General features: G+C 71.2%; 48 protein-coding genes and 1 pseudogene. 19 read left to right on the top strand and 30 right to left on the bottom strand.

Annotation, left to right across the window (positions count from 1 at the left end; genetic code table 11):
* A pseudogene (locus tag ACWC1K_RS45250) lies at window positions 1–422 on the top strand (DUF1996 domain-containing protein); the annotation flags it as partial.
* On the opposite strand, the gene ACWC1K_RS45245 reads toward ACWC1K_RS45250, so the two are convergent.
* The 4 genes from ACWC1K_RS45245 to ACWC1K_RS45230 all read right to left on the bottom strand — a co-directional run bounded on the left by ACWC1K_RS45245 (window position 410) and on the right by ACWC1K_RS45230 (window position 4,556).
* Window positions 410–1,768: an MFS transporter gene (locus ACWC1K_RS45245; RefSeq protein ID WP_450839444.1), complete on the bottom strand. Its 1,359-nt coding sequence runs from the start codon at window positions 1,766–1,768 to the stop codon at window positions 410–412. The pseudogene ACWC1K_RS45250 and the gene ACWC1K_RS45245 overlap by 13 nt on opposite strands.
* A gap of 226 nt (window positions 1,769–1,994) precedes the next feature.
* Entirely contained in the window at window positions 1,995–2,276 is a 282-nt protein-coding gene (locus ACWC1K_RS45240) for a hypothetical protein (RefSeq protein ID WP_450839442.1), read from the bottom strand.
* Between the two features lie 103 nt (window positions 2,277–2,379).
* Entirely contained in the window at window positions 2,380–3,960 is a 1,581-nt protein-coding gene (locus tag ACWC1K_RS45235) for a glycerol-3-phosphate dehydrogenase/oxidase (protein ID WP_450839441.1), read from the bottom strand.
* Entirely contained in the window at window positions 3,957–4,556 is a 600-nt protein-coding gene (locus ACWC1K_RS45230; protein WP_450839440.1) for a TetR/AcrR family transcriptional regulator, read from the bottom strand. The genes ACWC1K_RS45235 and ACWC1K_RS45230 overlap by 4 nt, the downstream gene beginning before the upstream one ends.
* Before the next feature lie 93 nt (window positions 4,557–4,649).
* Here ACWC1K_RS45230 and ACWC1K_RS45225 point away from each other — a divergent pair, with 93 nt between their 5' ends.
* The 8 genes from ACWC1K_RS45225 to ACWC1K_RS45190 all read left to right on the top strand — a co-directional run bounded on the left by ACWC1K_RS45225 (window position 4,650) and on the right by ACWC1K_RS45190 (window position 13,632).
* Window positions 4,650–6,248 carry an FAD-binding oxidoreductase gene (locus ACWC1K_RS45225; RefSeq protein ID WP_450839438.1) on the top strand — a complete coding sequence of 533 codons (1,599 nt, stop codon included), beginning with the start codon at window positions 4,650–4,652 and terminating at the stop codon, window positions 6,246–6,248.
* A 51-nt stretch (window positions 6,249–6,299) separates the two neighbouring features.
* Entirely contained in the window at window positions 6,300–7,181 is an 882-nt protein-coding gene (locus ACWC1K_RS45220; protein WP_450839436.1) for a YegS/Rv2252/BmrU family lipid kinase, read from the top strand.
* Window positions 7,182–7,389: 208 nt separating this feature from the next.
* Window positions 7,390–7,842 carry a flavodoxin family protein gene (locus ACWC1K_RS45215; protein ID WP_450839435.1) on the top strand — a complete coding sequence of 151 codons (453 nt, stop codon included), beginning with the start codon at window positions 7,390–7,392 and terminating at the stop codon, window positions 7,840–7,842.
* A gap of 105 nt (window positions 7,843–7,947) precedes the next feature.
* Window positions 7,948–8,421, top strand: coding sequence for a carboxymuconolactone decarboxylase family protein (locus ACWC1K_RS45210; protein ID WP_450839433.1), 474 nt, complete (start codon window positions 7,948–7,950; stop codon window positions 8,419–8,421).
* Window positions 8,422–8,687: 266 nt separating this feature from the next.
* Window positions 8,688–9,881, top strand: coding sequence for a serine hydrolase domain-containing protein (locus ACWC1K_RS45205; RefSeq protein ID WP_450839432.1), 1,194 nt, complete (start codon window positions 8,688–8,690; stop codon window positions 9,879–9,881).
* Window positions 9,882–9,962: 81 nt separating this feature from the next.
* Window positions 9,963–11,603 carry a phosphoglucomutase (alpha-D-glucose-1,6-bisphosphate-dependent) gene (gene pgm / locus ACWC1K_RS45200; protein ID WP_450839430.1) on the top strand — a complete coding sequence of 547 codons (1,641 nt, stop codon included), beginning with the start codon at window positions 9,963–9,965 and terminating at the stop codon, window positions 11,601–11,603.
* 152 nt (window positions 11,604–11,755) lie between these two features.
* Window positions 11,756–12,586 carry a PP2C family protein-serine/threonine phosphatase gene (locus ACWC1K_RS45195; RefSeq protein WP_450839428.1) on the top strand — a complete coding sequence of 277 codons (831 nt, stop codon included), beginning with the start codon at window positions 11,756–11,758 and terminating at the stop codon, window positions 12,584–12,586.
* 50 nt (window positions 12,587–12,636) lie between these two features.
* Window positions 12,637–13,632 (top strand): MASE1 domain-containing protein, encoded by a 996-nt coding sequence (locus ACWC1K_RS45190; RefSeq protein ID WP_450839426.1) that lies wholly within the window; start codon window positions 12,637–12,639, stop codon window positions 13,630–13,632.
* A 2-nt stretch (window positions 13,633–13,634) separates the two neighbouring features.
* Here ACWC1K_RS45190 and ACWC1K_RS45185 read toward each other — a convergent pair whose 3' ends face one another.
* The 6 genes from ACWC1K_RS45185 to ACWC1K_RS45160 all read right to left on the bottom strand — a co-directional run bounded on the left by ACWC1K_RS45185 (window position 13,635) and on the right by ACWC1K_RS45160 (window position 19,682).
* Window positions 13,635–14,102 carry a hypothetical protein gene (locus tag ACWC1K_RS45185; protein ID WP_450839424.1) on the bottom strand — a complete coding sequence of 156 codons (468 nt, stop codon included), beginning with the start codon at window positions 14,100–14,102 and terminating at the stop codon, window positions 13,635–13,637.
* 127 nt (window positions 14,103–14,229) lie between these two features.
* Entirely contained in the window at window positions 14,230–15,693 is a 1,464-nt protein-coding gene (locus ACWC1K_RS45180; protein ID WP_450839423.1) for an HAD-IA family hydrolase, read from the bottom strand.
* A 58-nt stretch (window positions 15,694–15,751) separates the two neighbouring features.
* Window positions 15,752–16,828 carry an ABC transporter ATP-binding protein gene (locus ACWC1K_RS45175; RefSeq protein ID WP_450839422.1) on the bottom strand — a complete coding sequence of 359 codons (1,077 nt, stop codon included), beginning with the start codon at window positions 16,826–16,828 and terminating at the stop codon, window positions 15,752–15,754.
* Between the two features lie 3 nt (window positions 16,829–16,831).
* Window positions 16,832–17,647, bottom strand: a complete 816-nt coding sequence (locus ACWC1K_RS45170; protein WP_450839420.1) for an ABC transporter permease — start codon at window positions 17,645–17,647, stop codon at window positions 16,832–16,834.
* On the bottom strand, window positions 17,635–18,534 hold the full coding sequence (locus ACWC1K_RS45165; RefSeq protein WP_450839418.1) for an ABC transporter permease: 900 nt from the start codon (window positions 18,532–18,534) through the stop codon (window positions 17,635–17,637). The genes ACWC1K_RS45170 and ACWC1K_RS45165 overlap by 13 nt, the downstream gene beginning before the upstream one ends.
* Window positions 18,531–19,682, bottom strand: a complete 1,152-nt coding sequence (locus ACWC1K_RS45160; protein WP_450839417.1) for an ABC transporter substrate-binding protein — start codon at window positions 19,680–19,682, stop codon at window positions 18,531–18,533. The genes ACWC1K_RS45165 and ACWC1K_RS45160 overlap by 4 nt, the downstream gene beginning before the upstream one ends.
* Window positions 19,683–19,896: 214 nt before the next feature.
* On the opposite strand from ACWC1K_RS45160, the gene ACWC1K_RS45155 reads away from it, so the two are divergent.
* Window positions 19,897–20,637 (top strand): GntR family transcriptional regulator, encoded by a 741-nt coding sequence (locus tag ACWC1K_RS45155; protein ID WP_450839415.1) that lies wholly within the window; start codon window positions 19,897–19,899, stop codon window positions 20,635–20,637.
* Window positions 20,638–20,689: 52 nt separating this feature from the next.
* On the opposite strand, the gene ACWC1K_RS45150 is transcribed toward ACWC1K_RS45155, so the two are convergent.
* Window positions 20,690–21,412: an FAD binding domain-containing protein gene (locus ACWC1K_RS45150; RefSeq protein WP_450839414.1), complete on the bottom strand. Its 723-nt coding sequence runs from the start codon at window positions 21,410–21,412 to the stop codon at window positions 20,690–20,692.
* Between the two features lie 218 nt (window positions 21,413–21,630).
* Between ACWC1K_RS45150 and ACWC1K_RS45145 the strand changes: the two genes are divergently transcribed.
* On the top strand, window positions 21,631–22,311 hold the full coding sequence (locus ACWC1K_RS45145) for a dienelactone hydrolase family protein (RefSeq protein WP_450839413.1): 681 nt from the start codon (window positions 21,631–21,633) through the stop codon (window positions 22,309–22,311).
* 49 nt (window positions 22,312–22,360) lie between these two features.
* Here the strand turns inward: ACWC1K_RS45145 and ACWC1K_RS45140 are convergent, their stop codons facing one another.
* Window positions 22,361–23,575: a carbohydrate-binding protein gene (locus ACWC1K_RS45140; RefSeq protein ID WP_450839412.1), complete on the bottom strand. Its 1,215-nt coding sequence runs from the start codon at window positions 23,573–23,575 to the stop codon at window positions 22,361–22,363.
* 160 nt (window positions 23,576–23,735) lie between these two features.
* On the opposite strand from ACWC1K_RS45140, the gene ACWC1K_RS45135 reads away from it, so the two are divergent.
* Complete coding sequence (locus tag ACWC1K_RS45135; RefSeq protein ID WP_450839410.1) at window positions 23,736–25,415, top strand: tetratricopeptide repeat protein; 1,680 nt, start codon at window positions 23,736–23,738, stop codon at window positions 25,413–25,415.
* A 252-nt stretch (window positions 25,416–25,667) separates the two neighbouring features.
* On the opposite strand, the gene ACWC1K_RS45130 is transcribed toward ACWC1K_RS45135, so the two are convergent.
* Both ACWC1K_RS45130 and ACWC1K_RS45125 read right to left on the bottom strand, forming a co-directional pair.
* Complete coding sequence (locus tag ACWC1K_RS45130; protein ID WP_450839409.1) at window positions 25,668–26,453, bottom strand: SGNH/GDSL hydrolase family protein; 786 nt, start codon at window positions 26,451–26,453, stop codon at window positions 25,668–25,670.
* Window positions 26,454–26,486: 33 nt separating this feature from the next.
* Window positions 26,487–27,491, bottom strand: coding sequence for a LacI family DNA-binding transcriptional regulator (locus tag ACWC1K_RS45125; protein ID WP_450839407.1), 1,005 nt, complete (start codon window positions 27,489–27,491; stop codon window positions 26,487–26,489).
* Between the two features lie 147 nt (window positions 27,492–27,638).
* Here ACWC1K_RS45125 and ACWC1K_RS45120 point away from each other — a divergent pair, with 147 nt between their 5' ends.
* The 3 genes from ACWC1K_RS45120 (at window position 27,639) to ACWC1K_RS45110 (ending at window position 29,540) form a co-directional block, all read left to right on the top strand.
* Window positions 27,639–28,529 carry an amidohydrolase gene (locus ACWC1K_RS45120; RefSeq protein WP_450839406.1) on the top strand — a complete coding sequence of 297 codons (891 nt, stop codon included), beginning with the start codon at window positions 27,639–27,641 and terminating at the stop codon, window positions 28,527–28,529.
* A 51-nt stretch (window positions 28,530–28,580) separates the two neighbouring features.
* Window positions 28,581–29,081: a cysteine dioxygenase gene (locus tag ACWC1K_RS45115; protein ID WP_450839404.1), complete on the top strand. Its 501-nt coding sequence runs from the start codon at window positions 28,581–28,583 to the stop codon at window positions 29,079–29,081.
* A gap of 162 nt (window positions 29,082–29,243) precedes the next feature.
* Complete coding sequence (locus ACWC1K_RS45110; protein WP_450839403.1) at window positions 29,244–29,540, top strand: hypothetical protein; 297 nt, start codon at window positions 29,244–29,246, stop codon at window positions 29,538–29,540.
* A gap of 191 nt (window positions 29,541–29,731) precedes the next feature.
* Here the strand turns inward: ACWC1K_RS45110 and ACWC1K_RS45105 are convergent, their stop codons facing one another.
* Window positions 29,732–31,897: an FUSC family protein gene (locus tag ACWC1K_RS45105; protein WP_450839401.1), complete on the bottom strand. Its 2,166-nt coding sequence runs from the start codon at window positions 31,895–31,897 to the stop codon at window positions 29,732–29,734.
* 134 nt (window positions 31,898–32,031) lie between these two features.
* Window positions 32,032–33,162 (bottom strand): hypothetical protein, encoded by a 1,131-nt coding sequence (locus ACWC1K_RS45100; protein ID WP_450839399.1) that lies wholly within the window; start codon window positions 33,160–33,162, stop codon window positions 32,032–32,034.
* 438 nt (window positions 33,163–33,600) lie between these two features.
* On the opposite strand from ACWC1K_RS45100, the gene ACWC1K_RS45095 reads away from it, so the two are divergent.
* The gene (locus ACWC1K_RS45095) at window positions 33,601–34,050 is read left to right on the top strand and encodes a DUF1931 family protein (RefSeq protein ID WP_450839398.1); all 450 of its coding nucleotides are present in this window, start codon (window positions 33,601–33,603) and stop codon (window positions 34,048–34,050) included.
* Window positions 34,051–34,087: 37 nt separating this feature from the next.
* Here the strand turns inward: ACWC1K_RS45095 and ACWC1K_RS45090 are convergent, their stop codons facing one another.
* The 11 genes from ACWC1K_RS45090 to ACWC1K_RS45040 all read right to left on the bottom strand — a co-directional run bounded on the left by ACWC1K_RS45090 (window position 34,088) and on the right by ACWC1K_RS45040 (window position 44,676).
* A complete protein-coding gene (locus tag ACWC1K_RS45090) occupies window positions 34,088–34,480 on the bottom strand; it encodes a DUF2267 domain-containing protein (RefSeq protein ID WP_450839396.1) in 393 nt (130 codons plus the stop codon).
* Between the two features lie 107 nt (window positions 34,481–34,587).
* Window positions 34,588–35,085: an Hsp20/alpha crystallin family protein gene (locus ACWC1K_RS45085; protein ID WP_450839395.1), complete on the bottom strand. Its 498-nt coding sequence runs from the start codon at window positions 35,083–35,085 to the stop codon at window positions 34,588–34,590.
* A gap of 57 nt (window positions 35,086–35,142) precedes the next feature.
* Window positions 35,143–36,924 (bottom strand): FAD-dependent oxidoreductase, encoded by a 1,782-nt coding sequence (locus tag ACWC1K_RS45080; protein ID WP_450839393.1) that lies wholly within the window; start codon window positions 36,922–36,924, stop codon window positions 35,143–35,145.
* A complete protein-coding gene (locus ACWC1K_RS45075) occupies window positions 36,924–37,187 on the bottom strand; it encodes a UBP-type zinc finger domain-containing protein (RefSeq protein ID WP_450839391.1) in 264 nt (87 codons plus the stop codon). Before ACWC1K_RS45075 ends, ACWC1K_RS45080 begins: the two co-directional genes overlap by 1 nt.
* Window positions 37,188–37,192: 5 nt before the next feature.
* Window positions 37,193–37,639, bottom strand: coding sequence for a thioredoxin (trxA, locus tag ACWC1K_RS45070; protein ID WP_450839390.1), 447 nt, complete (start codon window positions 37,637–37,639; stop codon window positions 37,193–37,195).
* Complete coding sequence (clpB, locus tag ACWC1K_RS45065) at window positions 37,636–40,275, bottom strand: ATP-dependent chaperone ClpB (RefSeq protein WP_450839389.1); 2,640 nt, start codon at window positions 40,273–40,275, stop codon at window positions 37,636–37,638. The genes trxA and clpB overlap by 4 nt, the downstream gene beginning before the upstream one ends.
* A complete protein-coding gene (locus ACWC1K_RS45060; protein WP_450839388.1) occupies window positions 40,266–40,634 on the bottom strand; it encodes a chaperone modulator CbpM in 369 nt (122 codons plus the stop codon). Before ACWC1K_RS45060 ends, clpB begins: the two co-directional genes overlap by 10 nt.
* Entirely contained in the window at window positions 40,634–41,566 is a 933-nt protein-coding gene (locus tag ACWC1K_RS45055) for a DnaJ C-terminal domain-containing protein (RefSeq protein ID WP_450839386.1), read from the bottom strand. The genes ACWC1K_RS45060 and ACWC1K_RS45055 overlap by 1 nt, the downstream gene beginning before the upstream one ends.
* A gap of 6 nt (window positions 41,567–41,572) precedes the next feature.
* Window positions 41,573–42,157, bottom strand: coding sequence for a nucleotide exchange factor GrpE (locus ACWC1K_RS45050; RefSeq protein WP_450839385.1), 585 nt, complete (start codon window positions 42,155–42,157; stop codon window positions 41,573–41,575).
* 10 nt (window positions 42,158–42,167) lie between these two features.
* The gene (dnaK, locus tag ACWC1K_RS45045) at window positions 42,168–44,081 is read right to left on the bottom strand and encodes a molecular chaperone DnaK (RefSeq protein WP_450839384.1); all 1,914 of its coding nucleotides are present in this window, start codon (window positions 44,079–44,081) and stop codon (window positions 42,168–42,170) included.
* A 67-nt stretch (window positions 44,082–44,148) separates the two neighbouring features.
* Complete coding sequence (locus tag ACWC1K_RS45040; RefSeq protein WP_381778971.1) at window positions 44,149–44,676, bottom strand: general stress protein; 528 nt, start codon at window positions 44,674–44,676, stop codon at window positions 44,149–44,151.
* A 248-nt stretch (window positions 44,677–44,924) separates the two neighbouring features.
* Here ACWC1K_RS45040 and ACWC1K_RS45035 point away from each other — a divergent pair, with 248 nt between their 5' ends.
* From ACWC1K_RS45035 to ACWC1K_RS45025, 3 genes are all read left to right on the top strand, one after another.
* On the top strand, window positions 44,925–46,679 hold the full coding sequence (locus ACWC1K_RS45035; RefSeq protein WP_450839382.1) for a PucR family transcriptional regulator: 1,755 nt from the start codon (window positions 44,925–44,927) through the stop codon (window positions 46,677–46,679).
* Between the two features lie 369 nt (window positions 46,680–47,048).
* Window positions 47,049–47,489, top strand: coding sequence for an OsmC family protein (locus ACWC1K_RS45030; RefSeq protein ID WP_450839381.1), 441 nt, complete (start codon window positions 47,049–47,051; stop codon window positions 47,487–47,489).
* Window positions 47,490–47,650: 161 nt separating this feature from the next.
* Entirely contained in the window at window positions 47,651–48,064 is a 414-nt protein-coding gene (locus tag ACWC1K_RS45025) for a DUF6069 family protein (RefSeq protein WP_450839380.1), read from the top strand.
* 67 nt (window positions 48,065–48,131) lie between these two features.
* Here the strand turns inward: ACWC1K_RS45025 and ACWC1K_RS45020 are convergent, their stop codons facing one another.
* The 3 genes from ACWC1K_RS45020 to ACWC1K_RS45010 all read right to left on the bottom strand — a co-directional run.
* Entirely contained in the window at window positions 48,132–48,785 is a 654-nt protein-coding gene (locus ACWC1K_RS45020) for a CoA transferase subunit B (RefSeq protein ID WP_450839379.1), read from the bottom strand.
* Complete coding sequence (locus ACWC1K_RS45015) at window positions 48,782–49,564, bottom strand: CoA transferase subunit A (RefSeq protein WP_450839378.1); 783 nt, start codon at window positions 49,562–49,564, stop codon at window positions 48,782–48,784. Before ACWC1K_RS45015 ends, ACWC1K_RS45020 begins: the two co-directional genes overlap by 4 nt.
* Before the next feature lie 34 nt (window positions 49,565–49,598).
* Window positions 49,599–49,787: SDR family oxidoreductase (locus ACWC1K_RS45010; RefSeq protein ID WP_450839376.1), on the bottom strand; the 189-nt coding region annotated here is incomplete at its 5' end.

Here is a 49,787-nt window from a genome sequence, read left to right as displayed (position 1 = left end):
GCGACGGGTCCGGCAAGGGGCATTCGGGCGACGGGTCCGGCAAGGGGAACTCCGGCAGCGGATCCGGCGACCAGAACGCGCAGCCCACGACCACCGCTGCGGAGACCGGGCAGCCCGCGAACGACGGCAAGCCCACGATCTCCAGCACGTCGGAACCGAGGGTCTACGCGACGTCCAAGGCCTCCCACAGCGCCGCGGCCGCTCCGGCGAACGGCGGCACCAACGCCGGCGGCACCTCCGCCCAGCCCCAGGGCACAGGCGGGAACGGCGGCGCGGTCGGCAACCTGACCGAGCCGCAGGCGGCCCAGAGCGGCGCGCTGGCCGAGACCGGCACGACCTTGTGGCCCGCCACGGCCGGTACCGTCCTGCTCCTCGCAGGGTTGTTCCTGCTGACCCGTACCCGGCGCAATTACCTGCGCTGACGCCTGGGGCCGCCGCCGATCCGGCGGCGGCCCCTGCCGGTGCTCCCGCCGCCCTCACACCGGACGGACACGGCATCGGTGCCAGGAGCGGACCACCTGCGCACCTGGACACCCCAGACCAGCAGCGCCGCCAGGGCGATCGCCCCGACGGCCGTCGACATCCCGGCCTGGACGCCGACCCGCACGGTGAGGGCGCCGGCCACCAGGGCGCCGAGCGGAACGCCCAGGCCCGAGGAGAGCATCCGGCGCGTGGTGTTGACCCGGCCCTGGAGCTCGGGCGGCGTCACTTCCTGGGAGTAGGTCATCGTGTTCACCAGGACGACGAGGTAGGCCGACCCCCACACGCTCAGGGCGACCAGCGTGACCCGCCAGTCCGAGCCGAGGACGACCACCAGGCCGAGCAGGGCTCCGACGGGAAGCACCCCCAGCAGCAGGGGGAACGCCTCGAATCGCCGCCGCAGCCGGGGCAGCAGGAAGGATCCACCGATGCCACCGGCACTCCATCCCATGTACAGCAGGCCGATCCGCCCGTCGGAGCCGTGGATGCCCAGCACGCGGTCGGCGAAGACGACGAGCTGACCGATGATGGCCCCTCCGGAGAAGGACTGCAGGGTGCCGACGACCGTCATCAGGCGCAGCGTCCGGTGCTGGTGCAGGAAACGGAGTCCTTCCCGGACGGACTCCCTGAACTCCGGCCGCTGCACCGCCGGCTTGCCGGAGGGGGCGGTGTGTGTGACTGCCTTGAGGAGCAGGGCGGAGGCGGCGAAGGACAGGGCGTCCAGCGCCAGGGTGCCCGCCGGGCGGAACAGCACGATCAGGCCACCCGCCACCGCGTTGCCGGCGATGCGTACGACCGTCTGTGCGCCGTAGACGGCGCTGTTGGCCTCGGTCAGTCTGTCCTTGCCGACGATGTCGGGGACGAAGCCGTACACGCCCGCGTCGAAGAAGAGGCCGAGAGCGGCCGAGGCGAAGGCGACGACGAGAACCTGGCCGCCGGTCAGGACGCCCAGGGCGGAGGCGGCCGGCACGGAGGCGATGCAGGCGGCGTTGAACCAGTCGGTGAGGATCATCAGGCGGCGCCGGTCGGTCCGGTCGGCCACGGTGCCCGCGATCAGCCCGAAGACCACGTAGGGCAGGGTCGCCGAGGCCGCCACCAGGGAGACCATCAGCGGCGAGCCGGTCTCCTGGAAGGTCAGCACGGGCAGGGCCACCGTGGTGACGGCGGATCCCAGCCCGGAGACCACACGCGAGAGCCAGAACCAGCGGAAGTCGGGAAGGCGGCGCAGGGGGATGTCCGGTGCTTCGGGTGGTGGATCGCCTATTTCCTTGCGGGGCAGGGAGGTCATCGCGGGAGACAGGTCCTTTCGTCGGGGTGTCGTCCGGCGCCGCCAACAGGAACCGGGCGCACAACGCGTGACACCCCATCAGCAGATTGCTGATGGGGTGTCAGATGGAGTGCGGTGTGTTTCAAGACGGAACCGGCCGCTCCGATGGCGGCCCGCGACGTCCGCGGAGGCGGAGCGTGAGCGAGAGGGTTCCGGAAACCCGCAAGATCATAGCAGGCGGCGCCCGTCAGCTCCACTGCTCCGACTGTCGCACCGCCTGCTCGACCTCCGCCTCGACCTCCTTGCGAGGCTTGCCGGACTCCTTCGCATACTCGGTGACCGACGTCCGCGCCTCGCGGGCCAGGTCGCGCCAGGCGCGGCGGGCGGTCTCATAGGTGTCGGCCTGCTGTCCGCTCCAGCCACCGGGCTGGGTCACCGGGCCGTACGAGTGCTGCAGCTCCTCGACCCGGAGGTGCGCCTCGTCGGCTGCGCGCTGTTTCTCGACCAGCTCGTCGAAGGAATGTGTCACGCAAATGGAGCATAGGCGCACATTTGCCATGTCGCGCGCCGAGCCCTGGCCGCTCGGGCCGGCACCGCCGAACCGAGCGGACCGGCGGGCAGGCCGCGGGCTCTCACCCCTTTCGGGTCAGGGCCTCGCCGAGCAGTTCCCGCGCGGTGTCCAGCGCCGCGGCCCGGTCCGCCGGCACCATGCCGATCCGGGTACGGCGGTCGAGGACGTCGGACTCGTCGAGGGCACCCTCGTGGCGCACCGCCCACACAAGTTCGGCGGCGGTCACCGGGTGGCCCGGCAGCACCCTCTCGCCCAGCCGGGGCTCGTCCGCGCCGAGTGCCAGGACGGCCGGTGCCTCGGTGCCGTAGCGCCGTACCAGATGGCGAGGTGCCTGCACCGCCTCGAGTGTCCGAGGGGACGCGGCGCCGACGAGCGGGAGCGCGGCCGTGGGGGAGGGGCCGGCGGGAAGGCGGCGGGCGGCGACGGCGGCGTCCACGGCGTCCTCGGCCATCCGCCGGTAGGTGGTGAGCTTGCCGCCGACCACGGTGATCACGCCCTCGGACGAGGTGAGCACCGCGTGCCGGCGGGAGATGTCGGCGGTCCTGGCTGCGGCGCCGGACCCGGCCTGTGGCGCGGTGTCCAGCAGGGGGCGCAGTCCCGCGAAGGCCCCGACGACGTCCTCGCGCCGGAGGGGGACGTCGAGGACCGAGCCCAGGACGTCGAGGAGGAAGCCGATGTCCGTCTCGGGCGCCTCGGGGACGTCGGGGATCTCGCCCTCGACGGGTTCGTCCGTGAGGCCGACGTAGACCCGCCCGTCCCCTTGGGGCAGGACGAGGACGAAGCGGTTCGTCTCCCCGGGAATGGGGATGTGCAGGCCGGCCGGGAGCGGCCCGAGGTGGTCCGAGCGCAGGATCAGGTGGGTGCCGCGGGAGGGGCGGATGCGGATGCCGTCCACCAGGCCGCCCGCCCAGACACCGGAGGCGTTGATCACCGCGCGGGCCCTGATCTCGCCCTCCTCGCCGGTGAGTTCGTCGCGGACGCGGGCACCGGAGGCGGTCAGTTCCAGCGCCCTGACCCGGGTCAGGACGCGTGCCCCGTGGGCGGCCGCGGTGCGGGCGACGGCGGTCACCAGACGGGCGTCGTCGACGAGGCGGCCGTCCCAGGACAGCAGACCGCCGCGCAGCCCGTCGGTACGCAGGGCGGGGGCCAGATGCCGGGTCTCCAGGGCGGAGAGCCGGCGGGGCGCGGGCAGGGTGGCCCGGGCGGTGCGGGCCGTCAGGCGCAGGGTGTCGCCGGCCCGGAAACCGGCCCAGGCGAGCGCTGCCTGACCGCGGGAGACCAGCGGGGTCAGGGGCAGGACGAACGGCTGCGCGCGGACCAGGTGGGGTGCCGTGCGCTCCATCAGCACGCCCCGCTCGACCGCGCTCTCGTGGGCGACGTCGAGCTGGCCCGAGGCCAGATAGCGCAGTCCGCCGTGGATGAGCTTGCTGCTCCAGCGGGAGGTGCCGAAGGCCAGGTCGTGGGCGTCGACGGCGGCGACGCTCAGGCCGCGCGCCGCGGCGTCCAGGGCGGCTCCGGCACCGGTGGCACCGAGACCGACGACGAGGACGTCCACGGCGGGGCCGCCGACGGTCTCGGCCAGTTCGCGCGAGCGACGGACGGCGGACAGGGACGATCCGGGGGCGGCAGGGCTGGGGCTCATGGCGTGAGGGTCCTCTCCAGGATGGAGCGCAGCTCCGCGAGGAAGGCCGCGGAGGACAGGTCGGCGTCGTCCTCGTCGGTCATGGTCCGCAGGGACAGGGTGAAGGACTGGACGATCAGCAGCAGGGCGCGGGCCTGGCGCTCGGGGTGGCCCACGCGGACCGACCCGTCGGCGTGCCCTTCCTTGAGGCCGTCGGCCAGCAGTTCCAGGAGGGCGATCTGGCTGGCGCCGCGACGGTCCAGCACATAGGGCAGGAGCAGTTCGGGATCGACGTCGACGATCTTGCGGAAGAGGGGGTGCGCGCGGAAGGACTCCACTCCCGCCACCAGTCCTTCCACAAGAAGGCTGCGCGCGTTCGCGTCCGGTCTGCGCTCGGGTATCGCCCGCGTGGCCGCGTCGACCCACTCACGGGTCATCAAGTCTCCGACCAGCGTGCGCACATCGGGCCAGCGCCGGTACAGCGTCATCCGGGAGACGCCCGCGCGGCGGGCCACGTCGGTGAGTGTCGTCCGGCGGACCCCGACGGCCAGGACACAGTCCCGCACCGCGTCGAGCACCGCATCGCTGTCCGAGCTGTTGTGACGAATAGGCGTCATGTGTCACAGTGTAACGCCTCGACGCCCTGCGGGGATGGTCGGAGAACAGCCCGAAACGGAATCGCTCGAAATCGACCGGTGAGGACGACAGTCATGGACATGCTGTGGAGCGGCTGGGGCGACCCGGCCAGGGCCACGCCGCTGCCCGACACGGTGATCGGGCTGTTGCGCGATCTGCTCGGCGTCAAGCCGCGCAGCGCCGAGCCGGTCGGCCTGGCGGACATCGCCGTTGCGGACGGGCAGTTGGAGCCTGCGGTGCATCGGGCCCTCGTGGCGGCCGTGGGCGGCGAGGAGTACGTGCGTACCGACGCGGAGACCCGCATCCGGCACACCCGCGGCAAGTCCACCCCCGATCTGCTGCGCATCCGGGAGGGCGACGTCGAGGACACCCCGGCGGCGGTGCTGCTCCCGGCCGGCCACGACGAGGTGCTTGCCGTGCTGCGCGCGTGTGCCGAACACGGCCTGGCGCTCGTCCCGTTCGGCGGCGGCACCTCCGTCGTCGGCGGACTCGCCCCCGGGCGGCGGGGCACCTTCGTGGCCCTGGACCTGCGGCGCATGGACGGCCTGCTCGCCCTGGACCCGGTCTCCCGCACCGCCACCCTGCAACCCGGTCTGCGCGCCCCGCAGGCCGAGGCGCTGCTCGCCGAACACGGCTTCACCCTCGGCCACTTCCCGCAGTCCTACGAGTGGGCCACCATCGGCGGTTTCGCCGCCACCCGCTCCAGCGGCCAGGCCTCGGCAGGCTACGGCCGCTTCGACGAGATGGTCCTCGGCCTCACCCTGGCCACCCCCGAGGGCACCATCGATACGGGCCGGGCCCCCCGCTCCGCCGCCGGACCGGACCTGCGCCAGCTCGTCCTCGGCTCGGAGGGAGCGTTCGGCGTGATCACCTCCGTGACCGTCCGTATCCGCCCGGTCGCACGGACTCGTGTCTACGAGGGCTGGCGCTTCCCCTCCTTCGAGGAGGGCGCCGCCGCACTGCGCCGGCTGGCCCAGGACGGACCGCGCCCGACCGTGCTGCGCCTGTCCGACGAGACCGAGACCCTGATCGGCCTCGCGCAGCCGGACGCGATCGGCTCCTCCGACGCCCAGGCGGCCGCCGGATGCACGGCGATCGCCGGCTACGAAGGCACGGAGGACGACGTCTCGTACCGCCGCGAGCGCGCGGCGGCCGTGCTGCGCGAGTGCGGCGGCACGCCGCTCGGCGAGGAGCCCGGCGAGCGCTGGGCGCACGGCCGCTACTCGGCTCCCTATCTGCGCGACGCCCTGCTCGACGCGGGTGCCTTCGCCGAAACGCTGGAGACGGCGACCTTCTGGTCCCGCGTCCCCGCGCTGTACTCGGCCGTACGCGACGCGCTCACCACCACACTCACCGAGGCCGGCACCCCGCCCCTGGTCATGTGCCACATCTCGCACGTCTACGAGAACGGCGCCTCGCTGTACTTCACCGTCGTCTCCGCCCAGGGCGAGGACCCCCTCGCGCACTGGACCCGGGCCAAGCACGCCGCCAACGAGGCGATCCTCACCGCCGGCGGCACCATCACCCACCACCACGGCGTGGGCACCGATCACCGGGACTGGTACGTCCGCGAGGCCGGTCCGCTGGCCGTCGAGGCCCTGCGCGCCGTGAAGCGGCGACTGGACCCGGCCGGACTCCTCAACCCCGGGGTGCTTCTGCCCCTCGACGCCTGACCGTCACCCCTGTCCGGCAGTACCGGCCCGTCCGCCCTCGGAGGCACACCGATGCGACAGTTCACCGCCGTCGTCAACCCCACCGCGGGCGGATCCACCTCGGCCGCCGCGCTCCTCGCCGTGGCCCGGCTGCTGCGGGAGGCCGGCGCCGAGCTGCAGACCGAGTACAGCCGCAGCCTGGCCCACGCCCAGGAACTTGCCCGGCAGGCGGGCGGCCGGGGCCGGGTGGTGCTCGCCGTCGGCGGGGACGGTATGGCCGGCGGCATCGGGGGCGCCCTCAGCGGCAGCGAAACCGTCCTCGGCCTGGTCCCGGCCGGCCGTGGCAACGACTTCGCCCGCGCCCTCGAACTCCCCACACAGCCTGCCGAGTTGGCCGAGGTGCTGCTCCACAGTGAACCGCGCGCGGTCGACACCATCGAGGTCGAGTCCGCCGTCCACGACCGCACCGTCGTCCTCGGCAGTGTGTACGCGGGCGTGGACGCCCTCGCCAACCGCCACGCCAACCACGCGAAACTCCTGCGGGGCGCGGCCTCCTACTACGCCGGCGGCCTCCGGGCCGTCACCACCTGGCGGCCGGCCCGCTACCGGGTCACCGTCGACGGCAAGGAGCACCAGCACACCGGCTACACGGTGGTGGCCGCCAACTCCGGCTACTACGGCTTCGGCCGCCGCATCGCCCCCGACGCCCGCGTGGACGACGGCCTCCTGGACGTGGTGATGATCAGCGAGGCACCCCGGCGGCTCTTCTTCGCCCTGATGAACGAACTCAAGACGGGCAGCCACGTCCACCGGCCACAGGTGCGCATCCTGCGCGGCAAGGAGATCACCATCTCCGCCGACCGCGACGTGCCCTACGGCGCCGACGGCGAGGTCGAGGCCGTCCTGCCCGTCACCCTCAGAGTGCTGCCGGGAGCGCTGCGGGTGCTGTACTGAGCGCCCCTGCGGATGATCCGCAGCAGGCCCTGTCCCTCGTCGTCATCGATGCCGGACCAGGAGATGCTGCCGGTCGGTCAGCCTGCTGTCGCGCGCTGCGGGACCTGCTCTCGCGTCCACGCTTTTGCGCCCTCACCAGTTCTTCTTGATCGCTCCTGACGTCACCGTAACGGGCGAACGGTGCGTGATACGGCACTAGGGTGCGGGTGTGCCCACCCTGCTGATCGTGCATCACACACCCTCGCCCCACTGCCAGACGATGCTGGAGGCCGTCCTCTCCGGTGCCACCGCGCCCGAGATCGAGGGCGTCGAGGTCGTGCGGCGGGCGGCGCTGGCGGCCACGGCGTCCGACGTGCTGGCGGCCGACGCCTATCTGCTCGGCACCCCGGCCAACATCGGCTACATGTCCGGAGCCCTCAAGCATTTCTTCGACCAGATCTACTATCCGTGCCTGGATGCGACGCAGGGCAGGCCCTTCAGCTATTACGTGCACGGCGGCAGCGACGTCACGGGCGCGGTGCGGGGGATCGAGGCGATCACGACCGGGCTGGGCTGGCGCCGCACGGCGAAACCCGTCACCGTCACCGGGGAGCCCGCCACATCCGATGTCGAGGCCTGCTGGGAGCTGGGCGCGACGCTCGCCGCGGGACTGCTCGACTGAGCCCGGGTCAGGGAAGGAGACGCAGGTCACATTCGGCTGCGTCACAACCCGCCGGGCCGTGCCGTCAAAGAGGTGTAACCACCGACAACGGCACAGGAGCGCATCATGGAAGCTCGTCTCAACCTCTTCGAGAACCCGGTCGCGGCCAAGCTCTTCCGGCACCTCAACTCGGCGGGCAGGGTCGTCTCGGACTCGGCGCTGCCGCTCTCGACGCAGGAACTGGTGAAGCTCCGCGCCAGCCAGATCAACGGCTGCGGCATGTGCACCGACATGCACATCAAGGACGCCCTCGCCGCGGGGGAGGACCCGCAGCGTCTCCATCTGGTCGCGGCCTGGAGGGAGGCCAAGGTGTTCACCGACGCCGAGCGTGCCGCCCTGGAACTGGCGGAGCAGGGCACCCGCATCGCGGATGCGGCCGGCGGGGTCACGGACGAGGCCTGGGCGAACGCGGCCAAGCACTTCGACGAGGACCAGCTCGCCGCCCTGGTCGCCACCATCGCCGTGATCAACATGTACAACCGCTTCAACGTCATCGTTCAGCAGCCCGCCGGCGACTACCAGCCGGGCATGTTCGGCTGACACCGGGCATCTGATCCCGTCGGCGAACGGCCGCGGCCCGGGCGCTCTCGCCCGGGCCGCGCTGCCGGTCAGCCTGAAGGACTACCGGTGAGACAAGCTGCCCGCCCTCCTCACCTTCGCCGAGCAGAAACCGGGCGTGGACAGGGTGCTCAAGGTGGTGCCGGCCCACGGATGAACCGTTGGGCCGTATGCAGCAGCCGGAAGAGCCGCACCCCGGCCACGGGGACAGGCTTGGCCTGCACCCACGGCCCGCCCCGGGAGATCTGATGCCCCTTCGCGCCACCCCGGCCCGTCCCTTCCCGCTCCGGACGCGACTGCGGGCGACCGGTGTCGCCGCGGTCTGCCTGGCAGCCCTCTGCCAGACCCCGGCGAGCACCGCCGCCGCACCCGCAGCGCGCGGCAGCGACCTTCAGGGCCAGCTCGAACAGCTCGTCCGCGCCCCCGGCGGGCCGCCCGGCGTCATCGCCGTGCTGCGCAAAGACGGGCACACCCAGGTCGTACGGGCGGGTGTCGCGGATCTCGCCACCGGCCGTCGTCCGAGCCAGTACGACCACATGCGCATCGCCAGTACCGCGAAGGCCTTCAGCGGAGCCGTGGCCCTGAGCCTGGTCGACCGGCACACCCTGCGCCTGAACGAGACGCTCGGCGAACGGCTGCCCCAACTGCCCAAGGCCTGGCACCGCGTCACGCTCCGGCAACTGCTCAACCACACCAGCGGACTGCCGGACTTCAGCGCGGCCCCCGAGTTCCGCAGCATCCTCGCCGCGGACCCGCACCACCACTTCGACTCCCGGCACCTGCTCGACTTCGTCGCCGACCAGCCCCTCAACTTCCGCCCGGGCAGCCAGTACCGCTACTCCAACTCCGACAACATCGCCGTCGCCCTGATGGCGGAGGCGGCGACCGGAAAGTCGTACGAGCTGTTGCTGCGTCTGCTGGTCTACCGTCCGTTGGGCCTGCACGACACGACCCTTCCCCAGGGCTACCTGATCCCCGAGCCCTATCTGCACGGCTACGACGTGGCCGGGCCGCCGCCCCCGGAGGACGTCAGCGAGCTCATCGGCGCCTCCGGCTCCTGGGCCTCGGGCGGCATCATCTCCACCCCCGCCGACCTGACCCGCTTCATCCGCGGCTACGCGGGCGGCGCCCTCTACGGCAAGAGCGTGGTGAGCGAGCAACGGCGCTGGATCGCCGGGGCGTCCGAACCCGCGGGCCCCGGCCGTAACATGGCGGGCCTCGCCATCTTCCGCTACGCGACCCGCTGCGGCGTCGTCCTCGGGCACACCGGCAACTTCCCCGGCTACACCCAGCTCATCGCCGCCACCCCCGACGGCCGCCGCTCCCTGACCTTCTCCGTCACCACACAGATCAACAAGTCCCAGACCCCGGCGCTGCTCAGCCGACTGCGCGCCGTCCAGGAGAACTTCGTCTGTGCGCTGCTGGCACGTTCCAAGCACTGACCCGCTCTCGCTGGCCGCCGCCAAGACGGGGGAAGATGGAGCGGCAAGCGTTTTGGTCAACCGATGTGGAGGAGCGGGCACATGCAGCACGAGCGAGCGGGCAGCCCGGCACGCCCCGAGGACCTCGTCGACGTCGCCCGGCTGGTCACCGCGTACTACGCCCTGCACCCGGACCCGGCCGACCCGGGACAGCGGGTGGCGTTCGGCACGTCAGGACACCGCGGATCGTCCCTGGCGACCGCGTTCAACGACGACCACATCGCCGCGACCAGCCAGGCGATCTGCGAGTACCGCGCCGAGCAGGGCACCGACGGCCCGCTCTTCCTCGGCGCCGACACCCACGCCCTGTCCGAGCCCGCACGGGTCACGGCCCTGGAGGTGTTCGCGGCCAACGAGGTGACCGTCCTCATCGACAGCGCGGACGGCTACACGCCCACCCCCGCCGTCTCGCACGCCATCCTCACCCACAACCGCGGCCGCACCTCCGGCCTCGCCGACGGCGTGGTCGTCACCCCCTCCCACAACCCGCCCGCCGACGGCGGCTTCAAGTACAACCCGCCCAGCGGCGGACCCGCGGGCTCCGAGGCGACCTCCTGGATCCAGGACCGGGCCAACGAGATCATCGCGGCCGGGCTGAAGGACGTACGGCGCATCCCGTACACCCGGGCGATCGCCGCCGAGACCACCCGCCGTCACGACTTCCTCGGCGCCTACGTCGCCGACCTGCCGCACGTGCTCGACCTCGACGCCGTCCGTGCCGCGGGCGTGCGTATCGGCGCCGACCCGCTCGGCGGCGCCTCGGTCGCCTACTGGGGCCGGATCGCCGAACAGCACCGCCTCGACCTGACCGTGGTCAACCCCCTCGCCGACCCCACCTGGCGCTTCATGACGCTGGACTGGGACGGCAAGATCCGTATGGACTGCTCCTCGCCGTACGCGATGGCCTCGCTCATCGAACAGCGCGACCGCTTCCAGGTCGCCACGGGCAACGACGCGGACGCCGACCGGCACGGCATCGTCACCCCCGACGCCGGCCTGATGAACCCCAACCACTACCTGGCGACGGCCATCTCCTACCTCTACGCCCACCGCAAGGAATGGCCGGTAGACGCGGGCATCGGCAAGACCCTGGTGTCCTCCGGCATGATCGACCGGGTCGCCGCCGACCTGGGACGCCGCCTGGTCGAGGTGCCGGTCGGGTTCAAGTGGTTCGTGGACGGGCTGGTCGGCGGCTCGATCGGCTTCGGCGGAGAGGAGTCGGCCGGGGCGTCCTTCCTGCGCCGGGACGGCTCGGTGTGGACCACCGACAAGGACGGCATCATCCTGGCGCTGCTCGCCTCCGAGATCATCGCGGTCACCGGGAAGACCCCTTCGGAGCACTACGCCGCTCTGACCGCCCGCTTCGGCGAGCCCGCCTACGCACGCATCGACGCGCCCGCCACCCGTGAGGAGAAGGCACTGCTCGCCAAGCTCTCACCCGCGCAGGTCACCGCGGACACCCTGGCCGGGGAGGCGGTGACCGGGGTGCTCACCGAGGCCCCGGGCAACGGCGCCGCCATCGGCGGCATCAAGGTGTCCACCGAGAACGCCTGGTTCGCGGCCCGTCCCTCGGGCACCGAGGACGTGTACAAGATCTACGCCGAGTCGTTCCGCGGCCCCGACCATCTGCGCCAGGTGCAGGAGGAGGCCAAGGACGTCGTCATGGCGGCCCTCGGCGGCTGATCGGACGCCACGCCAGGGGTGCGCGGCAGGGCGGGCCGGCGAAGCCGCACGGCGGACTTCGCCGGCCGCCGTGTCGCGAACATCCCGTTAAACGCATAATCTGGGGATTTGCCCCGAAGGGGCCATGGCCCACGGTCCCGCCGGAGTGATCAATGTCCCTCGAGCGTCCGACAGAGGACGGCGACGAATTGCTTGCCCGACTCGGGTCGCTGACCGCCCAGGCCCGCGAACTCGCGGAGCTGCAGCGCTCCCGGGTGGAGCTGGCCCTCGCCCTGCAACGCGGCATGCTGCCCCGGGACCTGCCCGCCGCCTGCCGCTACCACCTTGCCGTCCGCTACGCCCCGGCCTGCCAGGGCCTCAACGTGGGTGGCGACTGGTACGACGCCTTCGCGATGCCCGACGGCCGCATCGGGCTGTCCATCGGCGACGTCCAGGGCCACAACATCGAGGCGGCCGCCTTCATGGGGCAGGTCCGGGTCGGGCTGCGCGCACTCGCCTCCGTCACCGGCGAGCCCGGCGAACTCCTCACCCGCACCAACGACCTGCTCCTGTCCCTGGGCACCGACCTCTTCGCCACCTGCACGTTCCTACGGCTCGACCCGGCCACCGGCGTCCTGGAGAGCGCACGCGCCGGACACATCCCGCACATCTGGGCCACGGCGGACGGACAGTGCGGCATCGCCGAGGACGAGGGCGGACCACCCCTCGGCATCGCGGCAGGCATGCAGTACCCCGTGACCCGCCACCGGCTGACCACCGGCGGGGTGTTGGTCCTGCTCACGGACGGCGTGGTGGAAGGACCCTCGCTGAGCGTCGACGAGGGCCTCGCCCGGGTGGTGCAGCTCGCGGGCAGCGCCGCGGTGGCCGGCATGGAGGCCGACGTCCTCGCCGCAGGCGTGATGAAGGTCGCCGAGCGGGTCGGCCACGAGGACGACGCGGCCGTACTCGTCGTCACCCACGACGGTCCCGGCATTCAGCCATAGGGCCGGACCCGGCTCCTCTCGCCTCGCCGTGCGGGCGGCACCGTTGTCTGATGGCAGCTGTGGTGGGTATTCCGGATCTGCGCCGACCGGCCGTTCGCGCCCTCCAGACGCCGGCCGTCGCCGCCTGCTACTTCGCCGCCGGGCGACTGGGACTTCTGCGGCAGCTCGTCGTCGAGGGTGCCGTCGTCACGCCCATCTGGCCGCCCACGGGCGTCGCGGTGGCCTGTCTGCTCCTCTTCGGCCTGCGCGTCTGGCCCGGTATCGCGCTCGGCGCGCTCCTCGTCGTCATGTCCATCAGCTCGGTCCAGCCCGCCGTGACCGGCACCCTCGTGGGCAACACCGCCGCTCCCGTCTGCGCGTACTACCTGCTGCGCAAGGTCGGCTTCCGCACCGACCTCGCCCGGCTGCGGGACGGCTTCGCGCTGGTCTTCCTGGCCGCGCTGACGGCCACGCTGATCAGCGCGACCGCGGGCGCCGGCCTGCTGGTGCTGACCGGCAAACTCGCCCCCGACGGCTTCTGGCTGGTCTGGTCGGCGTGGTGGGCCGGCGATGCGATGGGCGTCCTGATCGTCACCCCGGTCCTGCTGGTGCTGTACGGCGCGCGCCGCCAACGCTGCGCGCCGCGCTGGAAGGAGGCCGTGGCCCTGGCCCTCATCACGTGCGCCCTCGTCCCCTTCGCGACGCACAGCTCCGTGAGCCTGCTCTTCCTGGTCTACCCGCTCCTGATCTGGGCGGCCCTGCGCTTCCAGCTCGCGGGCAGCATGCTGTGCGCCCTCTACGCCTCCGTCATGGCCACCATGGCGGCGACGGACCAGGTCGGGCCGTTCGCCCGGCTGACCGGCGTCCAAGTGATGATCAAACTCCAGGCCTTCAACGGCGCGATGGCGCTGACCGCGCTGCTCCTGTCAGCCGTGATCACCGAGCAGCTCAACACCAGGCGGTCGGTGGAACAGGCCTGCCAGGAACTGGTCGAGGTCCTGGAGCACCTCACCGCGGGGGAGAACCCGCAGAGCCGGCCGCCCGTCGAGGTGGACGACCGGCACTGACCTCAGTTCCACAGGGGATAGGTCACCGTCGGCGAGAACGTGTCCGGCCTGCCGGCCGGGTATGCGAGGGTCATCCGGGTGTAGTGCCGCAGATGCGGATGCTTCTTCCAGGGCTGCGCCCGGTCGAGCCGGACGACCACCGGGTAGGTGTGGAACTTGCCCGCCGCGCAGTACGGCTTGCAGTCGTTGACGATGTTGACGCCCTCGGCCTTTGCCGAGCCCGCGCCCCACTTGGACCAGTGCAGCGCGGCCAGCCGGCTGTTGCCGTCACCGCAGGCGAGGATGAAGTCCGCCGGGCGCACTTCCGGGTGGAAGAGGCAGTCGACGAGGACAGGGACCCTCGCCTGCTGCCGTGCGGTCTGTGAGACCGGCGGGGACGTCGGCCGGGCCACGGAGGGCGCGCTCGCCGCTGCCGCGAGCGAGGCCGCGAAACAGAGCGTGACCGCCGTACTCAGTGTGTGCCTGCCCATGTCCGCTCCCCGCTGTCGTCTCCTACCGACGCTATGACGCTCTGACGCCAGGACTCGTTCCGACGCTACGACTGCGGGCAGGGATACACCACTCGGATGGAGCAACGACAGGGCTCTCGATGTCGCGTCACTCCCGATGGTGGAGGGCGAACGTGGTCAGGACCGCCGCGTGGTCCGACGGCCAGTCGTTGCCCGCGACGTCCGGCCAGGCGCGCGGGACACCGGTGACGACCGTGCGGGAGTCGACGACCTCGAGGCCGTGGCCGTTGTGCAGGACGTAGTCGATACGGTCCTGCGGTTCCGGTCGGGTGCTGTCCTCCTCGTGGTGGGTGTGGACCGGCGACCAGGTGTGCCCCGGAGCGCGGACCGGATCGGGATGGGCCTCGCGGTAGGAGTCGCGCAGTCCCGCCTCCTCGGCCGCCCTCGTCACCGGCCAGGCCACCTCCGGCCAGTCCAGATGGGAGGGGCTGTTGAAATCACCCGTCAGGATGACGGTCGTCCCGTGCGCCGACTCCGCGATCCGCCGCAGGGCCTCCCGCATCTGGGCCAGCCGTACGTCCTCATGGGCGATCAGCTCGGCCGGGCCCAGCCCGTCGAAGGCCGCTTCGTACGGGCCGTACGGCGTGTAGTGCAGATGCGCCGTCCATACGTCCACCTCGTGGGCGCGGCCGACGCGGATACGGGCGCCCGTCGCTCCGTAGAAGCCGACGTCGGGGTCGCCGAGGCGGGCCGTGATGGGGTGGCGGCTGATGATGCCGAGGTTCTCGCCGGCCTGGTGGTGGTGCCAGCCCAGCGCCTCGGCCAGCTCCCGGGCCGCCGTGCCGGCCGTCTCCTGCAGGCCCACGACATCGGCCTCGGTGTCCAGGATGACCTTGAGCTGTTTGGCGCGGTGGTCGTCGACCTTCGCACCGCCGAACCAGAGGTTCCAGCTCAGCACCCGCAGCCGGGGGACCACCAGGGCCCGCAGCCGGTCCGGGGTCACCTCCTCCAGGCTGGCCACGACCGTGCGCCCGGGGGCGGCCTCGATCGGCGCCAGCGACGGCACCGCCAGCACCGTGCACCCGGCGGCCTCCGCGGAGCTGACCCCGGTGGGGGTGTCCTCGACGGCCACACAGCGCGCCGGGTCGACGCCGAGGGCGCGGCAGGCGGCGAGGTAGGGATCGGGGGCGGGCTTGGTGTGCTCGGTGTCGTCGGCGGTCACGGACACCTGGAAGCGGTCGGCGCCGAGCACGGCCAGGACGCTGTCGGTCACCGTGCGGGGCGAGGCCGTGACCAGGGCGGTCGGGACGCCCTCGCGGGCCAGGGCGTCGAGGAGGCCGAGCGCGCCGGGACGCGGCACGATGCCGGTGCGCACGCGGTCGGCGAACTCGGAGTGCAGCCGGTCGGCGAGATCCGGTGTCCCGGTGAGCCCGCCCAGCCAGGCGGCCGTGTGCTCGACCGGCCTGCCGAGCACCTCCGGCTGGTCGGCTTCGGTCAGCGGCCGGCCGAGGCCCGTGGCCACGTACTGCACCGCCTCCCACCACAGCCGCTCGGTGTCGACGAGCGTGCCGTCCATGTCGAACAGGACGGCCTGGAGCGGGGGTTGGGTCACGGTCTCTTCTTTCGTGTGGGGGGATTTTCCGGATGTCCTGCGGGCGAGTGCCGGCGTCTCACGCCGCCCGCTCGGCGACCAGCACCGGGCGCTCGGGCAGCGACACCCGCACGGTGGCTCCGGCTCCCAGCGCGGTGGCCTCGTGGGTGGGCAGATCCGCCTTGACCTCGGTGCCGTCGGCCAGGCGTACGGTGATGCGGGTGGCGGCGCCGAGGAACGCGGTGGCGATCACCCGGGCGTCGCCGGTGGCGTCCGCGGTGACCTCGACGGCCTCGGGCCGCACCAGTACGTCCACCTCCCCTGCCGCGGGAAGGGTCCCCTCGGCGGGCAGCCGCAGGCCCAGGACGTCCACGGTGGTCCCGGACAGCCGCCCGGGAATCCGGCTCATCGTGCCGACGAACTCGGCGACGAAGGCGGTGGCCGGGCGCCCGTACAACTCGGCCGGTACCGCGCACTGTTCGAGCCGGCCGGCCCGCATCACGGCGACCCGGTCGGCCACGGAGAGGGCCTCCTCCTGATCGTGCGTCACGAACAGGGTGGTGATGCCGAGCTCCTGCTGGAGGCGCCGGATCTCCTCGCGCAGCGTCAGCCGCACCTTGGCGTCCAGCGCGGACAGCGGCTCGTCGAGCAGCAGCACCCGGGGGCGCAGCGCGAGGGCGCGGGCGAGCGCGATGCGCTGCTGCTGGCCGCCGGAGAGCTGGTGCGGAAACCGGTCGCCCTTGTCGGCGAGACCGACCAGCTCCAGCAACTCGGCGGCGCGGGAGCGGCGTTCGGCCGTGCGCACCTTGCGCATCCGCAGCCCGAAGGCGACGTTGTCGAGCGCGCTGAGATGCGGAAAGAGGCTGTACGACTGGAAGACCATCCCGGCGTCCCGGCGGTGGGCCGGCACATGGGTGACGTCCTCGCCGTCGACCAGCACCTCACCGGAGTCGGGGTGTTCGAACCCGGCGAGCATGCGCAGCGCGGTGGTCTTGCCGCAGCCGGAGGGGCCCAGCAACGCCAGGAACTCTCCCGGCTGCACGGTCAGGTCGAGCCCGTCCAGGGCGACGGTCGCCCCGAACTCGCGGCGCAGTCCTCGGAATTCGACCGTGGCGGCCTTGTCTACGGCTGTCTTCTCAAGCGTGGTGGCGGTCATGGTTCATCCCCGGGACGAAGCGGTACGGTTGCGCCCGCCGAAGCCGGCGAGCGCGAGCAGCAGGGCCCATGTGACGAGCAGGCTGAGCACGGACACGGCGACGGACAGCTGGGCCTGCGAGCCGCCGACGCTGTAGATCCACACGGCGAACGGCTGGAAGCCCAGCAGTTGGGCCACGGTGAACTCGCCGAGCACCAGCGCGAGCGTGAGGAAGGACGCGTTCAGCAGCGCCCCGCGCAGGTTGGGCAGCACGGTCCGCACGAGGGCTTGCGGCCAGTTCGCGCCGCAGCTGCGGGCGGCCTCCACGAGTGTCCGCACGTCGATCGCGCGCAGCCCGGCGTCCAGCGACCGGTGCACGAACGGCAGCGCCATCACGACGTACGCCATGACCAGCACGAACGGGAAGCTCGGATTCTGGACCGCCACGAACGTCTCGAACAGCGGGGTCCGCGAAAGGTACTCGGGGCCCCACTTCAGCACGGTCGAGATCCCGGCGACGAACGCGATCGGCGGGACGACCAGCGGCAGTTGGCAGATCACCTCGACCACCGGGCGCAGCCGGGGCGCGCCGAGCCGCAGCGCCACCATGGCGGGCACCATCAGCAGCAGCACGATCGCGATGGTCGCGAGCGCCAGCTCCAGCGAGAGCAGCAGGCTGGAGACGAAGCCGTCGGTGGAGACGATCTGGGAGTAGGCGTCGAAGGTGACGCCCTGCCCGGGCACGTCCACGGTGAAGACGACGGACGCGGCCAGCGGCACCAGGAAGTACAGCGCGGCGAGGCCGAGGACGACCCACCGCCACGGGTTCAGGCGAGCCATCGCGTACTCCGTCGTTGCAGGGGCAGATACACGGCCATCACGAGGCCCGCGACCAGGACCATGTCGAGGCTGAGCGCGAGCGCCACGTTCTCCTGGCCGACGAGCACGTTGCCGGAGATGGCGTCGGCGATCTGGAGGGTGACCAGCGGGACCGAACTGCCCACCATCGCCGCGGCGGTGGCGTACGCGGCGAACGCGCTGCCGAAGAGCAGCACGAACCCGCCAAGGAGCGACGGCAGCAGCACGGGCAGGGCGACATGCAGCCAGTACTGCACGGCCGTGGCCCCGTTGTTCTGCGCCGCCTCCCGCCACTGGGAGCGCAGGCCCTCCAGCGCGGGCATGATCGTGAGCACCATCAACGGGATCAGGAAGTACAGGTAGACGATGACCAGGCCCCAGAAGCTGTAGAGGTCCCAGCCCGCGTCCGCGAGGCCCAGGTGCCGCGTCAGCACACCGGCATTGCCGAGCGTGGCGACGAACGCGAAGGCCAGCGGGATGCCGCCGAAGTTGGCGAGCACGCCGGACGCGGTGAGCGCGGCGTTGCGCAGTGCCTGGAACCGGGAGGTGACCACGACCTGCGCGAGCGGCAGCCCGAGCACGGTGCCGAGGCCCGCGGAGACCGCGGAGAGCTTCACGCTGCCGAGCAGGGAGGTCAGATAGGCGCCGTGCAGCGAGGTCGTCAGGTTCTGGGCGGTGTACGAACTGGCGCCCGTGGCCTGGTCCTTGACGCTGAACGCGCCGTTCAGCATGGCGATCGCGGGCACCCCGAAGGCGACCGCGACGAACACGAGCAGCGGGACGACGGCGAGCCAGCCGGGGACCCGGCGCCGCCGCTTCACCGAAGCGACCGGCGGCGCCACGTCCACGCCCGTGAGGGTGGCCGTCATCCGGAGACGGCCTTCGCCCAGCCCTGCGCGATGACCGTCTTGGCCTTGCTCTGCTGGGCCTCGGTCGGGAAGGAGGGCGTACCGGAGACCTCCGGGAGCTTGGCGGCGGCGGTCTTGTCGAGCGTGCCGGCCTTCTCCATGGCGGTCATCAGCGCCGGACGGGCGTAGCCCTTGAGCCACAGGTTCTGGCCCTCGGTGCTGTAGAGGTACTCCTGCCACAGGCGGGCCGCCGCCGGGTGCGGGGCGTCCTTGTTGACGGCCTGCGAGTAGAACTGCGAGAACTGGCCGTCGGACGGCACCGACACCTTCCAGTCGACGCCCTTGGACTTGAACTCGTCGGCGTAACCGGCGTTGAGGTAGTCCCAGTCGATGCTGATCGGCGTCTCGCCCTTCTCGACGGTCGCCGGAGTCGACTCGACGGGCGTGTAGTTGCCGTTCTTCTTGAGCTTGGCGAAGAAGTCCAGGCCGGGCTGGATGTTGTCGAACGAGCCGCCGTTCGCGAGCGCGGCCGCGTACACGCCGCCGAAGGCCGAACCCGACTTGGTGGGGTTGCCGTTGAGCGCGACCTGTCCCTTGTACTGCGGCTTGAGCAGGTCCTTGAAGGTGGTCGGACAGGTCTTGACGCGCTTGGCGTCGCAGCCGATGGAGATGTAGCCGCCGTAGTCGTTGTACCAGCGCGCCTGCGGGTCCTTCTGCCCGGCGGGCAGGTCGGCGTACGAGGCCACCTTGTACGGGGCGAGCAGGCCCTGCTGGGCGGCGCTGAGCGCGAAGGAGCTGCCGAGGTCGAGGACGTCCGGGGCGCGGTCCTGGCCCTTGCGGGAGGTGACGGCGTTGATCTCGTCCTGGCTGGTTCCGTCCGGGTTCTCCACCGTGATCTTGATGCCGTACTTCTTCGTGAAGCCGTCGATCAGGGCGCCGTAGTTGGCCCAGTCGCGGGGCAGCGCGATGGCGTGCAGCGCGCCCTCCTTCTTGGCGGCCTTCACCAGGGCGTCGAGACCGCCGAAGTCGGCGGCGGAGGTGGCGGTGGCGGCGTTCTTGCCGTCCGCGGTGGTCGACGCGTTGTCGGGAGCTGCGCCGCAGGCGCTCAGGGCGAGTGCGGCTACGACGGCGAGGGAGCCGGCCAGGGCGGCTGTTCTCGGCTGGGACACGGTGACTCCAGAAGGGGGCGCAGGGGAGGACGCACAAGGCTGAGAACTTGTCTGAACAAGTTGGCCTCAGTAAGGCCGTCTGTGGTGACCACTTCGTAAACAGTGGCGAAATTGTGACCTCCCATTCCCTGCACAGTTCGAGGCAAGCGCGATCACCTGTCGGTCTCGATTAGGCTGGTCACGCTGTGCACAGCAGCTGACTCGGAGGGAAACGGTGGCGACACGACACGAGGAGATCGCCGACGAGCTGCGGCGGGCGATCGACCGTGAGGAGTACACGGTCGGCAGCAGACTGCCCGCCGAGACGGAACTCGCCGCCCACTACGGCGTCTCGCGCGGCACCGTCCGCCAGGCCGTCGCCGCGCTGACCGCCGAGGGCCTGATCGGCTCCCGCCAGGGCGCCCGCCGGGTCGTCCTGGCCAGCCGCCGAAGCCAGAGCTTCGCCGAACTGCGCAGCTTCGCCCAGTGGGCCCGCGCCATGGGCCGCGAGGCCACCGGCCGGGTCGTGGCCCAGGAGTATCTGCCCGCCACCGCGCAGGACGCCGCACGTCTCCAACTCCGCGAGGGCGCACGGGTGTTGCACGTCCTGCGGATCCGCGGCCTGGACGGCGAACCGGTCCTCGTCGAGCGCACCGTGTACGCCGACTGGATCTCACCCGCCGTCGAGACGATCGACCCGTACGCCCCCTCCGTCACCCAACTTCTGTACGACAGCACGGGTCTGGTCTTCGCCTACGGCGAGCACGTCATCGACGCGGTCGCGGCGAGCGCACAGGACGCCGAACTCCTCGGCATCCGCCGCACCAGCCCCCTGCTGCGCGTCCGCCGTGTCACGACCACCCGCGAGGGCCGCCCCGTGGAGTGGTCGGACGACCGCTACCGCTCGGACGCCGTGAGCTTCAGCGTGCACAACTCGATAGACAACAACGCGCTGGCCCGCAAGACGGCGGAGTGAGCGATCACGTCGCCCGGTCTTCGCGGGAGTTCATGCCAGTGGCGGTCTGACGTCAGCGTCCGACAGGGCGAGCCAGCAGATCGGTGACGTGCTCACGCACGGTTTCCCACGCCGCCGCGTGGAGCGTGCCGAAGGCCGTGTCGCCCAGAGCACGGATCGCCTCGTCGGGTCCGGCGTGGCAGGGGACGTCGTCCGTGAGTACGTCGTAACCGTCGCGGACGGCGACGTGCAGGCGGTGGAGCCCGCCGTCGTGAGGGTGCACCGCGGCGGCGACCACCAACGGCGGCTGCCCACCCGCCTCGCCGGGCAGCTTGCGGTAGCTGCTGGCGAGCGGTTCACGCCAGTGCAGGCTGAGCAGAAGGTGGTGCTTGGCGAGGACTTCGGCGAGGTCGGTCTCATAGACGCGCTCCGGGTCGAGCACCGTCGCCCAGGCCTTCAGCACCAGCGCGGCCGGCAGCAGGCAGCGCAGCGTGCTCCCGACGAGGTTGCCGCCGACGGTGGCCGTCCGGCGCACGGCTCCCGTCCCCACGGCTGCTGCCGCACGGCGCAGCACCTCCGGCACACGCTCGTCGACGGTGTTCAGCACGACGGCACCGCCCAGCACCCCGCGCCCGATCACCTTGGCCTCCGGCAGGCTGCGCAGCGACATGGCCCGCTCGGGAAACCCGTCGCGTTGCCAGCCGGCCCAGATCAGCGTCGCCCCGCCGACGGGTACGGCTCCCTCGGCGAGGAACCTCTGCGCTTCGGACACGGACTCGGGCAGATGTAGCAGCACGGGAGCCGACCTGCTTTCTCGACGACTTGGAGCTGGGATGCGCGGTGTCTCGGCCACGAGAGCGCCGGCCCGGCGCATTTTCCCCACCTGCGTGGAGGCGCGTACAGGGCTCACTGATCTACTGCGTGCGCCCCCTCCGCGTTGCCGCCCCGGAGCCTCGGGGGAGGATGAGGTGTCCGGAGTGGAGAGGTGCCGTACTGGTGAGGAACCGTGGGGCAGTGCAGCGCAGCGAGTCCGCGCTGATCGTGCGGCACGCGCCGCCCGAGGCCGTGGCCGCGGCGATCGTGACGCTGCACGGCGGACATGAACTGAGCCGCCGGGCGGCGCATCCCTGGCAGCCGGCCGCGCTCCGTATGCTCCCGGTCCTGCGGGCGGCCGCAGCGGCCGCGCCTGCGGACGTGCTGCTCGGGCAGGTCCGCTACCGGCACCAGGGCTGGAACGACGCCGACCCCGTCCACGACGCTCTGCGGGCGCTTGACGAACTCCAGCGGCTGGCGGGCACGGTGCCCACCGTCCTCGTGGGGCACTCGATGGGGGCCAGGGCGGCCTTGCGGGCCGCGTCGCACCCGCTGGTGTGCGGCGTGCTGGCGCTGGCGCCGTGGTGTCCGCCCGTGGACTCCGCCCGCCATCTCGAAGGCGTGCGCCTGCTGGTCCTGCACGGTGACCGCGACCGAGTGACGCCGCCCGCCGAGTCGGCGGACTACGTGCGCCGGGCCCGGCAGGCGGGGGCGAGGGCCGGCCTGGTACTGGTGCGGGGCGGCGACCACGCGATGCTCCGCCGCAGCGGCGACTGGCACCGGGCCACGGCCGAGATCGTCGCCCGGATGCTGCGGCCGGATGCGGACACCGAGGGGCTGGCCGCGCAGGCCTGTGCGGCGGACGGCGCCGTCGACCTGTAGAGGGACGGCGCCGCAAGCCGGAACAGGCCGGTTCAGCCGGGGACGATGCTCAGCAGGCCCCCTCGTCCTGCCAGGGCCCCCAGTCGGTGGCGGTCGGCGTCTCGTTCTGGGTCCACCACTTGGCCTTCCAGTTGTGCTTGTTGTACGAGACCTCGTCGCCGGCGGTGTAGACGGCGCTCGAACTCCAGGCGGTCTTGCACGCGGTGGGTGTCGGCGTGGGTGTCGGGGTGGGCGTGGGCGTCGAGTCCGGCGGGGTGGCGCCCGCGAACTTCACCGAGTACTTCGCGAAGTCCCAGGAGTTCTGCGCCACGCTGGAGCAAGTGCCGGAGGTGCGCCCGCCGTTGTCGGGCGGGGTGCACTGCCGGTCGCGGTTGAGGGACCAGAAGGTGAAGCGGTCCATGTGGTGGCTGGTGGCGTACTCCAGCACGGTCTGGAAGTCGGCCTGGGTGAAGAACTCGCCGGTGTCGCTGCGCCCGTTCATCCCGGAGTAGCCCTCGTGGGCGTAGGCCGTCGCCTGGTCCCAGCCGAACGTCGACCGGAGGATGGCGTTGAAGTTGGTGAGCGCGCTGGTCTGCGAGGCCGCGCCGTTGAAGCCGCCGTCGAAGGGCATGATGGAGAAGTTGTTCGGCGTGAAGCCCTGCGACTTCGCCTCCAGCAGCATCTGCTTGCCGAACCACCCGGTGCCGTCGGCCGTGCCGGCGGTGGTGACGGAGACGTACAGGCCGGGGTTGTTCTGCTGGAGTATCTTCGCGGCGCCGATCTCGTTCTTGATCGCCGCGGTGTTCTCGTACTCCGGCTCCTCCAGGTCGAAGTCGATGGCGTGGAGGCCGTACTTGGTGATGACCTGCTGGTACGCGGCCGCCGTGGCCGCCGCGTCCGAGCACACCTGGCCCAGCTTCGTGCCGCCGTACCCGCCGATGGAGACGGACACGTCGCCGCCCTTGCCACGGATGGTGTCGATGACGGACCGGACGGTGGTGTCCGAGGAGACGGGGGCCGTGCCGCCCCAAGTGGGGGAGCAGCCACCGCCGTTGGGCGCGAGGACGAAGGCGAGCTGGAAGGCCTTGAGACCGGTGGCGTCCATGATGGCGGCCGGGTCCGGCGGATCGTTGTCCAGCGGCATGAGGTACGGGGCCGCTGCGTACCAGCGGTCGCTGAGCGCGGCGGTCGCGCCAGAGGCGTTGCCTGCTACCAGGGCTGTGGTTCCTGCGGCGGCGAGCCCGACGGCGGCGGCTGCGCCCAGGCATGCACGAAGACGTCTCACGGTGTGCCTCCGATGGGGGTGGGGGAGTGCCCCAGCTTCCTGCCGGACCGTGGCCGCGTCCACGCTTTGGACTAGACCAAACATCTTCTTGGTCTAGACCATGCGATTTCTTTGCCTTGTGCCTGCCAGGTGCAGCGGTGGGTCTTGTGCGTTATGGCCGATGTGCGGTAATTCGTCATGTGTGAGCTACTACGACCTCGGCAGCCACGGCCGGCGCGTGACGACTTCGTCGTCCGAGGCGCAGATCTGGTTCGACCGCGGACTGAACTGGACCCTCGCCTTCAACCACGAAGAGGCCGTGCGCTGTTTCGAGGCCGCCGCCGCGGCGGATCCCGGCTGCGCCATGGCCGACTGGGGTGTGGCCTACGCGCTCGGCCCCAACTACAACAAGCCCTGGGAGTTCTTCGACGAACAGGACCTGGCCCGCACGGTGGAGCGCACCCACACCGCGGTGCAGCGCGCACATGCCAAGGCCGCCGGCGCCACCGCCGTCGAGCAGGCGCTCATCGACGCCCTGCTGGCCCGCTATCCGCAGGAGCGGGCCCCGGCCGTCGAGGAGTGTTCGGTGTGGAACACCGCCTACGCCGACAGCATGCGGGCCGTCCACCGACTGGCCCCGGACGACCTCGACGTGGCCACCCTGTACGCCGACGCCCTGATGAACCTCACGCCCTGGCAGCTGTGGGACATCCGCACCGGCACACCGGCCCCCGGCGCGCGCACCACCGAGGCCAGGGCGGTGCTGGAGCGGGCGCTCGCCACGGAGGCGGGCGCGCACCACCCGGGCCTGCTGCACATGTACATCCACCTGATGGAGATGTCCCCGACCCCCGAGGCCGCCCTGACGGCCGGTGACCGGCTGCGCAACCTGATGCCGGACGCCGGACATCTGCAGCACATGCCGTCCCATCTGGAAGTGCTCTGCGGCGACTACCGCCGGGTCGTCTCCGACAACACCACGGCGATCGAGGCCGACGAGAAGTTCCACGCCCGGGCCGGGGCGATGAACTTCTACACCCTGTACCGGTGCCACAACCTCCACTTCAAGATCTACGGAGCGATGTTCCTCGGCCGCTACCGGGACGCGATCGACACGGTGCACCGGCTCGAGGCGGCCGTGCCCGAGGAACTGCTGCGGGTGCAGAGCCCGCCCATGGCGGACTGGGTGGAGAGCTTCCTCGCGATGCGGGTGCATGTACTCATCCGCTTCGGCCGCTGGGGCGACATCCTCGCCCTGCCGATGCCCGCCGACATGCGCCTGTACTGCGTGAGCACCGCGATGCTGCACTACGCGCGCGGTGTCGCGTTCTCCGCCACCGGCCGGATCGAGGAGGCGGAGGCCGAGCGGCGGCTCTTCCACGACGCGGTCGCCCGGGTCCCCGAGACCCGCATGCTGTTCAACAACACCTGCGCGGACATCCTCGCGATCGCCGCGGCGATGCTGGACGGAGAGCTGGAGTACCGCAAGGGCCACCACGACGCCGCGTTCGCGGCCCTGCGCCGTTCGATCGAGCTGGACGACGGCCTTCCCTACGACGAGCCCTGGGGCTGGATGCAGCCCACCCGGCACGCCTACGGGGCGCTGCTCCTCGAACAGGGCCTGGTTGCGGAGGCCGAGGCCGTCTACCGGGCCGACCTGGGCCTCGACGACACCCTGCCGCGCGCGCAGCAGCACCCCGCCAACGTCTGGGCGCTGCACGGCTTCCACGAATGCCTCGTGCGGCTCGGCAAGGACGGCGAGGCGCAGATCGTCGCCCAGCAGCTGAAGATCGCCACGGCAACCGCGGACGTACCGATCGAGGCCTCCTGCTGCTGCCGACTGGAGACCCGCTCCGGCTGATGCCCTACGGCCGCCCGGCCGCGGGTCGGCCGCCTCGTCGTAGTACGACCCGGCCGACGGGCCGAGGACCTCGTGGGCCTCGAGGAACATGTAGTGCGCCGGCCGCTTTCCCGCAACGCCTCAAGAACCCGCTGGTCATAGAGGCGCCGGGCAGCCACGAAGGCTGTTTCACCCGCCCCGCCCCACTCGCCGACGCGTTCATCCCGGCCTGCGCCGCGTAGCACAGCGAACGCCCGGTGGCGCAAAAGCAGTTCAGGCAACCTGATGCGTCACCGGGGCCGGCTCCGGTCTCTTCGCCGTGAATCCGTCTCCCGGCACATGGCCGCGCAGCCGCCGCCACAGCCAGGGCCCCACATGGTCCACGGCCCAGCGCACATCGGCCCCCACGGCACGCAGCACCGGGAGGGGGGAGAGCGGGGGCAGCGGCTCGGCCCAGTCCTCGTATCCGGGCATCCCGAAGGTGTGGGCCATGCCGGCGGCGATCCTGGCGTGCCCGAGCGGACTCGCATGCAGCCGGTCGTCGCTCCACAGCCGCGGGTCGGCCGTGAACGGATGCGGGAAGACGTCCAGGACGTCGACCCGGTACCGTGCCGCGAGCACCCGCAGCCGCGCATTGAGAGCGACGATCCGGGGCCGCACCCGGCGCGCGACCGGTGAGACCTTGCCCAGGTCCGGGAAGGTCATGGTGGCGACGCGCGCGCCCGACGCGGTCAGCCGGGCGAAGGTCTCCTCGATGTTCGCGGCGACCGCCTCCGGGTCGTAGCGCGGCCGTACGACATCGTTCATGCCCGCCGTCACCGTCACCAGGTCCGGATGCAGCGCAAGAGCCGGACCGAGCTGATCGGCCCTGATCTGCGCGCTGGTCTTGCCGCGGACGGCGAGATTGGCGTACGTGAGTCCCGGTTGCTGCTGCGCGAGGATCTCGGCGAACCGGTCGGCCCAGCCGCGGTGCCCGCCCGCAGGACCAGGATCCCCGATGCCCTCCGTCAGACTGTCGCCGATCGCGACGTAGCGCAGATACGAGGGGGAGACGGTCATGCCGCGTGAGCCTATCCTCGGTGCACCCGGAGTTCAGGCCCGCACGGCCGACCCGCGCTCCCGCATCCGCGGCGCACACAGCACCCGCTTCCTGCGCACCCGCCTGCCCTCGATCGCCGCGACCGTCAGCCGTGCCGCCTCGGCGGCGATCTCGCTCAGCCCCCAGTCCACCGTGGTCAGCGGCGGCGTGAGCACCCGCGAGACGGGATGATCGTCGAAGCCGACCACGGAGACGTCCCGGCCCACCTCCAGGGAGTCCTCCGCCGCGGCCGCGTACACCCCGTAGGCCAGCGAGTCGGAGAAGCAGAACACCGCCGTCGGTGAGTGCGCACCCTGCAGCACGCGCCGTGCCACCGCCGTCGCCTCGCCCAACTCCTGCGGACAGGGCACCAGTTCGGCCCGCAGCCCGAGCCGGTCGGCCGCCTCGCCCACGTACACGTCGGCCGGCCGGTCCGGTGTGCTGGGCCGGGTGGGTGTCAGGACGGTCACCCGGCGGTGGCCCAGTCCGTGCAGGTACTCCAGTACGGCGTCGATGCCGGCCCGGTTGTCGAAGATGACCTGCCCGGCCGTGCGGGCCCGGCTCAGCGAGTCGCCGACCGCGACCACCGGCAGCGCGTCCGCGATGTCGGCCCAGCCCTTCGCGGAGGGGTTCACGGGAGACACCAGCAGCGCGTCGACCCGCTGGTCGCGCAGCTGCTTGGCGAGGACCAGCTCGCGGTCGGGGTCGCCGCCCGCGTCCAGGATCAGCGCATAGCGGTCGCCGGCCAGGAGTTCCCGGCCGATGGCCGCCATCAGCTGCTGCTGCCACAGGTCCTGGAGGTCTCCCGCGAGGACGCCGACCATGCTGGTGCGGCCGCTGGCCAGGGCGCGCGCGATGGGATCGGCCTCGTAGCCGAGCTCGGCCGCGGTCCTGCGCACGCGTTCCTCGGTCTCCTTGGAGACGTGTTTGCCGCGCAGGGCATAGGAGACGGCTGCGGTGGAGAGGCCCGTGGCCTCGGCCACCTCCCGGAGGGTGGTGCGCTTGTTGGGCCTGGCCATGCCGGGAAGCCTACCGGGGCGCCCGCGCGTTGTGGTCACATCGCCCCGCCCACGGCCCCGACACCGTTGACACACGTCCTGGTTAAGCGGTTAAGTTAACCGCATCAGTGAAACGCTTAACACTGCACCCTCAGCGAGGACCGCCGCGTGCCCACCGACGTCCACCAGCACATCTGGCCGCCCGCCCTCATCGAGCTGCTGCGTTCCCGCACGGCACCTCCGTACCTCGACGCCTGGACCCTGCACCTGGCCGGCGAACCGCCCTACGCTGTCGACCCGGCCGACCACGACCCGGCGGCCCGCACGCGCCTCGCCGCCACCGACGGCCTCGACCTGGCCCTGGTGTCCCTCTCCAGCCCCCTCGGCATCGAATATCTGCCGCCCGACGAGGCCGCCCCCCTGCTGACCGCCTTCCACGACGGCGCGCTCGCCCTCCCGGCCCCCTTCGCCGTCTGGGCCTCCCCGTGCCTGACGGACGTGGACCCCGAGGCGGTGGAACGCGAGCTGCGCCGCGGCTGCGTGGGCCTCCAGCTCCCCGCCACCGCCCTCCTCGACGCGGCGGGCTGGGCGCACTGCGCACCCCTCCTCGACGTCCTCACGCGCCACGACAAGCCCCTGTTCGTCCACCCCGGCGCGGCCCCGCCCGCCGACGGCACCCCGCCGTGGTGGCCGGCCCTGGTCCCGTACGTGCAGCAGCTGCACGCCTCCTGGTTCGCCTTCCGCGCGTTCGGCCGCGCCCGCCACCCGACCCTGCGCGTCTGCTTCGCCGCCCTCGCGGGCCTCGCGCCCCTGCACGGCGAACGGCTCGCCGCGCGCGGCGGCGGCCGCGGCGAGATCGACTTCGAGGTGTTCTACGAGACCTCCTCCTACGGCACCCGGGCCGTCGACGCACTCGTCCGCGCCGTCGGCATCGACGTCCTCGTCAGCGGCAGCGACCGCCCCTACGCACCGCCCGTCATCCCCGACCTCGGCGCGGACGCCGCCGTCCACGCCCTGCGCACCGTCAACCCCGCCCGCCTGCTGCACGGCCACACCTGAACCGCCGTGCCCCGAGCCCGACGCAGCCCCGAAACCCGAAAGGAGCCACCCATGACGTACGAGTCCCTGCCGGAGCGGACCCTCGACAAGCGCGAACTCCAGGCACTCGTGACGGACCTCGCCGCCCGCCCGGACCTCTGGCGCGCCCACGTGGCCTTTTCCGACCACGAGCGGCACTACGCGTCCCTGTACCGCGACGCCTACGTCGACATCTGGCTGCTGTGCTGGACCCGGCAGAACGACACCGGCTGGCACGACCACGACCTCTCCGCCGGCGCCGTCAGTGTCGTACAGGGCGCGCTCGAAGAGTCCACCCCGCGCATCGGCGGCAGCCATCTGCGCGTCATTGCCGACGCCGGCACGTCCTTCTGCTTCGGCCCCGAGCACATCCACCGGCTCACCGGTGCCACCGACGACGCCGTCTCGATCCACGCCTACTCCCCGCCCCTGTGGCGGCTGGGCCAGTACGACATCTCCGCCGATGGCCTGATGCGCCGTATCTCCGTCTCGTACGCGGACGAGCTGCGCCCCCTGGACGCTCCCGTCGCCTGAGAGGGGTGGTCGCGCAAGTCCCGCCCCCGGACGGTGAGTTCGTACGTCCGGAGGAGCGCCCGGGAAGCGCCGGGAGACCCACGAAATGTCCGATTTCGCCTGGCTCACCCAATCGGCCGCGCTCGGAGCGAAATTGGCCGCAGGGGTGTGCAAGGTGGCTGCATGAACACAACACAGGGGAACAGCCCCACTCGCCTCGGCCGCGCCAACAAGATCGCTTTCCGACTTCCGCGAATATTCGCGGTGAGTGCCGTGCTGGGCATCGCCTGCGTGGCCGGAGCGGCGACCGCCGCTTCCGCCGCTGACGCGACGCCCACCGCGCAGCTCACCGCAAAGACGACCGCCGCCGAGCGGACCTCGGCACAAGGCCACGGTGAAGGAAGAGGTCACCGTGGCCATGGTGGTGGTGACGAGGGCGACAACGAGTGCAATGGCCTGATCGTCCTTCTCTGCGTCTGACCATCGGCGGCAGAGCCGCCTTCACCCACAGGGCGGGCGGGAAGAGGGAGTTGTCCCTCTTCCCGCCCGCCCTGCCGATGCCCTGTCCGACCGTCAAAATGCTGTGCTCGCTGTTGATGTGCCGCGCTCTGCGACCTTGCAGACACACTCACGGTGAGGGAACGACTCGGCGCTCCCCGTGGCCGGCGCCGTCACCCACCCCGGTGCGTTGGTCCTGATCCGTCACCTTCCGCAGCCAGGGTCGCCCGCACCCGCTGCTCCTCGCGAGCAGAGCCGACGTCCCGTTCCAGGGGTGTGCGGCTCACGGCCGTCGCGAGCTCTTCCAAGGCCCGTTTCTGCAGTTCCGCCTCCCGCCGCACGACCGGGCTCCGGTTGTCGGCCGCGTCCTGCCACGCGTTGAGCGCTTCCTCCACGCGCCCCCAGTCCGGATTCCTGTGCTCGCGCACGTCGACTGCCGCCTGCGCGGTGTCCGCCTCCAGGGCCTCGGCGAACCGCTCCGCCTCGGGGACGACACGGCTGTCGGTCCGCGGGACGTGACTCTCCATGAGCATCGCCGCCCGGCCGAACCCCTTGAGCGCCTCCTGCGCCTCGCGCGACGTCAGCCCCCGGGGGCGGACCGGTTCCTGCCTTGCCTGGTCGTAGGCCTCCTGCCAGGCGGCACGTGCCTCCCTGCTCTCCAGCAGTGTCCTGCGCATGTCGGCGCGATGCTCCGGGGTGGGTTCGGCGTAGCTGCGGAGCACCGCGGCCGCGTAGCGGCCGTTGGCGGCGAGCCAGTCCGCGAGCCGGCCCGACAGCCGGGGCGTCTCCCATGCGGGGAACACCACGTACGCCAGCATCGCCAGGGCCCCGCCGAGCAGGGTGAGCACCACCCGCTCCGGAACCGTCTGCTCCCACGCCTGGCCGCCCATGCCGAGCAGGAAGACGACGTACGCGGCCGTGAAGCACTGGGAGTAGGCATAGCCGGTACGGATCAACGTGTACGACAGACCCACCGAAACCACCGCCAGCGCGCCGAACACATGGGCGTCCGGGCCCAGGGCCCGCACCATGCCGGTGGCGAGCGCGACCCCCGCGAGGGTCCCGGCGAGACGGGCCACCGCACGCGCGTACGTCCGGTGGAAGTCCGGCCGCATCACCATCACCGAGGTGATGGGCGCCCAGTAACCGTGGCCCAGGGGCAGCCGGGTGGCGATCAGATAGCCGAGCGTGGCCACCGCCGCCAGGCGGACGGCGTGCCGGAACACGGGCGAGTCCCCTCGCAGTTCACGGCGGACCGCCCGGACGACGACCGGGACCAGCCGGAACATCGTCGGGCGCACCAGGAACCGGGCGCCCGCGGGGCCGGGCGCCGTGGGCGCATTCCCGCGTGCGCTGCCGCTCGCGGCGATCTCCAACGCCTCGCCGAGCAGTTCCACGAGCTGCTCGGCGGCCTGCCGGGCGGGCCCTTCCAGCACCTCGTGCTCCTCGTCGACGCGCAGGACGTCCGCGCTCCCGGGCGGCACGCCGACGGGAGCACCGCGACGAATCGAACGGGCGGCCGCGTCCAGGACATCGGCGGCCGCGTTGAGCAACTCCCGCGCGCGGTCCCGCCCGGGTCCCTCCGCCGGGGCGCCGACGTCCGGGTCGGCGAGCGCGGCGACGACCGGCCGGATGCGCTCGGCGAGGCCCCGGGGGCCATGGAGGACGGGGGGACGGGTGCGGGCCTGTGACGGCGTCACGGCGGCCGCGTCCCGGGCCGTCATCAACGGCTCCGGGTCGAACGGGGCGGTCGGGTCGTGCCGCAGTCGGCGGGCGTAGTCCGCCAGGGCGGCCAGGGCGTCGGCGAGCGCGTCACGATGCGCCCCCCAACGGCGGATCGGGAACAGCAAGATCAGTACGGCCTGCACCACGCCCCCGAGCGCGATGACCCCGGCATGCTCCAGGGCTCGCCCGACGCTCGTGGGCAGGGTGACGGTCACCAGCATGCTGCCGACCGTCGTCGCCGCGACGATCCCGGCGGTCGATCCGACGGCCCACGCCATCCCCGCGGCGAAGGCCCATACGGCCAGCAGTGGGAGGAACGTCACGAGTCGCCCCGCCGCCACGTAGCCCACGAACGTGCTGAGTGCCAGACCCGCACCCGCCCCGAGCGCGATCACCTTGCGTGGACGCCAGGTGCGCTGGAAGGTGGCCGCACCCGCGGAGTAGGCGCCGAGGGCGGCCGACGCGGCATACGCGGGGGAGACCAGCCACAGCGCCGGCCCGACGACGATCGCCACGCCGGCAGCCGTGCGCAGCGCGAGCAGGGGCTCCAGCCGCGTCTCCTCGATCGTGAGCCCGGATCGCACGACCTCCCCGAAGGCCCGCAGCCACGTCACGGGCGTGAGCCTAGCCGGAACGCCCTGCCGGGTCGTGCCAGGCCACGCCGCCGCCTCCTGACGGCACCGCGCGCGGCGGGCACGCGACCCCGGCTGACCTCCACCCGCAAACCGGCACCCACGCAGTACGGGGTTCACTTCGAGGGCTGGTCACCTTGGTCGCCTTGGAGGGCGTTGCGACGTTCCTGTTCGCGCTTGGAGTAGGCGGCTGCCCGGATCGCCTCGTCGCTCTCCAGGCCTGATCCCAGCGCGCCGCCCACGGTGGCGACCGAAGCGACGAACCAGGCCAACGTCACGTAGTCCTCGGCGTGCAGTGGGTTTCGCGTCACGGAAGCGAACAGTTGGTCGTTGAGGATGAACAGCGCCCACACCCAGTTGATGACCATCAAACCCACGTAGCAGACGAGCACCCCGATACCCACGGTCACGACCGTCGAAGCGTTGTAGAGCCGCGCCCTCTGCCTCGCCTCCGGCGAGCTCTCCGGTGATCGATGCCACAGCTCCGCGTCCACGATCAGCCAGCCGATCATGATGGCGACAGACCCGACCGTGGCGATCACGAGGCGTGGCGTGCTGAGGGACGCGGCCAGGCTCCAGACGGTGGAGTTCACGGTGGCGACTGCTCCCGTGGCGAGTGCGGCCGCCAGGGCTTTCGACAAGCCCGGCACCAACCGCCACGGCCGGTTGGCACGGACCATACCGGCGAGCACCCGCAGGTAACCCCGCGGCCCGCTGACGACGTACCGAAGATCGTCGGTCTCCTTCTCACCGGCTGGGCCCGGATGTACAGGCGCGAGACGATTGACGAAGGGCGCGAGAAGCGGCTGACTTCGCGAAGGTCTTTCAGCCCCGTTGGTTTGCTGACCCGCCAAGCCGAGCACGGCTTCTTCGACGGCCCGCCGGGCCTTCGTATGCAGCCGCAGGCCCCCCAGTGAAGGAAGAGAGAGCAGCGCCAGGCCCTGTTCGTGATTCAGATTCGCAGCGACCCTGCGCCCGTCTGAGTGCAGCGGAAGGTCGGTGAGGGCAACGACGATGTCCCAGTTCTCCGTACTCCCACGGTCCATGATCCGGCGCATCAGGGTGGGCGGGTCCTCCGTCCCCGAGGTGAAGGGCTCACTCACCACCTCGACGTCGAACCGTCGCCCTTGGCCCGACCTGTCGGCGAGTCGAGCAGAAAGTGTCGGGGCCATGCGCTGCGCGATCTCCGTCGGCGCGTCCGGATCCGCCAGGAGAGCCACGACCGTAACGCCCTGCGACACACGCATGACGGGCCCTCCTCGTCGGTTGCCCCGCGATCCCATGTGCCCGCAGACGCCGCCGAGGTAACCTCGATGGCGCGTGACACGCCGGCCCCGCCCGCAGGTACAGGCGGTACGGCGGGATCTCCTCGTCTTTCCAGCTCAGGGCCGGTTCCCAGTACCCGGCGTCGGGGCGGCCGTCAGGCGGGAGGTCCACGTCAACCGGGCCCGGGCGCTGTCCACGGGCGCCTCTCCCGAGCGTTTCCTGGCGTGTTCGCCACCGTGGCATTCGGCCTCATCAGCAGCGGCATCTGAAGGGTCACCATCGGATGCCTGGTCTGGCAGGGCAAGACAAGAAAGCCAATTGGGCCCGACATGCGCATGCGTTCGCGCGCCCCCCTCGGCCAGGCTTGGGAGCCCCAGGGAGCTGGGAGCCCCCGGCGCCCGCAGCCGGAGGTTGCCGTCATGACCGTGATGTCCATCGCCGGGTTCGAAAAGTTCTTCCGCGCGGCCGCCGGGCTGGACGTCGACAAGAACGATCTCAAGCGCTACAGCGACTTCGTCGACGCCAAGCTCTACGATCTGCTGACCGTCGCGCAGTCCACGGCCAAGGCCAACGGGCGCGACATCATCCGGAGCTGTGACCTGCCGATCACGAAAGGCCTGCAGGAGAGCATTCACCACTTCCGGAAGATCGACCAGGAAGTGGAACTCAAGCCGATCCTGGACCAGCTCGCCGCCCATCCCGCCCTGGACCGCACGCCCGACGAGGAGACCGAGGCGGCCTATCCGGACATCATCGGCGGACTCAGCCTGGCCCTGGCCCAGACCTTCATGATCCTCCACCCCGACCTGAAGAACCCCCAGACCCAGCACTGGGACGAGGCCCGAGCTGTCTTCGACCTCCTGCTGTGATGGGCGACGGGACCAGGCGGCTGGGCGCCTCACGGGCTCAGTCCGCGAGGTCGGGCTTGCCGAACAGGACCGCGTAACTGGAGGGGAGTTGGCTGATGATCTGGTTCAGCTCTCCTCCGGTGACAGCGTCGGCAACCGTGGTCAGGACCGCGCCGGCGTCCCACTGCGCCGTACGCGGCCGGGCGTTGGTGCGCTCGGCGACCCGGCGGTAGAACTCCTCGATCCCGAAGCTCCGCGCATGCTGCGGCGTGGCATGGTCCAGAACGTGTCCGAGCGGGCCGGGCAGTTGGGATGCGAGGTCCTTGACCTCTCCCGGACTGATCCGTTGGGCCAGCACTTCCAGCACGGCGTGGGTGACGTCTGCGGCTTCGTGCTGGTCGTTGTATTCGCCTCGCTCGCGTACACGGGCGAGGAACCCGTCGTATTTCATCGCTGTCTCCTTTCACCACGTCGTTCATGAGTCACCACCCCGGGTGTCGAGCCTCGCCGGCTCGGCCGCGGTGCCGGACGGGGGTCCGGAACCGCGGCGTTCGCGTCTCAGCCGCTGCTCTCGGTGCTTTCACTCGTCTCGCTGATCTCGACGCGTCGCGGCTTTGCGACCTCGGCCTTGGGGACGGTGATGGTGAGGACCCCGTCCGACATCCGCGCATTGATCTTCTCGGTGTCGAGCTCTCCGGGCAGCCGCAGCCGGTACTCGAAGGCTCCGGTGCGGCGGGTGCTCCGGCGCAGGACGCCTTTGCGTTCCTTCTCCTTGATCTCTCCGGTGACCACCAGCTCCTGGCCGTTGGCTTCGACGTCGATGTCCTTGCTCCTGACGCCGGGGAGTTCGATCTCGACATGGAAAGCGTCGTCGGACTCCGTGACATCCGCCATGGGCGTCCACGCGACTGCGGGCGCCGCGCCTCCCACCGTGGATTCGATCAGTCCGCTCATCTCGCTGAGCAGTTGGTCGAACTCCGTCAGCGGATTGCGTGCCCAGCCAAGGGGCCTGTCCTGCATGGCGCCACCGCGGTGGCGCCGGACGGGCATGGTCATTTCCATCGCCTCCTTCTCCTTCTCGCTCCTTCTCGTGATCTCGCCGCCCGCTGGGTGTCATGCGAGCCAGGCGGACTCCTTCGGACGGGTGTGCGGGGAGCTGTCGGTGCCGCCGGGCGCGGCCGTGTGGCCCAGGTAGCGGTGCACGAAGTGGATGCTCATCGCCCCTTCGCCGACCGCGGAGGCCACGCGCTTGACCGAGCCGCTGCGGACGTCGCCGGCGGCGAAGACGCCAGGCATGCTGGTCTCCAACGTCAGGCAGTCGCGGCCCTGGCTCTGCCACAGCTCGGGAACGGAACAGGCCTGCGCCTCCGCGCCGGTGAGCACGTAGCCGCGCGCGTCGAGGGCGAGCGCGCCGGACAGCCAATCGGTGTGAGGGTCCGCGCCGGTGAAGACGAACAGGGCCCGCACCTCGAGCCGGCTGTGCTCGCCCGTACGGTGGTCGACCACGGTGACGGCCTCCAGCACCTTGTCGCCGAGTACCTCGGTCACCTCGGTGCGCAGCAGCACGCGTACCCGCGGGTGGCGCTCGATCTGATCGATCAGGTAGCGGGACATGTGCGCCTCGAGGCTCGGCCCACGGACGAGCAGAAACACCTGCGGTGCGTACCCGGCCAGGAAGAGCACGGCCTGTCCCGCGGAGTTGCCGCCGCCGACCACCGCCACCGGGTCGGCACTGCACTGCTGGGCCTCGTAGACGGTCGCCGAGTAGTGCACGCTCGCGCCCTCCAACGGCTCGATGCCGGGCACATGGAGGCGGCGGTAGCGGGCGCCGGTGGCCAGGACGACGGTACGGGCGGTGACCTCGCTGCCGTCGGCGAACCCGACGGCGTAGTGGCCGTCCCGCCGTTCGAGCCGGGCCGCCTCCGCAGGGACGCTGATCCGGGCGCCGAACTTGTCGGCCTGGAGCACCGCGCGTTCGGTGAGTTCGGCGCCGGAGATGCCGGATGGGAAGCCGAGCAGATTCTCGATGCGGGACGACGTGCCGGCCTGGCCGCCGGTGGCCATCGCCTCCACCACCGTGGTGCTCAGGCCCTCGGAGGCGGCGTAAACCGCGGCAGCGAGGCCGGCGGGTCCGGAGCCGACGATGAGGACGTCGCCGTGACGGTTTCCGGCGGGTAGTGACGGCAGGCCGATGAGCCGGGCCAGTTCCGCGTTGCTGGGGTTGCGCAACAGGGTGGTGTCCAGCCAGATGACAAGTGGTGTCTGCTCCGGGCCGACGCCGAAGCGCCGCAGCAGCGCCTCGGCCTCATCGTCGGTTTCCAGGTCGATCCAGCGGTGCGGCAGCCGGTTGCGGGCGGCGAACTCGCGCAGTCGCCGGGTGTCGGGCGAATAGCGCGAGCCGATGATGCGGAAGCCGGCGCCCTGCCCGACGAGCAGAGCTCGGCGGCCCAGGCAGGCGCGCAGCACCACATCACCAAGGGTGGAGTCCCGGGTCACCAGGTCACGCAGCTGATCCATGGACAGGGCGAGGATCTCGCCGGGGTCCCTGACCACGGCGGTGTAGAAGGCCACCTGTCCCTTCAGGAGCCCGAGTTCGCCGATGAAGCGGCCAGGGCCGTGCACACGCAGCAGATGTTCGTCGGGTGTGCCGTAGTCCTCGATGACGGCGACCGAGCCACTGAGGACGACGTAGAAGGTCTCGCACCGCTCCCCCTCCCTGATCAGCACGTCACCGGCGTCAGCCGCTCGCTGCCGGCCATGCTGCGCCAGACGGGCTATCTGGTCGTCCGACAGGCGGGGATAGGCGCCGTAGATGTCGGGGGTCTCGAAGGGGACGCTTACCTCCGCCTCGTCCGGCACAGGCGCTGCGCCGGGCCGCTTCTCGTCGCCGGGCATCACACGAACGCCTCATGGACGAAGCACCAGCGCCAGTCCTCGCCGGGCTCCAGCGACGCCACGATCGGATGGCCGTCGGCGGCGGCGTGACGGCGGGCGTGCCGGTTCGGCGAGGAATCGCAGCAGCCTACGTGGCCGCAGGTCAGGCAGAGCCTGAGGTGGACCCATGGGGAGCCGAGCAGCAGACACTCCTGACACCCTTCTGAGGTCTGCGGCAGGACCGGCCGGACATACGCGAGGTGGGGGTCTGCATGCAGGGTCATCCGGATCACCCTTCCCGGGCAGTGATCGACTCTTCCACCCACTGGCGCAGAACGGGGGCGGGCGCCGCCCCCGCCTGCCGGGCGACCGTCTTGCCCCGGTCGAGGACCAGCAGCGTCGGCACCGCCTGGACCTCGAACCGCCGCGCCAGGCGCGGGTTCTTGTCGATGTCGACCTTGACCAGTTTGATCTTTCCGGCGAGATCGGCGGCGACCTTCTCCAGCGCGGGGCTCACCATGCGGCAGGGGCCGCACCAGGTGGCCCACAGGTCGACGACGACGGGCACGGTGGCCTGCTCGACGACCTCGGTGAAGTCGTCGTCGCCCGCGTCGGCCATCCAGGGCAGCGGCTGCTTGCAGTTGCCGCACCTGGGGCGGCCCTCGGCGGCTGCCGGCACCCGGTTGGTGCGCCCGCAGTGCGGACAGGTGACGTTGGTGGCTTGCAGGGTGCTCATGCCGCCCTCGCTCCCTCCAGGTCCTCGTGCTGGTCGTAGGTGACCACCAGTTCGCCGTGCTCGGCGTCGACGCGGACCTTCGCGCCGTCCTGGACGTCGCCGCGCAGCAGGGCGCGCCCGACCAGCGTCTCGACCTCGTGGGAGATGTAACGCCGCAGCGGCCGTGCCCCGTACACCGGGTCGTAGCCCTGATGGGCGATCAACTCGCGGGCCGCGTCGGTGAGTTCGACGGAGATACGGCGTTCGGCGAGGCGCCGGCGCAGCTCGTCGAACTGCAGCTCCACGATCCGCTCGATCTGCCGCTCACCGAGCGGCTTGAACAGCACGATGTCGTCGACGCGGTTGAGGAACTCCGGGCGGAAGTGCCCGCGCAGCTCGCCCATCACCAGGGCGCGGGCGTCCGGCTTGATCTCGCCCTCGGCGGTGGCCCCGTCGAGGAGGTACTGGGAGCCGATGTTGGACGTCATGATGATCACGGTGTTGCGGAAGTCGACGGTGCGGCCCTGGGAGTCGGTGATACGGCCGTCGTCGAGGACCTGGAGCAGGGTGTTGAAGACATCGGTGTGCGCCTTCTCGATCTCGTCGAACAGCACGACCGAGTACGGCTTGCGGCGCACGGCCTCGGTGAGCTGGCCGCCCTCCTCGTAGCCGACGTATCCGGGCGGGGCCCCCATGAGCCGGCTGACGGTGTGCCGCTCCTGGTACTCGCTCATGTCGAGCCGGACCATGTTGTCCTCGGAGTCGAACAGGGCCCGGGCGAGGGTCTTGGCCAGCTCGGTCTTCCCGACGCCGGTGGGGCCGAGGAAGATGAACGAGCCGATGGGGCGACGCGGGTCGCGGATGCCGGAGCGGGCGCGGATGATGGCGTCGGCGACCAGCTTGACGGCCTCGTCCTGGCCGATCACGCGCTCGCGCAGTATCTCGTCGAGGCGTAGCAGCTTCTCGCGTTCGCCCTCCTGGAGGCGGGCGACGGGGATGCCGGTCCAGGCGGCGACGATCTCGGCGATCTCCTCCTCGGTGACGACCTCGCGCAGCAGCCGGTTCTGCCCTTGTTTGGCGGCCAGTTGCTCTTCCTCGGCCTTCAGCCGGCGCTCCAGGTCCTGAAGGCGGCCGTAGCGCAGTTCCGCGGCGCGGTTGAGGTCGTAGGCGCGTTCGGCCTCCTCCGCCTCGTGGCGGACCTGCTCCAGTTCCTGGCGCAGCTCCTGCACGCGGCGGATGGCCTGCCGTTCGGCCTCCCACTGGGCGTGTTTGGCGTCGGCCTCGCCGCGCAGGTCGGCCAGTTCCTTGCGCAGTTCCTCCAGACGGGTCTTGCTCGCGGCGTCGGTCTCCTTGGACAGGGCCGCCTCCTCGATCTCCAGGCGGGTCACCCGGCGGGTGATCTCGTCGAGTTCGGCGGGCATCGAGTCGATCTCGGTGCGCAGCCGGGCACAGGCCTCGTCGACGAGGTCGATGGCCTTGTCGGGCAGGAAACGGTCGGTGATGTAGCGGTGGGAGAGTGTCGCCGCGGAGACCAGCGCGGTGTCCTGGATCTTCACACCGTGGAAGACCTCCAGGCGTTCGCGCAGGCCGCGCAGGATGGAGATGGTGTCCTCCACGCTCGGTTCGTCGACCAGGACCTGCTGGAAGCGGCGTTCGAGGGCGGCGTCCTTCTCGATGTGCTTGCGGTACTCGTCCAGGGTGGTCGCGCCGATCATGTGGAGTTCGCCGCGTGCCAGCATGGGCTTGAGCATGTTGCCCGCGTCCATGGCGCCCTCGGCGGCGCCCGCGCCGACGACCGTGTGCAACTCGTCGACGAAGAGCAGGATCCGCCCCTCGGTGGCCTTGACCTCGCTCAGTACGGCCTTGAGGCGTTCCTCGAACTCGCCGCGATACTTGGCGCCGGCGACGAGGGAGCCCATGTCGAGGGCGAACACCGTCTTGTCGCGCAGGCCCTCGGGGACGTCGCCGCGAACGATGCGCTGGGCCAGACCCTCGACGATGGCGGTCTTGCCGACGCCGGGATCGCCGATCAGGACGGGGTTGTTCTTGGTCTTGCGGCTGAGGATCTGGGTGACGCGTCGGATCTCCGCATCGCGGCCGATGACCGGGTCCAGCCGCCCGGACCGAGCCTCGGCGACGAGATCGCGGCCGTACTTCTCCAGAGCCTCGTAGGCCACCTCGGGGTTGGCGGAGGTCACCCGCTGGTTGCCGCGGACCTGGGTGAGCGCGCCGAGGAAGGAGTCCCGGGTCACGCCATGTTCCTTCAGCAGGCGCCCGGCCGCGGTCGCCGAGCCCTCCTCGGCCAGGGCCAGCAGGAGGTGTTCCACGGACACGTACTCGTCCTTGAGGCGTTTGGCCTCCCGCTCGGCCGCGTCCAGCAGCCGGGCCAGGCGCTGGGTGACGAAGACCTGGCCCGGCGCCGCGCCCGGGCCGGTCACCTTGGGCCGGCGGGAGAGGTCTTCGCGTACGGCCGCGCGCAACTCCTCGGGTTCGGTGCCCGCCTGCTGCAGCAGCCGCGGGATCAGGCCCTCCTCCTGGTCGAGGAGGGCGAGCAGCAGATGTTCGCCGTCGACCTCGGTGTGGCCCAGGCGGCCGGCGGCACTCTGGGCCTCCTGCAGGGCTTCCTGTGACTTCTGGGTCAGGCGGTTCATGTCCATGGTGGTAGATCACTCCTCATGCCTGCACGCCGCAGCGCGGCTTCGAGCAGGCTGATGCGGTCGAGCAGGTCGAGCACCAGACCGAGGGATGCGTAGTTCAGGCACAGCCCGGTGCGCAACCGCTGGACGCGGGCCAGGGCGGCCGGGGCCGTGGGGGCGAACATCAGCCGTCCGGAGGTGTCACGGTCGGCGTCCACCAGTCCGAGGGCGACGAACCGACGGATCAGGTCGGGATGGAGGCCCGAGCGGCGGGCGACGGTCTCCAGGGACAGCCTGGGCACGGGCACGATCGCGTACTGCACGCCCACCTCGTGCGTGCGTGCGGGGGAGGGGCGGGCCTCGGCCGGTCGGTCGCTCATCACGTCCTCCTGGGGTCGAACGAGGAGACAGCGGCAAGTTCCTCCATCAGCTCGCGCTCCCGGTCGCTCAGCCGGGGTGGCACCATGATCCGCAGCTCCGCGTACAGGTCTCCGTTGGCGCCGCGCGGGGCCGGCATGCCCTCGCCGCGCAGCCGCAGGCGCCGTCCGCTGGAGGATCCGGCAGGCACGGTCACCTTCGCCGTGGCACCGCTCGGCGTAGGCACCGGGACGGTCGCGCCCAGCGCTGCCTCCCATGGGGTGACCGGAAGCTGCACGTACACGTCCCGGCCGTCGAGGCGGAACTGGGGGTGCGGCTGGATCCGCACCCGCAGATACAGATCCCCCGCGGAACCGTCGCCACTGCCGCGGCCACCCTCGCCCGCCAGCCGGATGCGCTGGCCGTCGGTGACGCCGGCCGGCACGTCCACCTCGTAGCGCCGCTGCCCGTCGGACCCGGCGAGGGTGACGGTGCGGCGGCCTCCGCGGTAGGCCTCCTCGACGGTGAGCGGCAGTTCGGCCTCCTGGTCCGCTCCGGGGACACGCATCCGTCCGGCGCCCCCGAAGAACGAGCCGAACAGGTCCTCGACGTCGACGCCCTCGGCACCGAAGCCGCTGGTGGCGTACCGGACCCGGGGACCGCCCCCGGTGGCCCACCGGAATCCGCCGCCCGCTCCGGCACCGGCACCGACCCGCTCCTCCCAGTCCTCCGGAACCTTCCGGAAGTCCTCACCGAAGCGGTCGTAGCGGGCCCGCTGGTCGGGGTCGGACAGGACGCTGAAGGCCTCATTGATCTCCTTGAACCGTTCCTCCGCCTCGGGATCCTTGTTGATGTCGGGGTGGTACTTGCGGGCCAGGGTGCGATAGGCCCGCTGGATCTCGTCCCGGTCGGCGGTGCGCGGAACGCCGAGCACCTCGTAGAAGTCGCGTGCCATGGCCGCTCACTCCCGCTTGGCGACGGTCACCGCGGCAGGCCGCAGCTGCCGGTCGGCCTCGCCGTAACCGGGGCGCAGCACCTGGACCACGGTGTTCGGATCGGCGTCGAGGTCCTGGACCACGCCGACCACCTCGTGCCGGGCCGGGTCGAACGGGACGCCGGTCTCGGCGTGACGCGGGTAGCCCAGCCTCTCCAGAACGTTCACGGCCTGGTCGCGCACGGCCCGGACACCTTCGACGATCGCACCGGGGTCGGCGGCCGCGTGGCTCAGGGCCAGTTCCAGGTTGTCGATGACGGGCAGGAAGGCCGCGGCCGTACGGGCGCGTTCGCCCGCGCGCTCCCGCTCCAGCTCCCTGGAGTGGCGCTTGCGCAGGTTGTCGAGGTCGGCGAGGGCACGCCGCCAGCGGTCCTCGACCTCTCGCAGCGCGGCCGCGTATGCGTCCTCGGGTGCGGCGGCGCCAGTTGCGGCGTCGGGCCCCGGCTCGGCCTCATCGGTCGGCGGTCCGGGCGGCTCAAGGTCGCCGCGCGGCGACCGTACGGCGCCTTCCGATGCTGGGTCGGGCTCTCGGCCCCGGGGTGGGATGGGCATGGCGGGCACCTCAGCCCTTGTCGAACTCGGCGTCGATCACGTCGTCGTCGCCGGCGCCGCCTGGCGCGGTCCCGCCGGGACCGGATCCGTCCGGCGAGCCGGTGTCCGCCGGACCGCCCCCAGCTGCTCCCGCCTGGTGAGCCGCGAGCCCCGCGAAGACCTGCTGGAGTTCGGACGTCAGTGGCCGGGCCTTGTCCGCCCCGACCTCGTTCTTGACCGCCTCGCGGGCCTCGGACACCAGCATCTCGGCGCGGGCCTTCTCATGTGCGGGCGCGGTGTCGCCGAGCTCGCCGAGGCGCTTTTCGACCTGGTAGGCGATGGCATCCAGTTCGTTGCGGGCGTCGACCGCCTCGCGCAGGGCCTTGTCCTCGCCCTGGTTGCGCTCGGCCTCCTGGACCATCCGCTCGACCTCGGTGCGGTCGAGGTTGGAGCTCTCGCTGATGGTGATGCCCTGCTCCTTGCCGGTGTCCTTGTCCCGCGCGGTGACGTTGAGGATGCCGTTGGCGTCGATGTCGAAGATGACCTCGATCTGCGGCTCTCCGCGCGGCGCGGGGCGGATGTCGGTGAGCTGGAAGCGGCCCAGGACCCGGTTGTCGGCGGCCCTCTCCCGCTCGCCCTGAAGGACGACGACGTCGACCGCGGGCTGGTTGTCCTCGGCGGTGGAGAAGGTCTCGGAGCGGCGCACCGGGATGGTGGTGTTCCGTTCGATGATCTTCGTCATCACGCCGCCGCGTGTCTCCACGCCCAGCGACAGCGGAGTGACGTCGAGCAGCAGGACGTCCTTGACCTCGCCCTTGAGGACCCCGGCCTGGATCGCGGCGCCCATCGCCACGACCTCGTCGGGGTTGACGCTCATGTTGGGGTCCTTGCCGCCGGTCAGCCTCCGCACCAGGGCCTGGACGGCGGGGATGCGGGTGGAGCCGCCGACGAGGATGACCTCGTCGATGTCGTTGTCACTGACCTTGGCGTCGTCCATGGCCTGCCGCACCGGGCCCAGGCAGCGCTCCACCAGGTCGCCGGTGATCTGTTCGAACGTGGACCGCATGATCGTCGTGGTCAGATGCTTGGGCCCGGAGGCGTCGGCGGTGATGAACGGCAGGCTGACCTGTGTCTGGGTCACCGAGCTGAGCTCGGTCTTGGCCTTCTCGGCGGCCTCGAAGAGTCGTTGCAGGGCCTGCGGGTCCTGGCGCAGGTCGATGCCGTTCTCCTTCTGGAAACCGTCGGCGAGCTGGTCGACCAGCCGGCGGTCGAAGTCGTCGCCGCCCAGATGGCTGTCGCCCGCCGTGGACCGTACCTCCACCACGCCGTCGCCGACGTCGAGGATGCTGACGTCGAAGGTGCCGCCGCCCAGGTCGAAGACGAGCACCGTCTCGTGCTGCTTCTTGTCCATGCCGTAGGCGAGGGCGGCCGCGGTCGGCTCGTTGATGATCCGCAGTACTTCCAGGCCGGCGATCCGTCCGGCGTCCTTGGTGGCGGTGCGCTGGGCGTCGTTGAAGTAGGCGGGCACCGTGATGACCGCCTCCGTGACCCGTTCTCCCAGCTGCTTGGAGGCGTCGTCGGCCAGCTTGCGCAGCACCTGTGCGCTGATCTCCTCCGGCGCGTAGAGCTTGTCGCGCACCTTGAAGCGGGCCGCGCCCCCGTCTCCCTCGACCACGTCGTACGCGACGGCCCTGGCCTCTTCGGATATCTCGTCGAAGTGCCGGCCGATGAACCGCTTGGCCGAGTAGATGGTGCCCTTGGGGTTGAGGATCGCCTGCCGGCGGGCCAGCTGGCCCACCAGGCGCTCGCCGGTGTCGGTGAAGGCCACCACGGACGGCGTCGTGCGGTTGCCCTCGCTGTTGGGTACGACGGTCGGCTCGCCGCCCTCCCAGACGGCGATCACCGAGTTCGTGGTGCCCAGGTCGATGCCTACTGCCTTGGCCATGGGGAACTCCTTCCGCGACGGGCGGCCCCCGTGCGTCCTCGGAATCGCGCCCGTCTTCCGTAATCGCTCAGGTGACGGCGGGACCGCTCCGGGGACGGCTGCTCTTCCAAGCCCCGCTGCTTGTGCCGGCGCCGGTCCCGCTGGGCAGTTCGGCCAGCAGCCGCACCGCCTCGTCGGCGACCGCGTCGTCGGCGACGACCTCGTACCGGCTGGGCTGCATGAAGCTCACCGAGGCGAAGTCCCGGCGGCCGCCCTGGGCCGAGTGCACCAGCAGGCCGAACAGCGCGCCGACCAGTGCTCCGAAAACCAGCCCGTACAAGGCGAGGAGCAGCCCCGACACGACCGGGTCCAGCCAGTTCAGCAGCCCGAAGATCCATCCGATCAGTGCGCCGGGCAGGGCGCCGCTCGCCGCGCCGTGCAGGGCGGCGCCGCCGGGTCCCGTGCGGCCGGTCACCTGCTCGACCAGGCGCACGTCCTGCCCGATGATGGCCACCCTCTCGACGGGGAAACCCTGATCGGAAAGGTGATCGACGGCGCGTTCCGCCTCCTGGTAGGTCGTGTACGAGGCGATGGCCCTGCGGGCCTGCTCGTTCATCAGCCAGTCCTTCCTGCCGCGGCCACCGATGAGTCCGGCGATCCCTGACCAGCTCACAGTGGCAAGAGGGCAGTGCGCTCCGCCTGCACCCGGCAGGTCAGAAATCGGCGCATGGGTCACTCCATGAGAACAAGGCCAAATCCTGACAAGCCGGATGACCTTGCGTGGGCTGGGTACGCGTGGCTCATAAAGGCGTGGATCTCGCGATTCGCTCGATCGCCTCCGATGACCGGAGAACGGAGTGGTCTATGGCCTACCGTCCGTCACAGAGGTTGTCCTCCGACGTCTCCGGCCAGGAAGTGTCCCGCCTCCCGAGCGACACCGCGGGCACCGAACGGCGCGCCCCCCGTCCGCTCGCGGTGCTGGATCCGCATGGGCTGCTGGTGCTGTCCCGCGCCCTGTTCACCTGCACGGAGCAGAGTGAGATCGTGCGTCTGGCCATGCGGCATGTCAGTGCCCTTGGTCCCTACAGCGCCGAGGCCGGATACCTTGCGACGGGCCACGGTTTGTCGCGCGTCCCCGGCCAGGACGCGAGAGCGCCAACGGTCGACGACGCACACATGAAGGAGCTGGGCGAGGCTGACGGCGCGGTATCCGTTCGTGAGCGGTCCTGGACCTGGGCGTTCGGCCTGCGTGGGTTCGGCGGTCTGCTCGGCTACATCGTGGTTTCCTCCCCCTCGGGACCCGATGAGGAGGGGCACTTCCTTCTCTCGACCCTCGTCGAACTCACCTCGGCGGCCCTGTCACTGGCGGCCACGCACGCCTCGCAGCACGACAACGCCGGCGAACTGAGCCGACTCCGCACCGAACGGGACACCGCACTGCGGCAGCTGGACACAGTCCGCTCCGAGCAGCACCTGCAGAGGACCGTGCACGAGACCCTCGCCCGTGTGGCTGCCCGGGGCGGTGGCGAGGACGCCATCACCCAAGCGCTCTACGAGCTCACGGGGCTGTCGGCGCTCATCGAGGACCGGTTCGGCAACCTGAGGTCCTGGGCCGGTCCCGGCCGACCCGACCCCTATCCGCTGCTGTCGCCGACCCGTCAGGAAGAGATGCTGCGGCAGGTCGCGCGCGAGGCGGGCCCGGTCAGAGTCAAGGGCCGGCTGATGGCCCTGGTCCGCCCGCGCGGCGTCGTCCTCGGCGTACTCGCCGTCGAGGACCCCGAGGTGACGGCCAACGAGCACACCATGTTCGCCTTGGACCACGCCCAGCGGTCGCTCGCCCAGGAGCTCATGCACCTGCGCGAACTCACCGAGGTCGAACAGCGGCTGCGCCGCCAACTGATCGACGACCTGCTGGAGGGCACTGACGAGACGAGCGCCTACGCCCGGGGCGATGCCGTCGGCCACGACCTGCAACGTAGCCACTACGTAGTAGTGGTGTACTGGCCGGGCAACGCCGCAGACGACTCCTTCACCCGGGCCGTCGAACAAGCGACGGCCACCACGGCGACCCGTCCGCTGATCACCCGTCGCGGCGACCGGATGGTCCTGCTGACCGACGCAAGGCCCGACGACATTGCCGTGCACGCCGCGTTGGTCCATGAGCTGGGGACGCCCGGCGGAGCCATCGGGGTGAGCGCCCGCTGCGACTCCCCGGCCGGCATTCCACGCTGCTATCAGGAGGCATTGCGGGCTCTGGAGGTGCGGCAGAACTCCCGCCGGCGCAGCGGGACGACGTTCTTCGACGACCTCGGGCTGTACCGGATCCTGGGTCCCGGCAACGATCTCCGGGAACTCGAAGGCTTCGTGCGGGAGTGGCTCGGCCGGCTGATCGACTACGACGCGGAGCACGACACGCAGTTGGTGGAAACGCTCTCGCGCTACTTCGACTGCGGAGGCAACTACGACGATGCGGCCGCCGCGTTGACGGTCCACCGCAGCACCCTGCGCTACCGGCTGCAGCGCATCCGTGAGATCAGCGACCGCGATCTGGCGGATGTGGACACCCGGCTCAATCTGCAGGTGGCGACGCGCGTCTGGAAGATCATCCTGGGCGGGTGACGCTGACTGCGGCCACGCGGAGGGCCGGCGCAGCACGTCAGCCCGGCACTCCCTCTGCTGGAGGAGTTCGTGCATGCCGAGAGGCCGGCACCGCACCCCCGCACCTCAGAAGCCTCCTGGCGGGCCTGCGTCTCCGCACCCAGGACACCGGCGGCAAGATCGTCCCGGAGCGGGTCACGGACACCGACCGGGCATCTGCCGTCGGCCGCCTGATCCGACCGAAGCGTACTGGCGGGCCTGGGCCGGCCCTTCGGCGTGCGTGCAGGCAGTGCAAGGGTCTTCCCCGCTCAGCCGGGACCGCGGTCCCACCGACCGGACACACTGCCCGGACTTCGCTGCACACCCCGCCGAGCGCTTAGTGTCGTCGCCATGGCAGAAGACTCCCTGCGCTCCGTCACCGTCGAGCGAACCAGCACCGGACACTTCCTCGCGACGAACGCCCGCGGCGGCACGATCAGTTTCGGGACCGGTTCCGAAGGCGACGGGGAGGACGCATTCACCCCCGTCGAGTTGCTGCTCGCCGCGCTCGGCGGCTGCACGGCGGTCGACGTCGACGTCGCCACCAGCCGTCATGCGGAGCCGACCAGGTTCTCCGTCGCGGTGACCGGCAACAAGATCAATGACGAGCTCGGAAACCGGATGACCGATCTCCAGGTCACCTTCTCCGTCGCCTTTCCGGACGGCGAAGGCGCGGACCGGGCCCGCGCGATTCTCCCCCGGGCCGTCAAGACCTCCCACGACCGGCTCTGCACGGTCAGCCGTACGGTCGAGACCGGTACGCCCGTCACCGTGGCGATCGAGGAGGCCTGACCACATCCTGATGCAGGCTGCGGCCGGCTGCCTGGGGCGAGGCCGGACAGTGGACTCGTCGGCGCTTGAGCTTGAATCCTCAAACACATTCGTTCAGACTGTCGTTTGATACTTCAAACACTTCTCGCGGAGCCCCTCCGCCGTCCCTCCCCGGAGTTGCCATGTCTGTTGCCTCTGACGAAGTCGTCGTCCGCCGTGGTCCGCTCGTGGTGGCGGGAGGTGTGCTCGCCGCGATCGTCGTGGCCTCCGCGGCGGACGCGCTCCTGGCGCTCCTCGCTTCGGCCGTGGGCGCGCCTGACGACTTCGAGCCGCTGAAGGCGTCCTCGTACATATTCCTGACGGCGGTCGGCGTCGTGGCCGGCGCGGTCGGCTGGGCCGTGGTGCGCAGGGTGTCGAAGGATCCCCGGGCGCTGGTGCGGTGGCTGGTGCCGACGCTCGTCGTCGTGTCCTTCGTTCCCGACTTCCTGCTCTTCGGTGCCGGCGGCGCCACCGGCGTCGGGGCGCTGCTGCTGATGCATGTCGTGGTGGCGACGGCCGCGGTGTTCACCTACCGCAAGGTCATGCCCCTGTCGTAGGAACGCGTCGGAAAACGTGGCTGCGGGCAGGGACACAGTCCCTGCCCGCAGCGCACGGACGCGTGGCTCAGGTCTTCACCGGCGCGTCCGTTCGAGCCTCGATGTCGTCCACGCTCACACCCGGCGCGCATTCCACCAGGACCAGGCCGTCGGGTGTGATGTCGAGGACGCCGAGGTCGGTGATGACGCGGTGCACACAGCGCTCTCCTGTCAGTGGCAGGGTGCACTTCTCGAGCAGCTTCGGGGTGCCGTCCTTGGCGGTGTGGTCCATCAGGACGATGACGCGGCGGGCGCCGTGGACGAGGTCCATGGCGCCGCCCATGCCCTTGACCATCCTGCCGGGGATCATCCAGTTGGCGAGGTCGCCGCCGGCGGAGACCTGCAGGGCGCCGAGGACGGCCGTGTCGATGTGACCGCCGCGGATCATGCCGAAGGAGAGCGCGGAGTCGAAGAAGGACGCGCCGGGCAGGACGGTGACGGTCTCCTTGCCCGCGTTGATCAGATCCGGGTCGACCTCGTCCTCGTACGGATACGGGCCGGTGCCGAGGATGCCGTTCTCGGAGTGCAGCACGACGTGCACGCCGGGCGGGAGATGGCCGGGGATGCGGGTGGGCAGGCCGATGCCGAGGTTGACGTAGGAGCCGTGGCTGAGTTCGGCGGCGGCGCGGGCGGCCATCTGGTCGCGGGTCCAGCCCGGTCGGGTGGGGGTGGCGGTGCTCATGGGCGTACGGTCCCTCGTGTCGAAGACGCGGAAATCAGAAGGTGTTCGATCTGCTTGGCGGCGGCCTGGGCCGCCGTCAGCTTCACCACCCGCTGCACGTAGATGCCCGGCAGATGCACCTCGTCCGGGCTCAACTCGCCCGGTTCCACGAGCTGTTCGACTTCGGCGACCGTGATGCGGCCGGCCGTCGCCGCGAGCGGGTTGAAGTTGGCGGCCGCCTTGCGGAAGACCAGGTTTCCGTGGGTGTCTCCGCGCCAGGCCCGGACGAGTGCGAAGTCGGTGGTGATGGCGTGTTCCAGGACGTACGTCCGGCCGGCGAAGTCCCGGGTCTCCTTGGGCGGGGAGGCCACGGCCACCGCTCCGTCGGATGCGTAGCGCCAGGGGAGGCCGCCCTCGGCGACCTGAGTGCCCACCCCGGCAGGCGTGTAGAAGGCGGGGATGCCCGCACCTCCGGCGCGCAGCCGCTCGGCCAGCGTGCCCTGCGGGACCAGCTCCACCTCCAGTTCGCCGGACAGGTACTGACGGGCGAACTCCTTGTTCTCGCCGACGTAGGACCCCGTCACGCGGGCGATCCGGCCGTCGGCCAGCAGAACGCCCAGTCCCCGTCCGTCCACGCCGCAGTTGTTCGACACCACCCGCAGGCCCGTGGCGCCCTGGGCGTGGAGGGCCTGGATGAGCACGTCGGGAATGCCGCTGAGGCCGAAGCCGCCGACGGACAGCGACGCACCGTCGGGGATGTCGGCGACCGCCTCCACGGCGCTCGCGTGGACCTTGTCCATGGCTGGGGAGCCTTTCTGCCGTGCGTGTGCTGGTTCATGCGTCGGGGCGCAGGGCGTCCGAGATCGCCATCGCGCCGCCGTGGGAGGTGAGGCCGCCGTCGACCGGGATCTCGGCTCCGGTGATGAACGCGGAGTCGTCCGAGAGGAGGAAGGCGACGAGCGGGGCGATGTCGTCCACCGTGCCGGTGCGGCCGAGCGGGGTCAGACGGAGGTTCGCCTCGCG

The sequence above is a fragment of the Streptomyces sp. NPDC001492 genome (genome assembly GCF_053597275.1).
Note: the sequence above shows the minus strand (reverse complement) of the source record. Positions and strands in the feature narration are given on the sequence as shown.

Excerpts from the sequence above, each read along its gene's own strand:
- ACWC1K_RS45245 (WP_450839444.1), bottom strand. The coding sequence starts at position 1,768 with ATGACCTCCCTGCCCCGCAAGGAAATAGGCGATCCACCACCCGAAGCA.
- ACWC1K_RS45235 (WP_450839441.1), bottom strand. The coding sequence starts at position 3,960 with ATGAGCCCCAGCCCTGCCGCCCCCGGATCGTCCCTGTCCGCCGTCCGT.
- ACWC1K_RS45230 (WP_450839440.1), bottom strand. The coding sequence starts at position 4,556 with ATGACGCCTATTCGTCACAACAGCTCGGACAGCGATGCGGTGCTCGAC.
- ACWC1K_RS45225 (WP_450839438.1), top strand. The coding sequence starts at position 4,650 with ATGGACATGCTGTGGAGCGGCTGGGGCGACCCGGCCAGGGCCACGCCG.
- ACWC1K_RS45220 (WP_450839436.1), top strand. The coding sequence starts at position 6,300 with ATGCGACAGTTCACCGCCGTCGTCAACCCCACCGCGGGCGGATCCACC.
- ACWC1K_RS45210 (WP_450839433.1), top strand. The coding sequence starts at position 7,948 with ATGGAAGCTCGTCTCAACCTCTTCGAGAACCCGGTCGCGGCCAAGCTC.
- ACWC1K_RS45205 (WP_450839432.1), top strand. The coding sequence starts at position 8,688 with ATGCCCCTTCGCGCCACCCCGGCCCGTCCCTTCCCGCTCCGGACGCGA.
- pgm (WP_450839430.1), top strand. The coding sequence starts at position 9,963 with ATGCAGCACGAGCGAGCGGGCAGCCCGGCACGCCCCGAGGACCTCGTC.
- ACWC1K_RS45195 (WP_450839428.1), top strand. The coding sequence starts at position 11,756 with ATGTCCCTCGAGCGTCCGACAGAGGACGGCGACGAATTGCTTGCCCGA.
- ACWC1K_RS45190 (WP_450839426.1), top strand. The coding sequence starts at position 12,637 with ATGGCAGCTGTGGTGGGTATTCCGGATCTGCGCCGACCGGCCGTTCGC.
- ACWC1K_RS45185 (WP_450839424.1), bottom strand. The coding sequence starts at position 14,102 with ATGGGCAGGCACACACTGAGTACGGCGGTCACGCTCTGTTTCGCGGCC.
- ACWC1K_RS45175 (WP_450839422.1), bottom strand. The coding sequence starts at position 16,828 with ATGACCGCCACCACGCTTGAGAAGACAGCCGTAGACAAGGCCGCCACG.
- ACWC1K_RS45170 (WP_450839420.1), bottom strand. The coding sequence starts at position 17,647 with ATGGCTCGCCTGAACCCGTGGCGGTGGGTCGTCCTCGGCCTCGCCGCG.
- ACWC1K_RS45165 (WP_450839418.1), bottom strand. The coding sequence starts at position 18,534 with ATGACGGCCACCCTCACGGGCGTGGACGTGGCGCCGCCGGTCGCTTCG.
- ACWC1K_RS45135 (WP_450839410.1), top strand. The coding sequence starts at position 23,736 with ATGTGCGGTAATTCGTCATGTGTGAGCTACTACGACCTCGGCAGCCAC.
- ACWC1K_RS45130 (WP_450839409.1), bottom strand. The coding sequence starts at position 26,453 with ATGACCGTCTCCCCCTCGTATCTGCGCTACGTCGCGATCGGCGACAGT.
- ACWC1K_RS45125 (WP_450839407.1), bottom strand. The coding sequence starts at position 27,491 with ATGGCCAGGCCCAACAAGCGCACCACCCTCCGGGAGGTGGCCGAGGCC.
- ACWC1K_RS45115 (WP_450839404.1), top strand. The coding sequence starts at position 28,581 with ATGACGTACGAGTCCCTGCCGGAGCGGACCCTCGACAAGCGCGAACTC.
- ACWC1K_RS45110 (WP_450839403.1), top strand. The coding sequence starts at position 29,244 with ATGAACACAACACAGGGGAACAGCCCCACTCGCCTCGGCCGCGCCAAC.
- ACWC1K_RS45100 (WP_450839399.1), bottom strand. The coding sequence starts at position 33,162 with ATGCGTGTGTCGCAGGGCGTTACGGTCGTGGCTCTCCTGGCGGATCCG.
- ACWC1K_RS45095 (WP_450839398.1), top strand. The coding sequence starts at position 33,601 with ATGACCGTGATGTCCATCGCCGGGTTCGAAAAGTTCTTCCGCGCGGCC.
- ACWC1K_RS45090 (WP_450839396.1), bottom strand. The coding sequence starts at position 34,480 with ATGAAATACGACGGGTTCCTCGCCCGTGTACGCGAGCGAGGCGAATAC.
- ACWC1K_RS45085 (WP_450839395.1), bottom strand. The coding sequence starts at position 35,085 with ATGACCATGCCCGTCCGGCGCCACCGCGGTGGCGCCATGCAGGACAGG.
- ACWC1K_RS45080 (WP_450839393.1), bottom strand. The coding sequence starts at position 36,924 with ATGCCCGGCGACGAGAAGCGGCCCGGCGCAGCGCCTGTGCCGGACGAG.
- ACWC1K_RS45075 (WP_450839391.1), bottom strand. The coding sequence starts at position 37,187 with ATGACCCTGCATGCAGACCCCCACCTCGCGTATGTCCGGCCGGTCCTG.
- trxA (WP_450839390.1), bottom strand. The coding sequence starts at position 37,639 with ATGAGCACCCTGCAAGCCACCAACGTCACCTGTCCGCACTGCGGGCGC.
- clpB (WP_450839389.1), bottom strand. The coding sequence starts at position 40,275 with ATGGACATGAACCGCCTGACCCAGAAGTCACAGGAAGCCCTGCAGGAG.
- ACWC1K_RS45060 (WP_450839388.1), bottom strand. The coding sequence starts at position 40,634 with ATGAGCGACCGACCGGCCGAGGCCCGCCCCTCCCCCGCACGCACGCAC.
- ACWC1K_RS45055 (WP_450839386.1), bottom strand. The coding sequence starts at position 41,566 with ATGGCACGCGACTTCTACGAGGTGCTCGGCGTTCCGCGCACCGCCGAC.
- ACWC1K_RS45050 (WP_450839385.1), bottom strand. The coding sequence starts at position 42,157 with ATGCCCATCCCACCCCGGGGCCGAGAGCCCGACCCAGCATCGGAAGGC.
- dnaK (WP_450839384.1), bottom strand. The coding sequence starts at position 44,081 with ATGGCCAAGGCAGTAGGCATCGACCTGGGCACCACGAACTCGGTGATC.
- ACWC1K_RS45040 (WP_381778971.1), bottom strand. The coding sequence starts at position 44,676 with ATGAACGAGCAGGCCCGCAGGGCCATCGCCTCGTACACGACCTACCAG.
- ACWC1K_RS45035 (WP_450839382.1), top strand. The coding sequence starts at position 44,925 with ATGGCCTACCGTCCGTCACAGAGGTTGTCCTCCGACGTCTCCGGCCAG.
- ACWC1K_RS45030 (WP_450839381.1), top strand. The coding sequence starts at position 47,049 with ATGGCAGAAGACTCCCTGCGCTCCGTCACCGTCGAGCGAACCAGCACC.
- ACWC1K_RS45025 (WP_450839380.1), top strand. The coding sequence starts at position 47,651 with ATGTCTGTTGCCTCTGACGAAGTCGTCGTCCGCCGTGGTCCGCTCGTG.
- ACWC1K_RS45020 (WP_450839379.1), bottom strand. The coding sequence starts at position 48,785 with ATGAGCACCGCCACCCCCACCCGACCGGGCTGGACCCGCGACCAGATG.
- ACWC1K_RS45015 (WP_450839378.1), bottom strand. The coding sequence starts at position 49,564 with ATGGACAAGGTCCACGCGAGCGCCGTGGAGGCGGTCGCCGACATCCCC.